Source organism: Pseudomonas sp. yb_5, assembly GCF_043103865.1.
GTDB classification, from domain to species: Bacteria; Pseudomonadota; Gammaproteobacteria; order Pseudomonadales; family Pseudomonadaceae; genus Aquipseudomonas; species Aquipseudomonas putida_Y.
Window position 1 is genome coordinate 57672 of record NZ_JBICKE010000108.1, and the last position, 55180, is coordinate 112851.

45 protein-coding genes (1 of these 45 running past the window's edge) are annotated in these 55180 nt (G+C 63.8%); 24 read left to right on the plus strand and 21 right to left on the minus strand.

Translation table 11 applies throughout. The features are described from left to right. Together ACF8GF_RS20165 and ACF8GF_RS20170 are read left to right on the plus strand one after the other, a co-directional pair. A protein-coding gene (locus ACF8GF_RS20165; RefSeq protein ID WP_176684446.1) for a DHA2 family efflux MFS transporter permease subunit crosses the window boundary here: on the plus strand, nt 1-40 show its 3' end. It extends 1475 nt beyond the left edge of the window; the window shows 40 of its 1515 coding nt (coding positions 1476-1515); its start codon lies beyond the left edge, outside the window; its stop codon occupies nt 38-40. Nucleotides 41-121: 81 nt separating this feature from the next. Next, nucleotides 122-859: a GntR family transcriptional regulator gene (locus tag ACF8GF_RS20170; RefSeq protein ID WP_176684447.1), complete on the plus strand. Its 738-nt coding sequence runs from the start codon at nt 122-124 to the stop codon at nt 857-859. A 53-nt stretch (nt 860-912) separates the two neighbouring features. Here the strand turns inward: ACF8GF_RS20170 and ACF8GF_RS20175 are convergent, their stop codons facing one another. Then, a complete protein-coding gene (locus tag ACF8GF_RS20175) occupies nt 913-3996 on the minus strand; it encodes a MexW/MexI family multidrug efflux RND transporter permease subunit (RefSeq protein ID WP_392488409.1) in 3084 nt (1027 codons plus the stop codon). Next, entirely contained in the window at nt 3993-5090 is a 1098-nt protein-coding gene (locus ACF8GF_RS20180) for an efflux RND transporter periplasmic adaptor subunit (protein WP_392488410.1), read from the minus strand. The genes ACF8GF_RS20175 and ACF8GF_RS20180 overlap by 4 nt, the downstream gene beginning before the upstream one ends. Nucleotides 5091-5343: 253 nt before the next feature. Here ACF8GF_RS20180 and ACF8GF_RS20185 point away from each other — a divergent pair, with 253 nt between their 5' ends. From ACF8GF_RS20185 to ACF8GF_RS20200, 4 genes are all read left to right on the plus strand, one after another. Next, nucleotides 5344-6165 carry an RHS repeat-associated core domain-containing protein gene (locus ACF8GF_RS20185; protein ID WP_392488411.1) on the plus strand — a complete coding sequence of 274 codons (822 nt, stop codon included), beginning with the start codon at nt 5344-5346 and terminating at the stop codon, nt 6163-6165. A 299-nt stretch (nt 6166-6464) separates the two neighbouring features. Further along, a complete protein-coding gene (locus ACF8GF_RS20190) occupies nt 6465-7343 on the plus strand; it encodes an RHS repeat-associated core domain-containing protein (RefSeq protein WP_392488412.1) in 879 nt (292 codons plus the stop codon). Between the two features lie 130 nt (nt 7344-7473). Beyond that, the gene (soxR, locus tag ACF8GF_RS20195) at nt 7474-7953 is read left to right on the plus strand and encodes a redox-sensitive transcriptional activator SoxR (RefSeq protein WP_176684452.1); all 480 of its coding nucleotides are present in this window, start codon (nt 7474-7476) and stop codon (nt 7951-7953) included. A gap of 129 nt (nt 7954-8082) precedes the next feature. Next, nucleotides 8083-8331: a CsbD family protein gene (locus ACF8GF_RS20200; protein ID WP_176684453.1), complete on the plus strand. Its 249-nt coding sequence runs from the start codon at nt 8083-8085 to the stop codon at nt 8329-8331. A 52-nt stretch (nt 8332-8383) separates the two neighbouring features. Here the strand turns inward: ACF8GF_RS20200 and ACF8GF_RS20205 are convergent, their stop codons facing one another. The 4 genes from ACF8GF_RS20205 to ACF8GF_RS20220 all read right to left on the minus strand — a co-directional run bounded on the left by ACF8GF_RS20205 (nt 8384) and on the right by ACF8GF_RS20220 (nt 13578). After that, entirely contained in the window at nt 8384-9637 is a 1254-nt protein-coding gene (locus ACF8GF_RS20205; protein ID WP_392488413.1) for an OprD family porin, read from the minus strand. Between the two features lie 67 nt (nt 9638-9704). Then, nucleotides 9705-11009: a CitMHS family transporter gene (locus tag ACF8GF_RS20210; protein WP_176684455.1), complete on the minus strand. Its 1305-nt coding sequence runs from the start codon at nt 11007-11009 to the stop codon at nt 9705-9707. Between the two features lie 108 nt (nt 11010-11117). Next, complete coding sequence (locus ACF8GF_RS20215; protein ID WP_392488414.1) at nt 11118-12425, minus strand: dicarboxylate/amino acid:cation symporter; 1308 nt, start codon at nt 12423-12425, stop codon at nt 11118-11120. A 73-nt stretch (nt 12426-12498) separates the two neighbouring features. Then, nucleotides 12499-13578: a 4-oxalomesaconate tautomerase gene (locus tag ACF8GF_RS20220; RefSeq protein ID WP_076403476.1), complete on the minus strand. Its 1080-nt coding sequence runs from the start codon at nt 13576-13578 to the stop codon at nt 12499-12501. 146 nt (nt 13579-13724) lie between these two features. Between ACF8GF_RS20220 and ACF8GF_RS20225 the strand changes: the two genes are divergently transcribed. Beyond that, nucleotides 13725-14618: a LysR family transcriptional regulator gene (locus tag ACF8GF_RS20225; protein WP_003247268.1), complete on the plus strand. Its 894-nt coding sequence runs from the start codon at nt 13725-13727 to the stop codon at nt 14616-14618. A gap of 18 nt (nt 14619-14636) precedes the next feature. Here ACF8GF_RS20225 and ACF8GF_RS20230 read toward each other — a convergent pair whose 3' ends face one another. Then, the gene (locus ACF8GF_RS20230; protein ID WP_176684457.1) at nt 14637-14933 is read right to left on the minus strand and encodes a DUF3144 domain-containing protein; all 297 of its coding nucleotides are present in this window, start codon (nt 14931-14933) and stop codon (nt 14637-14639) included. A gap of 397 nt (nt 14934-15330) precedes the next feature. Here ACF8GF_RS20230 and mtlD point away from each other — a divergent pair, with 397 nt between their 5' ends. Further along, complete coding sequence (mtlD, locus tag ACF8GF_RS20235; RefSeq protein ID WP_176684458.1) at nt 15331-17454, plus strand: bifunctional mannitol-1-phosphate dehydrogenase/phosphatase; 2124 nt, start codon at nt 15331-15333, stop codon at nt 17452-17454. Nucleotides 17455-17533: 79 nt separating this feature from the next. Here mtlD and ACF8GF_RS20240 read toward each other — a convergent pair whose 3' ends face one another. From ACF8GF_RS20240 to ACF8GF_RS20260, 5 genes are read right to left on the minus strand one after another with little or no spacing between them, the layout of a single operon-like run. Next, nucleotides 17534-18718, minus strand: a complete 1185-nt coding sequence (locus ACF8GF_RS20240) for an acetyl-CoA C-acyltransferase (protein WP_392488415.1) — start codon at nt 18716-18718, stop codon at nt 17534-17536. Then, on the minus strand, nt 18715-19167 hold the full coding sequence (locus ACF8GF_RS20245) for a thioesterase family protein (protein ID WP_176684460.1): 453 nt from the start codon (nt 19165-19167) through the stop codon (nt 18715-18717). Before ACF8GF_RS20245 ends, ACF8GF_RS20240 begins: the two co-directional genes overlap by 4 nt. Next, the gene (locus tag ACF8GF_RS20250) at nt 19167-20330 is read right to left on the minus strand and encodes an iron-containing alcohol dehydrogenase (protein ID WP_176684461.1); all 1164 of its coding nucleotides are present in this window, start codon (nt 20328-20330) and stop codon (nt 19167-19169) included. The genes ACF8GF_RS20245 and ACF8GF_RS20250 overlap by 1 nt, the downstream gene beginning before the upstream one ends. Nucleotides 20331-20363: 33 nt before the next feature. Next, nucleotides 20364-22139, minus strand: coding sequence for an acyl-CoA dehydrogenase C-terminal domain-containing protein (locus ACF8GF_RS20255; protein WP_392488416.1), 1776 nt, complete (start codon nt 22137-22139; stop codon nt 20364-20366). Beyond that, nucleotides 22136-23374: a 3-hydroxyacyl-CoA dehydrogenase NAD-binding domain-containing protein gene (locus ACF8GF_RS20260; RefSeq protein WP_392488417.1), complete on the minus strand. Its 1239-nt coding sequence runs from the start codon at nt 23372-23374 to the stop codon at nt 22136-22138. Before ACF8GF_RS20260 ends, ACF8GF_RS20255 begins: the two co-directional genes overlap by 4 nt. An 84-nt stretch (nt 23375-23458) precedes the next feature. On the opposite strand from ACF8GF_RS20260, the gene ACF8GF_RS20265 reads away from it, so the two are divergent. Both ACF8GF_RS20265 and ACF8GF_RS20270 read left to right on the plus strand, forming a co-directional pair. After that, nucleotides 23459-24382, plus strand: a complete 924-nt coding sequence (locus ACF8GF_RS20265; protein WP_176684464.1) for a LysR family transcriptional regulator — start codon at nt 23459-23461, stop codon at nt 24380-24382. 100 nt (nt 24383-24482) lie between these two features. Next, on the plus strand, nt 24483-26444 hold the full coding sequence (locus ACF8GF_RS20270) for an alkyl/aryl-sulfatase (protein ID WP_392488418.1): 1962 nt from the start codon (nt 24483-24485) through the stop codon (nt 26442-26444). A 28-nt stretch (nt 26445-26472) separates the two neighbouring features. Here ACF8GF_RS20270 and ACF8GF_RS20275 read toward each other — a convergent pair whose 3' ends face one another. From ACF8GF_RS20275 to ACF8GF_RS20290, 4 genes are read right to left on the minus strand one after another with little or no spacing between them, the layout of a single operon-like run. Continuing rightward, nucleotides 26473-26766 (minus strand): DUF202 domain-containing protein, encoded by a 294-nt coding sequence (locus ACF8GF_RS20275; RefSeq protein WP_176684466.1) that lies wholly within the window; start codon nt 26764-26766, stop codon nt 26473-26475. Continuing rightward, nucleotides 26759-27145: a YidH family protein gene (locus tag ACF8GF_RS20280; RefSeq protein WP_176684467.1), complete on the minus strand. Its 387-nt coding sequence runs from the start codon at nt 27143-27145 to the stop codon at nt 26759-26761. Before ACF8GF_RS20280 ends, ACF8GF_RS20275 begins: the two co-directional genes overlap by 8 nt. Continuing rightward, entirely contained in the window at nt 27145-28455 is a 1311-nt protein-coding gene (locus ACF8GF_RS20285) for a DUF1329 domain-containing protein (protein ID WP_392488422.1), read from the minus strand. Before ACF8GF_RS20285 ends, ACF8GF_RS20280 begins: the two co-directional genes overlap by 1 nt. 22 nt (nt 28456-28477) lie before the next feature. Next, a complete protein-coding gene (locus ACF8GF_RS20290; RefSeq protein WP_392460996.1) occupies nt 28478-30331 on the minus strand; it encodes a DUF1302 domain-containing protein in 1854 nt (617 codons plus the stop codon). Nucleotides 30332-30546: 215 nt separating this feature from the next. Here ACF8GF_RS20290 and ACF8GF_RS20295 point away from each other — a divergent pair, with 215 nt between their 5' ends. Beyond that, nucleotides 30547-31491, plus strand: coding sequence for a LysR family transcriptional regulator (locus tag ACF8GF_RS20295; protein ID WP_176684469.1), 945 nt, complete (start codon nt 30547-30549; stop codon nt 31489-31491). Between the two features lie 12 nt (nt 31492-31503). Here ACF8GF_RS20295 and ACF8GF_RS20300 read toward each other — a convergent pair whose 3' ends face one another. From ACF8GF_RS20300 to ACF8GF_RS20310, 3 genes are all read right to left on the minus strand, one after another. Further along, nucleotides 31504-32757, minus strand: a complete 1254-nt coding sequence (locus ACF8GF_RS20300) for an MFS transporter (RefSeq protein ID WP_176684521.1) — start codon at nt 32755-32757, stop codon at nt 31504-31506. A gap of 104 nt (nt 32758-32861) precedes the next feature. After that, nucleotides 32862-34028, minus strand: coding sequence for an acyl-CoA dehydrogenase family protein (locus ACF8GF_RS20305; RefSeq protein ID WP_020191767.1), 1167 nt, complete (start codon nt 34026-34028; stop codon nt 32862-32864). Nucleotides 34029-34042: 14 nt separating this feature from the next. Beyond that, nucleotides 34043-35590, minus strand: coding sequence for an AMP-binding protein (locus ACF8GF_RS20310; RefSeq protein ID WP_392488419.1), 1548 nt, complete (start codon nt 35588-35590; stop codon nt 34043-34045). A gap of 245 nt (nt 35591-35835) precedes the next feature. Here ACF8GF_RS20310 and ACF8GF_RS20315 point away from each other — a divergent pair, with 245 nt between their 5' ends. From ACF8GF_RS20315 to ACF8GF_RS20330, 4 genes are all read left to right on the plus strand, one after another. Then, nucleotides 35836-36618 (plus strand): aldolase, encoded by a 783-nt coding sequence (locus ACF8GF_RS20315; protein WP_021784050.1) that lies wholly within the window; start codon nt 35836-35838, stop codon nt 36616-36618. Nucleotides 36619-36662: 44 nt separating this feature from the next. After that, nucleotides 36663-37550 (plus strand): dihydrodipicolinate synthase family protein, encoded by an 888-nt coding sequence (locus ACF8GF_RS20320; protein ID WP_176684471.1) that lies wholly within the window; start codon nt 36663-36665, stop codon nt 37548-37550. A gap of 149 nt (nt 37551-37699) precedes the next feature. Next, a complete protein-coding gene (locus ACF8GF_RS20325) occupies nt 37700-38914 on the plus strand; it encodes a benzoate/H(+) symporter BenE family transporter (protein WP_392460999.1) in 1215 nt (404 codons plus the stop codon). Between the two features lie 59 nt (nt 38915-38973). Continuing rightward, a complete protein-coding gene (locus ACF8GF_RS20330) occupies nt 38974-40191 on the plus strand; it encodes an MFS transporter (protein ID WP_392461000.1) in 1218 nt (405 codons plus the stop codon). A gap of 36 nt (nt 40192-40227) precedes the next feature. On the opposite strand, the gene ACF8GF_RS20335 is transcribed toward ACF8GF_RS20330, so the two are convergent. Continuing rightward, complete coding sequence (locus tag ACF8GF_RS20335; RefSeq protein ID WP_392461001.1) at nt 40228-41538, minus strand: phospholipase effector Tle1 domain-containing protein; 1311 nt, start codon at nt 41536-41538, stop codon at nt 40228-40230. A gap of 228 nt (nt 41539-41766) precedes the next feature. On the opposite strand from ACF8GF_RS20335, the gene ACF8GF_RS20340 reads away from it, so the two are divergent. Genes ACF8GF_RS20340 through ACF8GF_RS20365 form a run of 6 tightly spaced genes read left to right on the plus strand, consistent with a single transcriptional unit; the run spans nt 41767 to nt 48578 of the window. After that, complete coding sequence (locus ACF8GF_RS20340; protein ID WP_176684475.1) at nt 41767-42726, plus strand: MoxR family ATPase; 960 nt, start codon at nt 41767-41769, stop codon at nt 42724-42726. A 4-nt stretch (nt 42727-42730) separates the two neighbouring features. Then, entirely contained in the window at nt 42731-43675 is a 945-nt protein-coding gene (locus ACF8GF_RS20345; RefSeq protein WP_176684476.1) for a DUF58 domain-containing protein, read from the plus strand. After that, entirely contained in the window at nt 43672-44166 is a 495-nt protein-coding gene (locus ACF8GF_RS20350) for a DUF4381 domain-containing protein (RefSeq protein ID WP_003247240.1), read from the plus strand. The genes ACF8GF_RS20345 and ACF8GF_RS20350 overlap by 4 nt, the downstream gene beginning before the upstream one ends. Further along, nucleotides 44159-45235 (plus strand): vWA domain-containing protein, encoded by a 1077-nt coding sequence (locus ACF8GF_RS20355; protein ID WP_392488420.1) that lies wholly within the window; start codon nt 44159-44161, stop codon nt 45233-45235. The genes ACF8GF_RS20350 and ACF8GF_RS20355 overlap by 8 nt, the downstream gene beginning before the upstream one ends. Next, entirely contained in the window at nt 45232-46950 is a 1719-nt protein-coding gene (locus ACF8GF_RS20360; protein WP_176684478.1) for a tetratricopeptide repeat protein, read from the plus strand. Before ACF8GF_RS20355 ends, ACF8GF_RS20360 begins: the two co-directional genes overlap by 4 nt. After that, a complete protein-coding gene (locus ACF8GF_RS20365; RefSeq protein WP_176684479.1) occupies nt 46947-48578 on the plus strand; it encodes a BatD family protein in 1632 nt (543 codons plus the stop codon). The genes ACF8GF_RS20360 and ACF8GF_RS20365 overlap by 4 nt, the downstream gene beginning before the upstream one ends. Nucleotides 48579-48650: 72 nt before the next feature. Here the strand turns inward: ACF8GF_RS20365 and ACF8GF_RS20370 are convergent, their stop codons facing one another. Then, entirely contained in the window at nt 48651-49082 is a 432-nt protein-coding gene (locus ACF8GF_RS20370) for a DUF2628 domain-containing protein (protein WP_003247236.1), read from the minus strand. A 477-nt stretch (nt 49083-49559) separates the two neighbouring features. Here ACF8GF_RS20370 and ACF8GF_RS20375 point away from each other — a divergent pair, with 477 nt between their 5' ends. Genes ACF8GF_RS20375 through ACF8GF_RS20385 form a run of 3 tightly spaced genes read left to right on the plus strand, consistent with a single transcriptional unit; the run spans nt 49560 to nt 55029 of the window. After that, entirely contained in the window at nt 49560-50798 is a 1239-nt protein-coding gene (locus ACF8GF_RS20375) for an exonuclease SbcCD subunit D C-terminal domain-containing protein (protein ID WP_176684480.1), read from the plus strand. Then, the gene (locus ACF8GF_RS20380) at nt 50795-54439 is read left to right on the plus strand and encodes an AAA family ATPase (RefSeq protein ID WP_176684481.1); all 3645 of its coding nucleotides are present in this window, start codon (nt 50795-50797) and stop codon (nt 54437-54439) included. Before ACF8GF_RS20375 ends, ACF8GF_RS20380 begins: the two co-directional genes overlap by 4 nt. Next, a complete protein-coding gene (locus ACF8GF_RS20385) occupies nt 54436-55029 on the plus strand; it encodes a glutathione S-transferase (RefSeq protein WP_392488421.1) in 594 nt (197 codons plus the stop codon). Before ACF8GF_RS20380 ends, ACF8GF_RS20385 begins: the two co-directional genes overlap by 4 nt. Nucleotides 55030-55180 lie beyond the last annotated feature (151 nt).

The window sequence follows — 55180 nt, forward strand, 5'->3', positions numbered from 1 at the left end:
CCTGGCAGCGCTGCTGCTCCGGGCCAGGCAGCAGCATTGACCTCTGTGGGCGGCCGGAGCGTTCGGCATTCGGCCGCTGTTACACTGTCAACCGATGAAATTGGCGAGCCCGAGCAAAGGTATGAACCCAACGCGCTACTCCACCGTGGCAAAGGACTTGATGCAAGCGATTGCCAGCGGCCGCTACCCGGTGGGCAGTCTGCTGCCGACCGAGTTCGAGCTGTGCGACCTTTACAATGTGAGCCGGCACACGGTGCGTGCCGCTATCGACCAGTTGCTCACCCAAGGGCTGGTGTCGCGGCGCAAGCGCGTGGGCACCCGGGTGGAGGCCAGCAGCCCACGCGGCGGCTATTCGCAATCGTTGGCCAGTGTGGCTGAGCTGGCGCACCTGGCGGACACCCAGCAGCGGGAAATCCAGGGCGTGCGCCACTTTGTCGCCGACCTGAGCGAGGCGGCGAGGCTGGGGCTGGTGCCGGGGGAGCATTACTTCTGCGTGTCGAGCATCCGCGTCGACCGGCAGCACGATTGCGCGCCGCTGTGCTGGACCGACGTGTATGCACAGCGCGACTACACCGCGGTCATCGAGCTGGCCCGCGAGCACCCTGACCAGCTGATTGCCGGCTTGATCGAACAGCACTATGGCCGGGCAATCGCAGTGGTCGACCAGCAGGTACGCGCGGTGTTGCTGACAGCGGAAATGGCCCGGGTGCTGAAGGCCGAGGCGGGCTCGCCGGGGCTGAAGATCATCCGCCACTACCGCGAGGAAAATGGTGATTTGATGGCGGTTTCCGAGACCGTGCACCCGGATGACCGCTTTACCTTGGTCACCCAGATGCGCCGCGACCGCTCCCCCGCCTGAACCCGCTCGTACAGGGATGGTGCAACTTTCAGCCAATGAACAGACCGTTGCCCCTAAAGCGCCCCCAGTTGCCTTTCAGCTTCGACCAACTGCCTCGCCCGCGCCGTGCTCACCCGGTGATCGCGTGCCAGCCAGGCGTAGATCGTCGGTAGCACGAACAAGGTAAACAAGGTCCCCACCAGCATCCCGCACACAATCACCACCCCCAACCCGAAACGGCTGTTGGCGCCGGCGCCGCTGGCGAACAGCAGTGGCAGCACGCCAAAAGTCATCGCCGCCGTGGTCATCAGCACTGGCCGCAAGCGTATTTGCGCCGCACGAACAATGGCGGCGGCACGATCGAGGTTGTCGCGCACCTGAATCTCGTTGGCGAACGCCACCATCAGGATGCCATGCTTGCTGATCAGGCCGATCAGCGTCACCAGGCCAATCTGCGTGTAGATGTTCAGCGTGGCCCAGCCCAGCGCCAGCGGCAGCAGCGCACCGCAGATCGACAGCGGCACGGTCACCAGAATGATCAGGGGGTCGACCAGGCTTTCGTACTGCGCCGCCAGCACCAGGTAGATCACCACCAGGGCGGCGAGAAATGCCCACATCAAGGCAAAGCCCTCCTGCACATACTGGCGCGATTCCGATTGCCAGTCGTGGCTGAAGCCCGGTGGCAGCTCGGCGGTGAGCTGTTCCAGAAATGCCACGGCGTTGCCCATCGATACACCCGGGGCCGGGATCGCCTGCAGGGTACTGGCGTTCTGCTGATCGAACTGCAACAGGCGGTTGGGTGCCACTTCGATATCCAGGCGCACCAACGTGGCCAGCGGCACCAGGCTGCCATCCTCGGCGCGCACATACTGGCGGCTCAGCGCCGCAGGCGTCAGGCGTTGGTCCTGGATACTCTGCGGGATCACGTCATAAGAACGCCCGAACAGGGCGAAGCGGTTGAGGTACTGCTCGCCCACCAGTACGCCCAGCGACTCACCAATGGCCTGCATGCTGATGCCCAGGCTCGCCGCCTTGGCCCGGTCCACGCGTACCTTGACCACCGGGTTGTTGTAGTCAAGGTCGCTGTCCACCACGGCGAACAGGCCGCTGTCGCGGGCGCGTTGCTTGAGCACTTCCATGGTCTGGAACAGCTCGGGGTAATCCTGGGCGCTGCGCAGCACCATCTGCACCGGCAGGCCACCGCTGGAGCCCGGCAGCGACGCGACCTGGAAGGCGAAGATGCTGCTGCCCTCGATATCCGCAACGGCCTGCTGCAACTGCGCCTGCACCTGTGCGGCGGAACGCTCGCGCGCCTGCCAGGCGCTGAGGTTGATGCCACCGAAACTGGTGGCCGGGCCGTCGGTGCCGTTGATGATCCAGGTGTCGGTGGTTTCGGCAATGGACTTCATTATCTGGTCGAGCTTCAGCGCGAAGCGTTCTGCGTATTCGAGGCTGGCATGCTGCGGCGACTTGATGGCGGTCAGCACCGCCGCCTGGTCCTCGGGTGGCGCCAGCTCGCGCTGCGGCAGCAGGTACAGCCAGGGCAGGCTCAGGCACACCAGCAACGCCACGCCGCCACCGATCCAACGGTGTGCCAGTGTGTAGGCCAGTACCCGTCCATAGGCCCCGCTCAGCGCACCAAACAACCGATCGGCGAGAGTGGCCATTGCGCCATGCTGCTGACCGGATTGCAGCAACAGCGAGCTCATCACCGGCGACAAGGTCAGCGCCACAATGCCGGACACGATTACCGCCCCCGCCAGGGTCAAGGCAAACTCACGGAACAGCGTGCCGGTCAGTCCGCCCATCAAGCCAATGGGCGCATACACCGCCGCCAGGGTCAGGGTCATGGCGATCACCGGCCCGGCAATTTCCCGCGCCCCGGCCAATGCTGCCGCGACCGGCGATTTGCCCTCCTCGATATGCCGGTGCACGTTTTCCACCACCACAATCGCATCGTCCACCACCAGGCCGATGGCCAGCACCATCGCCAGCAAGGTCAGCAGGTTGAGGCTGAAACCGAACATCAACATCAGGCCCGCGGCCCCCAGCATCGACAGCGGAATGGCCACCACCGCGATCAGCACGCTGCGCAGCGAACCCAGGCACAGCCAGATCACCAACACCACGATCAGCATCGCCTCCACCAAGGTGCGCAGCACTTCATGGATCGACGCATCGATGAAGCGTGCGGTTTCATAGGCCAGCGCCACTTTCACGCCAGGCGGCAAGGTCTGCTGGATCTGTGGCAGCAGTTGGCGAATTCCCTCGACGATCACCAGAGGGTTGCCGCTGGGCGTGGGGAACAGCCCCAGGTGCACGGCCGGTTCGCCGTCCATGGTGGCGCTGGTCTGCGTGGCCGCCGCACTCAGCTCGACAGTGCCAATATCGCGCAGGCGCACCAGGTCGGTGCCATCATTGCGGATGATCAGCTCGCGGAAGTCTTCGACCCGGGTCAGGTCGGTGTCCACCTGGATATCGGCCAGCACGTACTGCCCGCGCACCTGGCCCGGCGTTGCCTGGTAGTTGTTGGCACGTACCGCCTGCGCCACGTCCGCCGCCGTCACCCCGCGCCCGGCCATCTGCTCACTGTCCAGCCACAGGCGCATGGCCAGGCGCTGCCCGCCGAACGACTGCACCTTGGCCACGCCGTCGATACCAGAGAACTGCGGTTCCACCACCCGCGACAGGTAATCGCTCAGTTCCGGTATCGACAGGCTGTCGCTGGCAAACCCCACATAGGCCACGGCAGTGGAGTCGCCTGCCGACAGCTCCACCACCGGGTCGTAGGCTTTTTCCGGCAGGCGATAGCGCACCTGGTTGACCTTGGCCATGGTTTCGGCCAGCGCCTGGGTCGAGTCACGGTTGAGCACCATGCGCAAGGTGATCAGGCTGCGCCCCTGCTGCGACGACGAGGACAGGTAGTCGATGCCTTCGACCGACGACACCGCCTGGGTGATCGGCTGCGTCACGAAACCCTGCATCAACTCGGCGGAGGCACCGGGGTACTCGGTGCTGATGGTAATGGTCGAGCTTTCCAGCAACGGGTACTGGCGGATTGGCAACTTGCCCATGGCAAACAGCCCCATCAGGATGATCAGGCTGCTGACCACCAGCGCCAGCACCGGGCGGCGCACGAAGACATCGGTAAACCTCACGACTGCCGCCCTCCCTGGCTGACCTGCAGGCTGTCCTGCGCCACTGGCTCGACCGGCATGCCATCACTCAGTTTCAGTTGGCCGGAAACCACCACCCGGTCACCGGGTGTCAGGCCGGAGGTAATCTCCACCCGCCCCTGCCAACGCTCACCGGTGGTTACCTGCACCCGGTTAACCCGGGTGCCATGCTGCGGGTCCTGGGTCGCGACAAATACCGTCTGCCCGTAGGCGGTGTAGGTGATCGCGGTTTCCGGCACGGCCAGCACGGTCGACGGCTGCGCAGCTTCAAGCCGCACGCCGGCGTACATACCCGGTTGCAACTGCCCTTGCGGGTTCGCCAAGGCCGCCTGTACCTGCACAAGGCGCGCTTTGCTGACCACCGGGTCGACCGCCACCACCCGGGCCTGGAAGTCTTGCCCACGCACCGCGTCCACCGTCAGTGCCAGCACTTGCCCGGCGTGCACTTCGGGGGCGGCCTGCTCGCCCAAGGCGAAGTTCACATGCAACTGGCTGATGTCGGCCAGGCTGACGATGGTCTCGCCAGCGCCCAGGTACTGCCCCTGATGCACACGGCGGATGCCGAGCTTGCCGGCAAACGGTGCACGAATGGCCTTCTGCGCGATCAGCGCCTCGACATGCTGCAGCTCACCGCGGGCCACGTCCACGGCAGTGGCGGCGTTGTCCAGCAGCTCTTGCGACACGGCATTCATCGCGCGCAGTTTGCGGCTACGCTGCAGCACTACGTCAGCGTTACGCAACCTGGCCTGCAACTGCACGCGCAGGGCCTGCTCGGGTGCGTCGTTGAGCTGCACCAGCAACTGCCCGGCCGCTACTGTCTGCCCCGACTCGAAGGCGATGCGGGTAATACGCCCTGCCATCTCGGCCGCCACCTGCACCTGGTTGACCGCCTCCAACTCCCCCGAAGCAAAGCGCTGCCGCGCCAGTTGCACCTGCTCGGCCGTGGCCAGCGCCACCTTGGTCGCCGGCCACACCGCCGCGGCGGGTGGCGCCGAGCCGTTTCCCACCAGCGCATAGGCAGCGGCCAGCGCACCGGCAACAGCGCCAGCCCAGGCCAGTAACATCCGTTTGTTCATGCACAGCTCCGATCACAGGGAAAGCGGTTGCAGGAAAGATCGGGCAGGACTATAAGAGCTCAACTTAACTTGAGGTCAACAGGCATGGCAGCAGAATGTTGCTGGCACCCCCTGGCTGCTGATAGACGTTGAGGTGGTAGTGCGAGGCAATCACGACATCGTTAAACCGGAATCACCTGACAATTTTATCAGTGTCGAACTTGTGGTCTGTGAGGCACACTCATACCTCCTTCAGCTTGGGTTCCTCAAGACCATGTCTACAGACACTTACTCCAGGCATATATCAAAACGCGTGCCAAACAACTACTTGCCCTATGGCTATCGAAACGCCGAAAAGCAGCCGATCGGAATCTTAGGCTACAATGGCGAGCCTCTATCTATCCTAAGGGAATGCTACGCCCTCGGTAATGGACACCGAATCTATAGCCCCCGTTTGATGCGATTCATAAGCGCAGACACACTGAGCCCTTTTGATCGTGGCGGTCTAAATTGCTATGCCTACTGCCTGAACGACCCAATCAATGCAACAGACCCTAGCGGAAAATCCCGATTCAAGACGGCGGGCACTGTAGCCTTGGCAGCGGTCAAATTTAAGAAAAATCTTTCATCGAGGACAGAAAACACCAATCACTGGAAAGCACTTGGCAACTGGTATGTCGATGAGTTGAGTGAGGACGTAAAGCTCGCAATCCAATCAATAAAAAATCAAACAACCCACATCACCCTGGTCGAAAACCCCGCCAGCTTATCCAGACTTAATGATTCTCAATTCAAACATAAATTTATCTTTACACGCGCTAAAAATTTCTTCATAGGCAGTTACAGCGCAGATGAACCCAGCCATCCAAGTATCGCCCATCTTGGTCAATGGATAACCGGAACCAAGAGTGACGTTGTCAGTGCAGGAAGCATCATGAAAGACGGCAACGGTTATACTTTAGACAGCTCTTCCGGACACTATATGCCTTCGGTTGAGCAGTTGAAACCCGCGCAAGCCCATCTTGAGTCGCTCGGTATAGCAGTAACGAGCTTGAGGGAGAATAAGCCTTCTAAAGGCTATGCAGCACGTCTCTAACGTGTTCGTGCTCGGCAACAAAGCTAATATCGGAGGCAGCGTATCCCGCGAACGATTGAGTCTCACCAACCTGCTCTTGTGCGTAGGTTGCGCCCTCGCGCACTAAAAAATTTGCCGGCGCCTTGGGTACTTCATCGGAATGTCCGCCTTGATCCCTGGCAGTGAAAGATCGGGCAGGACTGTAGGAGCTCACCTTACTTTGAAGCCTGCAGGCCTGGCAGCGAAAAGACGTCGAAACAGCACGAATGGCTAATGGGTAATCACTGATGCCAAGTGCCAGATCTGACGGAGTCAGAGATATGTCAACGCATAAAATTTCGACACCCCGTAAAAAACAAGATCCGGCCATTGCACCCCGTTCGGAAAGTCAGGCCCGTGACCAACATGGCGCCGCACGAACACCCACGGACCCAACAACAGGCCAGCCAGTAAACTACACACCCTATGGGTTTCGAAACGCCAATGCGAAGCCGACCGGAGCAGCGGGGTTCAATGGTGAATTTTACATTTCTGCGCTGAACGGTTACGCACTCGGAAACGGGTACCGAATATTCATCCCACGCTTGATGCGATTCATCAGCCCAGACAACCAAAGCCCTTTCCTCAAAGGCGGCATCAACGCCTATGCCTACTGCCTGAACGACCCTGTCAACGCACAAGACCCTAGCGGAAAAAACGCAATCAATACATTAGTTCAGACCGCTATCAAGATAGGCAAGACTTATAGCAAACGATTCAAACCTTCCAATACGGGACACCTACTTTCTAACAACCAAGCCAAACACCTTCAAACCGAACTCAAGGATGCCAAAAGCTTTATAAGCAAGGGTATCGTAGACATCAATATTATCAACGACAACAATAGCGCCAAAAAAATCAGCCCATCACTCATTTACAAATACACACTCATAAATGAAGGAGACGAAACGACCCTGGTAGTCTTCGGTGCCTCTACTGACGCCCTCTTGAATACTCACGCCAGCGGCGCTGAAATGTGGAATTTCAACGCCAGCAATAACGTTAGCGCTGCGGGTTATATCGCCTATGAGAAGGGGGTGTTTATTGTCGACGACTGGTCCGGCCACTATCAGCCTGAGCCCTGGCGCATGGCGCTCGTAAAAGCCTACCTGGAAGGGTTGGGCTATGAGGTGAGAACCGTGCGTCGTGGCTTTGGGTAGCGTGCCCAACGGCTGGAAGGTAATGGGCAAAGGCGAATACCTTCGTGCAATACCCCAATGCCCCGAAAAAGGTTGCGGCGCCGACCGGGCAGGCTTATAAAAGCTCAATTTAACTTTAGGTCTAACACGTATGGCAGCAGATAACACGCGGATGCTCACAGTGGGTGAAGTGGCCAAGCGCAGCGGCGTGGCGGTGTCTGCCCTGCACTTCTACGAAACCAAGGGGCTGATCGCCAGCGTCCGCACGGCAGGCAACCAGCGCCGCTATCCCTCGCTGGTGCTGCGTACCCTGGCGATCATCAAGGTAGCCCAGCGCACGGGAATTCCGCTTGAGGAAATCAAACAGGCCTTCAGCCGTTATGCCCCCAACAGCAAGCTCACGGCAGCACAATGGAGCGAGATGTCCACGGCCTGGCGCGAAGACCTGAATGCCCGCATTCGCACACTGGAGGCACTGCGCGACAGCCTGGACAACTGCATTGGCTGCGGTTGCCTGTCGCTTGAAGACTGCCCGCTGCGCAACCCCGAGGATGTGCTGGCCAAGGAAGGGACCGGGGCGCGGATCCTCGAGAAGAAGGCCCGCCAGGCTGCAGGCTTACCCTGTTCGTAACGGTCACAATGCTCGTTAAGGCCGTCTGGTTGTCTTCGAGCTTGCTTGCGGTGGAACCATTGCGACGCGCCACCACCCTAACCCTGTGCTGTTAACACTCAGTCGCTCACAGGAAGGAACAAAACCATCATGAAACGTGAACAGATCGAAGGTGTTGCTGAAAACCTCACAGGCAAGGCGCAAAGCGCCGTAGGCCGTCTGGTCGAAGACCCGGCGCTGGAGGCCGAAGGCGATGCGCGCCAGGCCGCAGGCCAGTTGACCAAGACCTACGGTAACACCCTGGACACCGTGTCTTCGTTCGTCAAGGAAAAGCCCTTCGCCGCACTGGCCATCACAGCCGCCGCCACACTGGTGGTCTCTCGCCTCCTGCGCCGCTGAACAGGGCACCGCAAGCAGGGCCTGGGCCGGGTGTGCGATCCGGCCCGCGCCATCACCAGATGGCGATATCGTAGGTAAGGTACAGGCGGTTGCTGTCGCGGCCGCGAGCGAAATCCGAACGATAGACATAGTTGCGAAGTTTCACGCCCAGACCTTTCAGTGGCCCGCCCTGCACCACGTAGGCAATCTCGGCGTCACGCTCCCATTCTTTGATGCCCTCGCCACCTGAACGGCCATTGTCACCACTCAGGTAGCGCGTCATGAAGGTCAGCCCCGGCACGCCGGCGGCCGCGAAGTTGTAGGCGTAGCTGGCCATCCAGGTTTTCTCTTCCTCCTCGATGAACTTGCCGATGCCGACGTTGCTGAACGAATAAACGGTCGCACCACTGATGTATGGCAAACCGGCATCTCCATCGAGCACCTGATAACCGGCCCCCAGGGTATGGCCGGAATGCGCATACGCCACCTGGCCACTGAACATGTGGTTGTCGATACCGCCGCCGTAGGCCGCCCCGCTGTCGCGGCTTTTGAAGTAGCGCAGGTCCGTGGTCAGTACTCCGCCGGCCAACGGCAGGTCATGTACCAGCCCGGCAAAATCCTGGCGATAGAAGTGCTCTAGCTGGCCATGGTAGACACTCAGGCGCAGTTGTTTGCTGACGGCATAGTCGGCACCGGCAAAGGTGAAGTCACCCGACTTGCCGCCCCCATGGCCATCCAGATAAATGCCGGTGCTGTTGGACGAGTCACGCTGCTTGAAGCGGTCAAGGTGCCCGGCCATCAGGGTCAGCCCGTCGATATCCGTGCTGGTCAGCTGAGTGCCCTGATAGGTCTGTGGCAGCACCCGCGCATCGTTGTAGACCAGCACCGGTGTCTTTGGCAGCAAGGTGCCGTGCTTGACCACGGTGCTGCCCAGGCGGGCTTTGGCCGTGACCCCGGCACTGGCGAACTCATTCGCCGCACGGCCATCGTCGTGCACCGGCAACAACCCGGTACCGCTGCGCCCGCGGCCGGAATCAAGGCGTACGCCCAGCAGGCCCAGTGCATCGAGCCCCACACCTAACTTACCGTGGGTGAAACCTGACTGGTAGTCGAGCAGAAAGCCTTGAGCCCATTCCACCCGTTCGCTTTTGGCCGTGGCGGCAGCGCGGGCGCTCATACCCTGCTCGTCACGGAAATTCTCGTTGAAATACACGTTGCGCAACTGCAGCTTGAGCTTGCTGTCATCGATAAAACCGGAAGCGCCGGCAACAGGTAGCCAGCCGCAAAGCAGGCCTAAGGTGGCCCCACGGAACACAGCTCGGGACATGATCGGTACTCTATTGTTGTTTTCGGAGTGAGCGTGAGTCGGGGCGCCTGGCAGCGCCCGATAATGCTTAGACGAAGAAGGACAAGGCGCCCGTGAGCAACGCCAGCGCTGTGATCACCAGCGAGGTGAGCACGGCCCATTTCACCGTGGCCTTCTGGAAGTCACCGATATCCCGGTCGACCATGCCCACCAGCAACAAGGTGGAGGCCACCAGCGGGCTCATCAGGTGCACAGGCTGCCCCAGCACCGAGGCGCGGGCAATTTCCACCGGGTCGATGCCGTACGCGGCCGCGGCATTGGCCAGGATCGGCACAACGCCGAAGTAGTACGCGTCGTTGGACAGCACGAAGGTCAGCGGCATGCTGGTCAGCGCCACCACCAGCGGGAACCAGTGGCTCCACGCTTCCGGAATCCAGTCCACCAGCGTCTGGGCCAATGCATCGACCATCTTGGTACCCGAGAAAATACCGGCAAAGATGCCCGCGGCGAACACCAGCAGCACCACGGTCATGGCGTTGCCCGAATGGGCGAGGATGCGCTCTTTCTGCAAGTCCAGCTGCGGGTAGTTGATCATCAGCGCCGCGACGAAGCCGATCATGAACAGGATGGCTGCGTGCATCAGCCCCAGCACCAGCGCGGTCATCACGGCGATCACCAGCACCAGGTTCACATAGGCAAGGCGCGGGCGCTTGTGCGGGTTGTCGCCGAGGATTTCCTTGATGTAGCAGTTGCCGCCACCAGACTCCAGGGCAATGTTGCCGATGCGCCGGCGCTCGGCACGGCCCAGCAGGTAGGCGGTGAACACGACCCATGCCGCCCCACCGATGACGGTGGGCAACATCGGAATGAAGTACTCGGTCGCATCCAGGCCGAGCGCTGCAATGGCACGGGTGGCGGGACCACCCCACGGGCTCATGCCGCTCATGATGCTCAATGACAGCATCGATACGGTCGCCAGGATCATCGGGTTCATGCCGATGCGCTTGTACAGCGGCAGCATGGCGGCGCAGGTAATCATGTAGGTCGTGGTGCCGTCACCGTCCAGCGCCACCAGCAGCGATAGCAGGGCGGTGCCGATGGCGATCTTGATCGGGTCGCCATTCACCCGCTTGAGAATCTTGCGGATCAACGGGTCGAACAGGCCGGCGTCGATCATCAGGCCGAAGAACAGGATGGCGAACAGCAGCAGCGCGGCAGACGGTGCGACCATTTTCAGCCCTTCGAGCATCATCTTGCCCAGGTCTGGCGCGAAACCGCCAATAACGGCGAAAACAATCGGCACGATGGTAAGCGCGACGATAGGGGACAGGCGTTTACTCATGATCAGGTAGGTGAAGGTCACCACCATGATCAGGCCCAGAAGTGCGAGCATGGTTTGTTCTCTTGTTTTTATTGTCTGTGGCCACCTGCAGCGCAGACGGCCCCCTACCCCCCGGCAACGCATGGTGGGGGGCTGTGAAAAGCTTGAGGGTGTCGGGGCTCAGCCGTGGCGGCGCGGTTCGGCGACCCAGTCGGCTGTTTCAGCGACGGGGCTGACCACCGGCTCGCCATCCAGGCGGCTGTGCAGCGTCTGCCGGTCACAGGCGTTTTCCGACAGCGAAACCACCACCGTAGCCACTGCGTTGCTGACAAGACTCGTCAGCGCACGGGCTTCCGACATGAAGCGGTCGACCCCGATCAACAGGGCCAGGCCGGCCAGGGGAATGTCGTGGATCACGGTGAGGGTCGAGGCCAAGGCCACGAAACCGCTGCCGGTGACACCTGCCGCGCCCTTGGAGGACAGCAACATGATCGCCAGCATGGTGACCACCTGGCCCAGGCTCAGGTCGATGTTGCAGGCCTGTGCGATGAACACGGCTGCCAACGACAGATAGATGGCAGTACCGTCCAGGTTGAACGAGTAACCAGTGGGCAGCACCAGCCCAACCACGCCTTTCTTGCACCCAAGCTTCTCGAGTTTCTCGAGCATTCGCGGCAGTACCGGCTCGGTTGAAGAAGTCCCCAGCACCACAAGGAACTCTTCGCGGAAATAGCGCAGCAGCTTCCACAGGCTGAAGCCATGGGCACGGCAGATGCCACCGAGCACCACCAGCACGAAGAACGCGCAGGCGATGTACAACGTCCCCACCAGCTTGGCCAGCGCGCCAAGGGACGTAATGCCGTACTGACCCACGGTAAATGCCAGTGCGCCAAAAGCGCCGACCGGGGCAAAGCGCATCAGGTAGCCGAAGATGCGGAACACCATGGTCGAGGCCGACTCCAGCACGTCCAGGACCGGCTTGCCTTTCTCGCCCATCGACGAAAGGGCGAACCCGCTGAGTACGGCGATGAACAGTACAGGCAAGACCTCACCCTTGTTGAAGGCACCTACGAAGGTGTCCGGGATGATGTGCATGAAGAAGTCCACCACGCTCAACTTGGCGGCCGACGCGGTGTACTGGCTCAGGCCCGCCGTGCTCAGGGTGGCAGGATCGATGTTCATGCCGGCACCTGGCTTGAACAGATAGACCGCCGCCAGTCCGATTACCAGGCTGACCACCGTCAGGCCCAGGAACAGCAGCAGGGTCTTGCTCATCAAGCGGCCCAGGGAGCGCTTGTCGGTCATGCCGGCGATGCCGGTGACGATGGTGCAGAACACCACCGGCGCGATCATCATCTTGATCAGCTTGATGAACGCATCACCCAGCGGCTTGAGGGCCACGGCCTGTTGCGCCCAGAAGTGGCCGACCACCACGCCCAGCAGGACGGCGCAGAGAATCTGGAAATACAGCGATTTGGCGAGTCTCATGAGGCATCACCCATTGTTGAAATTGTGCGGATGCGCTTGTTACGAATGTGCAGGTCTGGATCGGTGCCTGGAACTACCCGGCCAACCTGCGGAATGTAGGGGCGTAGACGAAACCTGAGAAGAGCCGCCGGGCGGTTCGCACCACCGAAGCCTGGATCGTCTGGCCATCGGCTCCGCTGCGCGTCAGCGCAACATCGATGCCGCCACTGGGGTGCTCCAGGCGGACCTCGGCCAGTTGCTGTGCACCTTCGCCCAACAGGTCGGCAATCACGGTACCAGGGCTGACGCAGGCAGTCGCCAGCCCCACGGCGCCAGTGATCGCCAAGGCACGATGGCAGTTGTGCGGCATGAAATAGCGAACCTGCAGCGTGCCATCATAGCGAGGCTTGGACACCAGCACTGGCTTGGGGATGACCATGCCACTGACATCGCCCAGGCCCATGGCCTTTCCGGCCTTCAGCCGCAACGCTTCCAGGCGTTCGAGCAGCGCGCTGTCGGCGTCCAGCTGAGCCGGGGTTTCCGAGCCGCTTACCCCCAGCTGGCTGGCCTCCACCACCATCATCGGCATGGCCATGTCGATGCAGGTCACCGGCACGCCATCAATCACGTCCTGGGCCTTGCCCGTGGGAAACAGCTTGCCGGTCTTGCTGCCGACCGCGTCGAGGAAGGTCAGGTGCACCGGGGCGGCGGTGCCCGGTACCCCATCGATCGCCGTGCGGCCTTCGTAGCGCACGATCCCGCCGGGCGTTTCGACCAGCGAATTGACGAAGGTGCCAGTGTTCAGGTTGCGAATGCGCACCAAGGTCTTGCCTTCCTGGCCTTTTACCAACCCCTGTTCGATGGCGAATGGCCCAACAGCACAGAGCATGTTGCCGCAGTTGGGGGCGGTATCGACGCGGCGCTGTGCGACCATGACCTGCACGAACAGGTAGTCGACGTCGGCGTCGGCGTGCAGTGACGGGCTGATGATCGCCACCTTGCTGGTCTGCGGGCTGCCGCCACCGATGCCGTCGATTTCCAGCTCATGGCCAGAGCCCATGAGGTTGATCAGCAACTCGTCGCGCTCGACCACATTGGCAGGCAGGTCCCAGGCGTGGAAGAACGGCCCTTTGGAGGTACCGCCGCGCATGAGTACGCAAGGAATTCGTTGCATGATTTCGCACTCTTGTTGATCAATGGACATCATTGATGCTGTGGGCAAAAGAGTGACAGGGATGGATAAATCAATCCAATGCAAATATCGTAGCTATTATTGCGATTTAAACATCAATAAAGCACCAGGCCAGTCGAAGGTTTTTTATGGAATATGAGCTGCAAGACATCAGATCTTTCGTGAAAATCGCCGAACTTGGCAGCTTTCATGAGGCCGCCGAAGCGCTTCACCTGTCCCAGCCGGCCCTGAGCCGGCGGATCAAGAAACTGGAGGAAGGCCTGGGCACCTCGCTACTGGAACGCACCACTCGCCGGGTCAGCCTGACCAGCGTGGGCCGCGACTTTCTGCCCAAGGCCAGGCGCCTGCTGGATGACTTTGAAGACTCGATCCTCAGCATCCGCGAACTGGCCGAGCGCCAGACCGGTCAGGTTACCCTCGCCTGCATTCCTACCGCGGCGTTCTACTTCCTGCCGTCGGTGATCCGCGATTACAACGAGCAATACCCGAAAATCCGCATTCGCCTGCTGGACCTTAGCGCCAACGACGGGCTCGAAGCCGTACTGCGCGGCGAGGCCGACTTCGGCATCAACATGATGAGTGGCCAGCACCCGGACATCGAGTTTGTCTCGCTGGTGCAGGAGCACTTTGTACTGGCCTGCCGGCGTGACCACCCACTGGCGAATCGTGCCTCCGTTACCTGGACAGAGCTGGCTGATTACCGCCTGATCGGCGTCGGCCGCCTGAGTGGCAACCGCATGCTGCTGGACCATGCATTGTCCGGGCTCAACCTGCGGCCCAAGTGGTTCTACGAAGTGCAACACCTGTCCACGTCGCTGGGCATGGTCGAGGCCGGGCTGGGCGTGTCCGCCATGCCCAGCCTGGCCATGCCCAATGCCGACCACCCCACGCTGGTGAGCGTGCCGTTGATCGAGCCGCAAGTCACCCGCACGCTAGGGCTGGTGTACCGGCGCGGCGCATCGTTGTCGCCGGCTGCGGAAAAATTCGTTTCGATCCTGCTGCAGAAATGGCCAAATCGCTGAGGGAGCGGCGCGCCTGGCTTAGTCGTCCTTGCCCAGCATGTACCGGTCAAAATGCTCGATATGCTCATCGAGGTTGTCCTCGAGCATCATCCGGTACTGGTCGCAGAAGTACTTCAGAATCTCTTCCCGTGCCGCACCCAGTTCCGCGCCGCTCTTGAAGCTGCGGGCGCTCATCCAGGCACTGAAGCGCGCTGCACCGAAGGTCAGCGAGGCGCTTACCTTGCCCAGGTCTTCGAACTTTTCGATCTGCTGGTTCGCCAGTTCGATGTGCGCATCGGCACGATCGTAAAAGGCCTGGTCGGTAGCTTGGGTCATTGGGGTTCACCTTGTTGCGCAATTCGCGCGGGAGGCCAAGCCTTGCATGTCACGGCGCATACGTGCAAGGCTGAAAAAGGGATCACCCATGACGAAAAGGAAGCAAAGCACCTCATGCTTGGAATCACACGTATCCATCGCTATTTGCGCCCACTGCCTGCGAAACCGACCGCAGCCAGTGGGCGTGAACTCAAGGCCAAACGCGCCACCCGCCTCGCCTCGAAGGTTGCCAACCTTCTCTGCACCCCCCGCTCCGCTCCGCCTTACCTCTGTGTCACCCCTGAGCGTCCCGCTGTCGAACGTGTGCCTCCGACCTGACTGCCTCCTCGGCAGCTCACACACCGTACTCGCCTGTTGCAGGCGGAGTGCCTGACGCAACGACAAGGGGCAACAGCCAATGCTTTTCTTTCACGGTAAACACATTTTCAGCGCCATCTTCGATATGGATGGCACCCTCTTCGACACCGAGCGCCTGCGCTTCAAGACACTCAAGCAAGCTTCTCTGGAAATCTTCGGCAAAGCGCTGAGCGAGCAGACCCTGATTGGCTCGCTGGGCCTGAGCGCAAAGAAGGCCGAGGCCCTTGCCAAGGCGCATAACGGCGACGACTTCCCGTACGCCGAAATCCGCCAACGCGCGGATGAACTTGAACTGGAGTACGTGCGCAATCACGGCGTACCAATCAAGGCCGGCCTGCTGGAGGTGCTGGAGCGCTTGCGCAAATCAGGCCTGACCATGGCGGTGGCCACTTCCAGCCGCCGTGCCATTGCCGAGGAATACCTGATCAACGCCAACGTGCTGAAGTACTTCGACATCACCGTTTGTGGCGATGAAGTCAGCCAAGGCAAACCCCACCCCGAGATTTTCCTGAAAGCCGCCCGCGCGCTCAATTGCGAGCCAGGCCAGTGCTTCATGGTCGAGGACTCGGAAAACGGCATGCTGTCGGCGATGCGTGCTGAAGGGCAGGCGATCCTGATCGAGGACATCAAGCCGCCTGCGCCGGAAATCAAGGCGGGCGCGCTAAAAGCCTACCGCAGCATGCATGAATTTCTCGCCGACCTGAGCGAGTGCGTACCCGACCTGGGCATGCCTGCATTGAGCGAGCCGTTTCCGGCCTCGATGAACCAGTTCAGCGTGGGCATTCATGGTTTCGGCGCCATCGGCGGCGGTTACCTGACACAGGTATTTTCCCATTGGGACGGCTACACCCGACCGCGTGAAATCATTGCCGCAACCCGCTCACGCATGCTGCGCGAAAGCGTCAGCGCCTTCGGCCGCTACAGCGTGCGCTACGGTGCCACGTCATTCGACCAGACCATCGACAACGTGCGCATGATCGACATGGACGATGACGACGCCGTCATCGGCATGTACACCACTGCCGAAATCATTGGCCTGAGCCTGCCCGAGCAGGCCATCAGAAGCCAGGCCAGGGTGATCGCCCAAGGCCTGCTGCAACGCTTCGAGCGCCGAGGCCGCGAGCTGACCCTGTTGATCGTGCTGAACAAGGTTGGCGGTGCGGCGTTCGTGCGGCGTCATGTGCAAGCCGAGTTGGCATTGCTGTGCCCGCCTGCGATCAGCGAGCAGGTTTTGCAGAAGACCCATTTCGCCGAAACGGTGGTCAGCCGTATCGTGTCCAAACTGGGCAACGACGCGCTGGTACGGCAACTGCGCATCAAGTCGCAGATGTTCCAGAACAGCCTGGAAGACGAGCCTGCAAGCACCCGCAAGCCCTCGGCGCCGCTACCAGAGTACGAAAGGCTGATCGGCCACTTCAGGCCCTTTGCACAGCCCAGCAGCGCCATGAGCCAGCTGCATCTGGTGCTGTTCAACAGCGAAGCCGACATGCCGCTTTACGCCGAGCGCGGCAGCGATCTTCTCGAACGCCTGCGCCAGGTGAAGACAGTCCCAGACATTGCCCAGATCCAGATCATCAAGAACCGCCTGTGGAACGGCCCGCACGCCATCGTGGCCTGGTACGCCAGCCTGCTGGGCCATGCCTGGGTCGGCCAGGGCATGGGCGATACGCGAGTGAGTGAACTGGCCGAGCGCCTGATTCGCCAGGAGGTCGCGCCTGCACTGGTGGCCGAATACCCACAGATGGCCGAGGTGGTCAGCCGCTTTGCCGAGGCATTCCTCGAGCGCTGCAAAACCTCGTTCAAAGACCCGTGTGCCCGGGTAGGCCGCGACCCCTTGCGCAAGCTGCAACGCAACGAACGCATCCTCAGCAGCATCGACCTTGCCCGCAAGCACGGTATTGCAACCCCAGCCCTGGCGTTTGGCGCCGGGCTCGCCATTCACCACGCCCTGAACTGCAGCGACAGCAAAGACCTGGAAAGCCAGGCAATCAGGCAGGTTTACCTGGATAACCAGGAAAGCGTCGAAGCCGTGCTCACCCATGCCAACAAACCGTTCCCCGGGTTGTGCCCCGTCAAGGACGCGGAACTGATCGCTGCCATCAGTGAAGGTTTCCGCCAATTGCCACAGCCGGCTTTGCGCCACGCGGTTGCTGTAGGCTCATAACCAGCCCTGGCCGGGACACTGTGGGCGCGGGTTGCGCCTGCGTCCCGGTCACCGCCATGGGCTGGCCCTGGGTACCGGCCTAAAGCACCTCGAACAAGCCCGCTGCGCCCATGCCGCCGCCCACGCACATCGTCACGACCACGTACTTCACCTTACGTCGCTTGCCCTCCAGCAAGGCATGGCCGACCATCCGCGCGCCGCTCATGCCGTAGGGGTGGCCGATAGCAATGGCGCCGCCATTGACGTTCAGTTTCGCCGGGTCGATCTGCAACCGCTGGGCGCAATACAGCACCTGGCAGGCGAACGCCTCGTTCAGCTCCCATAGCCCGATATCGTCTACCGTCAGGCCCTGCTGGCGCAGTAGCTTGGGCACTGCCAATACCGGGCCGATGCCCATTTCCTCGGGGGCAAGGCCAGCCACGGCGATACCGCGGTAAAGCCCCAGGGCTGCAGTGCCCGAGTGCGCCGCCAGCGCGCCCTCCATCAGCACGCAGGCACTGGCGCCATCGGACAACTGACTGGCATTGCCGGCCGTGACACAACCGCCTTCGACCACGGGCTTGAGCCCCTGCAGATCGGCCAGGGTCGTCGCCGGCCGGTTCCCTTCGTCCTGGGTCAGGCGCACCTCTTCATGGCTGACAACACCTGTCAGCTTGTCCACCACCTTCTTGCGTGCGATGACCGGCACGATTTCAGCGGCAAACAGCCCTGCCGCCTGCGCCGCCGCCGTGCGCTGCTGAGACTGCAGGGCGTAGACATCCTGCGCTTCGCGGCTTATGCCATAACGCCGGGCCACCCGTTCGGCCGTTTGCAACATCGGCATGTAGGCGTGCTCGCTCATGCGCAGCACCGCGGGGTCGTAAGCCTCACTGGCCAGCTGGTTGTGCACCTGCTGCACCAGGCTGATCTGCTCCTGGCCTGCGCCAATGGTCACCTGCATGCCATCAACCATGATCTGCTTCGCCGCCGTGGCAATGGCCATCAGGCCTGAAGCGCACTGGCGGTCGACGGTCTGACCGCTGACCGATTGGGGCAGGCCGGCGGCCAGCGCCGACAGCCGCCCCGGGTTGATCGCGGCAGTGCCGCTCTGCATGGCAGTCCCCAGCACTAGGTCATCGACCTGTGCCGGTTCGATGCCGGCACGTTCTACTGCGGCGCGGATAGCGACAGCCGTCATGCTGGGGGTTTTCAGGTCGTTGAAGGCGCCACGCATGGCTTTGCCGATAGGGGTGCGAGCAGTGGCGACGATCACGGCGTCTTTCATGATGGCTGTTCCTCAGGGGATAGGGGCTGCAGTTCGCTCAACACGTGCCGCAGGCAGTCCGGCACCGGCACCGGACGCCGCCCTTCGCGGTCGACGAATACATGGACGAAGCGGCCGGTGGCGCAGGCCAATGGCTGACCGGCAAGGAACACGGCCAACTGATAGTGCACCGAGGTGTTGCCCAACCGGCTCACCGCAAGGCCCACTTCGACGTCATGCGGGAAGGCCACCGGCGCCTGGTAGTCGCAGGCGGAGCTGACCACCAGCGCGATCACCCTCCCCTGGTCGATATCCAACCCGCCCTGCCGCACCAGCAGGCGGTTCACGGCGCTGTCGAAAAAGCTGTAATAAACCACATTGTTCACGTGGCCATAGACATCGTTGTCGTGCCACCGGGTGGTGATGGGCGTGAAGTGCCGATAGTGTTCACGTTGCCGGAGGTGGCTCATCAGTAGGCTGCCTCATAGATGGCCAGCGCATCGGTCTGGGTGACTTCACGCGGGTTATTGACCAAAAGGCGTTGCTGTTGCATCGCGTCTTCGGCCAGCTGGCCAAGCCGATGACGTGGTATATCGGCGTCGCGCAGGCGGTCCGGTAACCCGCAGCGGCTGCTCAGCGCGGCCAGCTCGGCCACGAATTGTTCTGCCTGCTGGCGTTGATCGCCGGGCTGCAAACGGGCCCCCAGCAGCGGCACGGCCAGTTCGGCGTAGTCCACTGCCGCCACCGGCAGGTTGAAGCGCAGCACATGCGGCAACACCAGCGCGTTGGCCAGGCCATGGGGAACATGAAAGTGCCCACCCAGCGGATAGGCCAGGGCATGCACCGCCGCCACCGGTGCATTGGCAAAGGCCTGGCCGGCCAGGCAAGCCCCCAGCAGCATGGCCTGGCGGGCCTGCAGGTTGCCGCCGTTGTGCACAGCCTGGTCAAGGTTATCCGCCAGCAGTCGCAGCGCCTCACGGGCCAGCAGGCTGGACAGCGGGTTACGCTTGAGGCGGCTGGTATAGGCTTCGATGGCATGCACCATGGCGTCGATACCGGTAGCAGCAGTCACCGCCGCTGGCAGGCCGAGGGTGCAGACGGCGTCGAGCACTGCCAGGTCTGGCAACAGCAGCGGCGAAACAATGCCCATCTTGGTGGTGGCACCGGTGGTGACGATGGCGATCGGCGTCACCTCCGAACCGGTACCTGCCGTGGTGGGCACCTGGATCAACGGCAGCCGGCGGCCCTTGGCCTTGTCGATGCCGTACAGCTCGGCGATGGGCTGCGAACAGTCGCGGTGGGCCAGCAGCGCAACCAGCTTGGCCACATCCATCGAGCTGCCGCCGCCGAACCCCACCACCAGGTCGGCACCGATATGCCGGGCGCGCTGGACGGCCGCCAGCACGCATGCCTCGCTGGGGTCGGCCGTAACCTCACTGAAGATCGCCACGCCGACCTTGGTTGCCGTGAACCCCGGCAGCAGGTCATCGAGCATGCCTAGGCGGGCGATACCCGGGTCACTGACGATCAATACACGCTTGGCACCGCGCTCACGGCACAGGCCTGCAAGGCGCTGCACCGCGCCGGGTTCGCAGAGGATCTGCGCAGTGGTGGCAAAGCTGAAAGGCTGCATCGCACTCTCCTTGTTCGTGTGGTTTGCCGTGCGCTAGAACGCGAAATCGCTCTCTGGTAGCGCCATCAGGCAATCTGCGCCACCCAGCAGGGCCTCGCGATGAGCGGTGGCGCGGGGCAGGAGCCGCCGCCAGTAGAACGTCGCGGCATGAAGCTTGGCCCTGTAGAAGGCCGTTTCCGCGCTGCCGGCGGCAAGCGTTGCTTGCGCATGCACAGCCGCTTGCAACCACATCGCCGCCAACAGCACGTAGGCCGAGTAGGCAAGAAAATCAACCGACACTGCCCCTGACTCCTGAGGGTCGCGTTGACAGGCCTCGACCACATGGCCGGACAAGGCGCGCCACTCCTCCAAACGTTGCCCCACGGCGGTCGCCATGGCCTGCAGGCCGCCGAGCGCATTGGCAGCCCTGACGTGCAGCGCCATTTCGTCGATCAGCAGATTGAGCTCGGCCCCGCCGTCCCCCAGGACCTTGCGGCGTATCAGGTCGAGGGCCTGTATGCCGTTGGTGCCTTCATAAAGCTGGGTGATGCGGCTATCGCGCATCAACTGCTCCATGCCCCACTCGCGGATGTAGCCGTGGCCGCCATACACCTGCACCCCAAGGCTGGCGACCTCCTGACCGACGTCGGTGAAGAACGCCTTGACGATAGGGATCAGCAACGCCGCCCGCCGGGCTGCCGCCTGGCGCGCCGGTGCACTTTTCGCAGCGTGCTCCAGGTCCAGTTGCCGAGCGGTGTAGATGCCCAGCATGCGACAACCCTCGGTAAGGGTCTTCTGGGTCAGCAGCATGCGCCGCACGTCTGGATGGACGATAATCGGATCGGCAGGCTTTTCCGCAGCCACCGGCCCGGCAAGCGAGCGCGACTGCAGACGCTCCCGGGCATAGGCCAGCCCCCCCTGAAAAGCGGCCTCGGCAATACCAAGCCCCTGCAGGCCGACCTGGAAGCGGGCATCGTTCATCATGGTGAACATGCAGGCCAGGCCCTGGTTGGCCTCCCCCACCAGCCAGCCTTGGGCACCGTCGAAATTCATCACGCAGGTCGAGGCACCCTTGATGCCCATCTTGTGTTCCAGCGCCCCGCAGCCCAGCGCGTTGCGCTCGCCACCGGGCAGCAGCTTGGGCACCAGGAACAGGCTGATGCCCCTGACACCGGCCGGCGCATCAGGCAGGCGCGCGAGTACCAGATGAACGATGTTGTCGGTCAGGTCGTGCTCGCCACCACTGATGAATATCTTGCTGCCGGTAATGCGGTAGCTGCCGTCCGCTTCCGGCTGGGCGCGGGTACGCAGCAACGCCAGGTCGGTGCCGGCCTGCGGCTCGGTCAGGCACATGGTGCCGGCCCACTCGCCACTGACCATCCGGCTCAGGTAGGCCTGCTTGAGTGCTTCGCTGCCATGGCGATGCAACGCCAGGACCGCGCCCTCGGTCAGGCCGGAGTAGATGCGGAACGACAACGACGCCGCCATCAGCATTTCATGGAAGCTGGCCGATGCCATCTGCGGCAATCCCTGGCCACCATAGGCCTGCGGCCCGGTCATACTGGCCCAGCCATGCTCGACGTATTGCCGATAGGCGTCCCGCATGCCGTCCGGGGTGGTGACCTCGCCGCCCACCCACTGGCAGCCCTGTTCGTCACTGTTGCGATTGAGCGGGGCGATGATTTGGCCAGTGAAACGTGCGGCCTCCTCAAGGATGCCGTCGAGGGTGTCGCGGTCCAGTTCGATACCTAGTTGCTGGCAATGTCCGCTCAGGTCGAACAGTTCATGCAGCACGAAACGCATGTCGCGAAGGGGCGCCTGGTAGTTCATGCCTGAACCTCCCCACGCGGTTCGAAACGCTTGCCACCGGCCACAAGTGAGTAGAGCAGCCCTGCCGGGCGCCAATGCTCGCCAAGCACGCCCTGCAGGTATTCCAGCCGGGCCAGGATGAACGGCGCCCCCTGCTCGTCGGCCCAGCGCATGGGCCCGCCAGTGGCAGCCGGGAAGCCATAGCCGTGGAGCCAGACCTGGTCGATGTCGCCGCTGCTGGCGGCGATACCTTCCTGGAGAACCTTCGCCCCTTCGTTGACCAGTGCCAGCAGGCAGCGCTCGAGGATTTCCTCGGCACTGATGCCCCGGCGTCGGTAGCCAAGTTTCTGGGATACCTGCAGCACCAGGGCGTCGACCTGCGGGTCATGCTCGGCCTGTCGGCTGCCGGGCGCATAGCGGTAATAGCCTTGCCCGGTCTTCTGCCCGAGACGACCGAGCTCGCACAGCGCGTTATCGACCTGCACCAGCGGGTCGTGCATGCCTTGCCCGGCCAACTGCCGGGCGCGCCACTCCAGGTCGATGCCCACCACGTCGTACATGCGGAACGGCCCCATGGCGAAGCCGAACTGCTGCAGCACCGCATCCACCTGATGTGGCAACGCCCCTTCAAGCAGCAACTTGCGCGCTTCGCCCACATAGCTGCGCAACATGCGATTGCCAATGAACCCAGGGCAGTTGCCTGCCACTATCGCCACCTTGCCCATGCGCTCGCCCAGCGCGCGTGCAGCGTCGAGCACTTTCTGATCGGTGTGTGTCCCACGCACGATTTCGAGCAGCTTCATGACATGCGCAGGGCTGAAGAAATGCAGCCCCAGGACCTGGGACGGCCGCTGGGTGACGGCGGCAATCGCGTCGATGTCCAGTGCCGAGGTGTTGCTGGCCAGGATTGCACGTGGCTTGAGGTGTGCATCCAGTGCACGGAAGATTTCCTGCTTGAGCGCCAGGTTTTCATACACCGCTTCAATCACCAGGTCGGCCTCCGCCAATGCCGGATAGCCGTCCACGACCTGCACACGCGCCAGGCAGGCGTCGGCCTGGGCCTGGGTGATGCGCTGCTTGTCCACCTGCTGGGCCCAGGCTTGGCTGACCATGCCCAGCCCGGCTTCGAGCGCTGCCGCGTTGCAGTCCAGCCACAGCACCGACAGCCCGGCGTTGGCCAGGCTGATGACGATGCCGCGGCCCATGGTGCCTGCACCTATCACAGCCACCTGATTGATCGGGAAGGGAGTATTCACGCGCAACGCTCCTGCTTTCTTGTAGGTATGAGGACTGTGATCACCCTAAGCAGGCCGAAGGTATTTTTGAAATTTCCATTTCGTATGCCATATATTTTCGGCATGAATATTTCGAACTTCGACCTGAACCTGCTGCGCGTCTTCGACATGTTGCTGCGTGAACAGAACGTATCCCGCGCAGCCGAGCGTCTGGCCCTGACACAGCCGACCGTGAGCAATGCCCTGGCGCGCCTGCGTGACCAGCTGGGCGACCCGCTGCTGGTCCGCGTGGGCCGGCGCATGCGCCCGACGCCACGGGCCTTGGCACTGGAGGGGCCGATACGTGCGGCGTTACAGCAGATCGAGCAGACGCTGGGCACCGGCGATGGCTTCGAGCCACAGCGCAGCCATCGCCAGTTGCGCATCGCCCTCACCGATTTCGTCGAACAGCTGTGCATGCCGCCACTCCTGGCGCGGCTGGAACTACTGGCCCCCAACGTGCGCATCGACGTGGTGCACCTGGCCCCCAACCTGCCGGCCGAGGCGCTGGACCGGGGCGACCTCGACCTGGTACTGGGCCGTTTCGACGAGGTGCCGGCGCGCTTCACCCGCCACCCCTGGCGCCGTGAAACCCTGCAGATCGCGCTGCGCCAGCAGCACCCGCACCTGGCGCCGGGCCAGGCACTGGACCTCGACGCATTCCTGGGCTTGCGGCACATCTGGGTGCACGGCGGCCAGACCCGGGGCATGGTCGACCAGTGGCTGGCCGAGCAAGGCCTGACCCGGCAAATCGCCTATACCACGCCCAACTACCTGCAGGCCGCACATCTGGCCGCAGCCACCGACATGTGTGTGGTGCTGCCGCGGCAACTGGCCCAGCAGTTTGCGCACCTGCTGCCCTTGGCGGTGCACGAACTGCCTTTTGCCCTGGAGCCTTTCGAACTGGAACTGGTACACCTGAGCCACCGTCAGCACGACCCCGCCCTGGCCTGGCTGGTCGAACAGATCCTCACGCTGCCCCCCGCCTGAGCCATCAGGAAACGCGATAGCCGCCATGCCGCTCTGGTATTGGCTGGTGTGCAAGCCCCTCCCCTAGAGTGTTCTGCCCCAAGAACAACAAGGACATCCCATGCGTTTTTCACTGTCGATGCTGGCGCTTGCCCTGCTGGCCCCCCTTCCGAGCCTGGCCGCAACAGCGGCCAAGGATGCCACGCCGGCCACCCTGGCCAGCAACCAGCAGTGGCTGCAACGGTTACCCTTCGAGGATCGCGTCGACTACGAAACAGCCCGGCGTGGGCTGGTCGAGCGGTACGACGGGCCAGTCGCGACGGCCGATGGCAAGACCGTGTGGAACCTGGCCCAGTATGCTTTTCTGGAACCGGCGCAGTCCCCTGCCACGGTAAACCCGAGCTTGTGGCGCCTCGCTCAGTTGAACAACATCGCCGGGCTGTTCAAGGTCACCGAGGGCATCTACCAGCTTCGCGGCCTGGACCTGGCCAACATGACCATCGTCGAGGGGCAGGACGGGCTGATTGTGATCGACCCGCTGCTTGCCGTGGAGACCGCCAAGGCGGGCCTCGAACTGTACTTCAAGCACCGGCCGCGCAAGCCGGTGACCACGGTGATCTACACCCACCCGCACGTCGACCATTTCGGCGGGGTGCGCGGGGTGATCAACGAGGCGGACGTCAAGGCTGGCAACGTCCAGGTCATCGCGCCCGAAGGCTTCTTCGAACATGCCATCGGTGAAAACGTACTGGCCGGTCCGGCCATGAAGCGCCGCGCCCAGTACATGTACGGCGCCCCTCTGCCTCGCGGGCCGCGAGGCCAGGTGGATGCCGGGCTGGGCAAGGGCGTGCCGGCCAATGCCACCGTCAGCCTCATCGCGCCGACGCTTGAAATCAGCCAACCGCTGCAACGCATGACCCTGAGCGGCGTGGAGGTGGAGTTCCAGCTGACCCCGGGCACCGAGGCGCCGGCGGAAATGAACATCTATTTCCCGGCGTTCAAGGCACTGTGCATGGCCGAGAACGCCACCCACGTGCAGCACAACGTACTGACGCTGCGCGGGGCCCTGGTGCGCGATCCGAAAGTGTGGGCCCATTACCTGGACCAGTCGCTGGTGCGCTACGGCGACCAGGCCGAGGTGGCGTTCGCCCAGCATCACTGGCCCACTTGGGGCAAAGTGGCCATCCGCGACTACCTGGCTGACCAGCGCGATATGTACGCCTTCCTCGACAGCCAGACCTTGCGCCTGATCAATCAGGGCCAGACACCCATGGAAATTGCCCAGACCCTGGCCAGCCTGCCACCGCGCCTGGCAAGCAAATGGTACAGCCGCGACTACTACGGTTCGCTCAGCCATAACGTCAGGGCCGTCTATCAACGCTACATGGGGTTCTACGACGGCAACCCGGCCAACCTCGACCCATTGCCACCGCAAGCGGCCGGCAAGCGTTACGTGGCGGCCATGGGGGGTGCCGATCAGGTGCTGACCCAGGCCCGCCAGGCCTTCGCCGAGGGCGACTATCGCTGGGTGGCGCAATTGGTCAACCATCTGGTATTCGCCGAGCCGGACAACACCGAGGCCCGCGAACTGCAGGCCGACGCGCTGGAGCAACTGGGTTACCAGAGTGAGAACGCCACCTGGCGCAATGCCTACCTCAGTGGCGCGCAGGAATTGCGCTCAGGCGTTGCCGCCGGTGCGGGTAGCGGCGGCAACGCCGATGACATGGTGCGGGCCCTGACACCCAGCCTGTTTTTCGACTACCTGGGCGTGCGGGTAAATGCCTACCAGGCTGCCGATAGCGACCTGACCATCAACTGGCGGTTTTCCGACCTGGACGAAGACTACGCCCTGACCCTGCGCAACGGCGTCCTCACCCACCGCGACCTGGCGCGCCACGCCAAGGCCGATGTAGAGGTCACCATGCGCAAACAGACGCTGGACCGCATTGCCCTCAAACAGACAGGCTTTCTCAAGGAAGCCACAGCAGGGGCTATCGACATCAAAGGCGAACGGGTGAAATTCCTGCAATTCATGGGGGGGCTGGAAGAGGCTGATTCGCGCTTCAATATCGTCACGCCCTGAACGGCAGCGGGCGGCGCCGGCACTGTGCTCAGCCGCCCTTCGCCAACCGGCACAAGCCTGCCAGTGCCATCAGCCACACCACGCTGCCCAATGCCAGCACTACCCACGGCGCAGGCTGACCGCGTTCGGCCTGCAACATCGCCAGGCCCCGCTCGTAACGCCGCCGCTGGCGGGTCAGCAGCGCCAGCGCGGCCACGCCCGCCAATGCCAGCACGTACACATCGCCTTGACGACAGGCCAATGCCGCCACTGCCACCAGCGCCAGCACAGTGCGCCGCCAGGCCAGCTCGGTGCGTTCTGCCTGCAGGCCCGGATCACCCATGCCAGCGTGGCCACAGGACGAGACCTGCCAGCAGTACGGCGACCAGACAACCCAGCGCCAACAACGGCACCAGTGCCGGCAATGGCAACGGGCGTCGTTGATGCAATGCCCGCTCTACCCGCAGCCAGCGCAGGCAGGCGCCAGCGCTCAGCGATGCGCTAAGCAGCATCAGGCCAGCGACCAACCACAGCCGCAGGTGTGCCTCGAGGACGTGACCGGCGAAGGTTTCAATGGCGATCGCGCCACCCAGCAGCGCCAGCGCGGTGCGGATCCAGGCCAGGAAGGTACGCTCGTTGGCCAGGGTGAAGCGCGGATCAGGCGCTTCACCCTGGCCCAACAGCCGCTGCGACCAGACAGGCCGTGGTTCAGGTACGCCCATCAGCGCACACCAAAGCTGCGCAGGGCGCCGGGCGAGAAGTACGAAAGGCTGGTGCGCACATTGAAGGCAAACGGCCGACGCTGTTCGTTGATCAACCCCGATGCATGGTAGCGGCCGCTCTTGAGGTCGTAGGTGATCTCCATGGCGTTGACCGCCACCTGGCCGCCGGGGTGAAAGAAACCATGGGCCTGGGAGGTTCGCCACAACTCGCCCCGTGCGTCGTAGCTATCTGTTTCGAGAATGGCCCAGGTGTCTTCATCCAGGTAGAACCGGCGCTTGGCATAGATATGCTGCGCCCCGGGCTTCAACGTCGCCTCCACGACCCATACCCGGTGCAGCTCGTAGCGGGTCGGTGTCGGGTCGATGTGGCCTGGCTTGATCAGGTCCGCATAGCGCAGCTCGGGCGATGCCAGGCGGTAACTGTTGTAGGGCACGTGCAGCGTCTGCTTGCCCAGCAGCTTCCAGTCATACCGGTCGGGTGCGCCATTGAACATGTCGCGACTGTCGGCGGTACGCAGGCCGGCGGTGCCCGGCCCGGTGGTGTCATAGGCGATGTTCGGCGCACGCCGTACCCGCCGCTGGCTGGCACTGTACACCCAGGACAAGCGCGGTTCGGCGACCTGGTCCAGTGTCTCATGCACCACCATCGCATCACCGGCAAGCCGCGAGGGCGCCGTCATGCGGTAGGTGAAATAATAAAGTACATTGCCCGCCCCCAGGTTGGCCAAACCTTCGGGCCGGGCCACTTCCTGACGCGCACTCATCAGTACGAAGCGGCCATTCTTCAGCGGTGTGACGCTGTCGGAGCTCAGGCTGTAGCTGATGTTGCGATGCCGGGTCAGGTGGTTCCAGATCACCTCCAGGCCGTTGGTTGGCTGTGGAAAGGCGATGACACCCGTGAAACCGCGCACACCGTTGCCCTGGTCATCCAGCTGCGCCTGCTCGGCGTTGCGGGCGGCCGATGCCGCGACCGCGTCGGGTACCGCAACACTGCGGTGGGTGGGATACACCGGCAAGCTCAGGCTGGCCGGGAAGCGCTTGAGCAAGGCCACCTGGCCGTCGGTAAGCTGACCTCGGTACTGCCGGTAGTTGGCGGCCGTGATCCGGTACAGGGGCTGCTCATCGGCAAACGGGTCCAGCGGCGTGCCGTTGTCGCCCAGGCGTTGCTGGGCCGTACTCAACCCACCTTGCCAGGCCGGGATGCGCCCGTCGGGGCTGGCAGCACGCTCGGCCCCCACCGGGGTCAGGTTGTCGGGCAGGCCGGCTGCCGCCAGCGCGCCGCTCGCCCAGAACAGGCCGATCATCACCATGCGCATTTTCATTGTCATGCCCTCAGAAAGTGACGCCCACGCTCAGCGAGATGAAGTCCCGGTCGCCGCGGGTGCCATAGTCGCCGTCGATGAAGTCGGTGTACGACACGCTCAGGCTGTAGGTGCTGGCAAGCGTCGCATCCAACCCGACGCTGATGGCCCTGGAGCCTTCGCTGAAGGCCGACCCCTCCACCGGGCCGGTGCCGTGCACGTCATGTGCCCAGGACAGGTTCGGCCGCAGGTCGAAACCGGCAATCACATTGGGGTAGGCCCAGGTGGCGCGTAGCCGGTAGCCCCAGGAAAACGGGGTCATGAAGCCTTCGTCATTGCAATGCTCAGGGGTTTTGGAAATGGCCACGCACACACTGTTGTCCGCCAGTTCGCCGCTGTTGAACGTGCCCGAACGCCCATAACGAGGGCCATAGGCGCCCTCCAGACCGCCGACGTAGGTGGCGCCCGCCTCGCCTATCAGCAGCACCTGGTTGGCACCCATCACCTGGCTGAAAGCGTGAACAGCGGTTACCTGCAACTGGGTCATCTCTTTACGGCGGTAGCCGTCGAACAACGTACTGGCGCTGTCTGGCCGCAGACCATCGCCCAGCAAGGGCGAGCGGCCATCGACGTTCAACAGCGACTGGATGATGTCGGTGCCGTTGAGCTGCATGGGCATGTTCGGCCGGTAGCTCAGCTCCCCCTGCAGCGCCGTGCCGGTGCGCAGGGTGGTGGAGAACGAAAGGCCGTAGAGGCGAATGTCCTCGGGGTATTGCACCCGGTACTGCGAGGTGCCCAGGCGTAGCGCGCCGACCAGCGACTGGCCTGCGCTGGAGCCCAGGAAAGCGGCACAGTCTGCAAGCCCGATAGCGAGGTTGGCGCACAGCTGCGGGGCGAAACGGCGGTTGTCGAAATACGGGCTGCTGACCGTACCCAGGTAAGGCGTACGGCTGTGGTAGTTCGCCGCGTAGGCGCCAAACTCGGTGTCCAGCGCCGCCACGTACCAGCGCAGCGAAACGCCCCACTGCCCGCTGTTGCGGGCATCCTGGTCGCTGCCGCGGGGTATGCGCACCCCTTCGCTGGTGAGGTTTACACCAAACGGCGCAAGCCCGGCCACGGCTGTGGGGTTGCCGAGCAATTTGGCGCCCACGTCCAGGCCATCACACCCATCGGGCAAAAAGTCGTTGTTCGAAAAGAACGTGCCGCAGTTGTCGAGCTGGGTCTGTTCCCAATCCAGCTGATAGAAACCGTCGACCGACAGCGCTTCGGTGAGGTTCTGGGTGAAGTAGAACAGGTTCACCGGCACCAGCGCGTCCTTCACTTCCGAACCGGGGCGGCGCAAGGCCGCCAGGTTAAAGGGGTTGATGACGTTCAGACCGCCCTGAATGAAGGTGCTTTCACCCCAGTTGACCACTTGCTTGCCCAGCCTGAGCGAGCCCGGCTGGCCGTCGATGTCGTACAGGTAGTAACCGAAGGCATCGAGCAGCTGGCTACCTGCAGTCTTGGCTGAGCGCTTGCGGTTGTTGTCCTCGACCTGCTTGAAGCGCTGATCGTGATCACGCAGGGCCGTGTCGTACCAGTAGGTACCGCGAAGGAACACCCCCAGGTTGTCGTGCTTGAGCTCCAGGTCATGGGTGCCTTTGAACACCGCTGAAAACACATCGCCGGAGGCAAAGTTCAGGCGGCCGTCATCGCTGTTGGCGCTGAGGTGCAGGGCCGGGTCAGGGTTGGCAGTCGCAATGCTGGTACCAAAGGAAAGCGCCGAGTCGAATTGCCCCTCAAGTTCACCCCAGTGAAACTGAGCGGCACCGGCAGATGCAGAAAAAAGTACTGATGAGGCAAGTACCGACAACGGTCCCGAGCGACCGTAAATACGAGATGCCATCACTCTTAACCTCTTATTGTGTTTATTAGAGAGTGAATTGCGAGTTAATGCTTAAGTACGGCGCAAAGGCCTGCAGGCAAGGCCTTGGGCAATTATTCGAACGTTTCTGTTATCCTCGTTTTGCTGCTTACCGATACTAAGTAGGCCACCGGGGCTGAAACAAATAGCGTCTCCCGATGGTTGCCATATCACTTCGGCATAGCCTGAGAATCACGATGACTTTGAAACAACTGCGTTATTTGATCGCCATTGTCGAAGCCGGCAGTTTCTCCAATGCCGCACGCCAGGCGTTCATCGCCCAACCCGCCTTGAGCCGACAGATAGGCCTGCTGGAGAGCGAACTGGAAATGCAACTGCTGGCGCGCCAGCATGACGGTATCGAACTGACCGATGCCGGGCGGCAGTTGTACGAAGTGGCACGATCGGTCGTGCAGCAGCTCGATTCGGTGAAGGACGAGCTGAAGTCCAGCCGCGGCAACCCCAAGGGGCACGTGGCCATCTCGATTCCCGCCACTGCCTCGGCACTGTTGTTGCCGGCCATCATCACCCAGGCCCAGGTACGCTTCCCGGGTATCAAGCTCACCGTATGGGATGGCCTGAGCCGCGAAGGTGGCCAGGCGATCGAGCTGGGCAAGGTGGATTTCGGCGTGGTGCCCAACGCCGAAGAGCTTGTCCATGTGGTCGCCGAGCCCGTGTTTTCCGAAGACCTGTACTGGGTCGGCTTGCCTGGGCACGGTCCTGACGAGTCGCCCATCACCTTGGCTGAGGCCGCAGCGAGCCGCCTGGTAATGCCACCCCGTAGCCTGCACTTGCGCAGGCGCATCGAGCAGGCTGCCATGGAGACCGGTGTGACACTGGACTCCAGCTACGAACAGCAGTCGGCCCCCGGTATCACCAGCCTGGTCCGTGCCGGCCTGGCGGCCACCATCAGCAACTGGCCGCCGCTGCTGGATCTGGCCGCGCCTGCCAGCGCGCGGCTGATAGTGGAACCGCGCATCACCCGCACCATCGCCTTGGCCCACTCGCAGCACAAGCCGCTGTCGTTTGCCGCCGCCTGCATGCGCGACCTGGTGCGCGCACTGCTGGTGGATGCGGTGCGCAGCGAGCGCTGGAAAGGCACCCTGATCGAGCGCGAGGCCCTGGCGGAGCAGAGCCTCTGAGCGCAGTGAACATCACGCTTGGGCAGGCGCAGCCGTGCCCACCTGCATCAGACGTTGCCGGGTTTTCTGTGGGTCCATCCAGGCCAGCCCGATCAGCCCGGCAATCACCAGCACCGCGCCGCACACCAGAAAACCCTGGCCAAACCCTGCCGTGTGCCCGGCCCCGGCGCCCTGCACCAGCAAACCGGTGACCACCGGTGCCGACAGCCCGGCCAACGAGGCGATACCGTTGCCGATCGCCAGAATGCCGCCGCGCTGCCCGCTGGGCGTGAACTCCGCCAGCATGGCAGGCCCTACCGAGTACATCACCAGCGCCAGCCCGCCGCTGAACGTGAGGCTGACGATCCGCTCGACGTTGCTCAGACCAGGCAGGAACAACGCCGCTGACAGCAGCCCGCTGGCGATCAGGCACACGGAAACGAACGCACCGCGCGACCAGCGTGTGGCAACCCCGGCACGCATCATTCGCTGTGACAGCCAGGCCATGAACAGGCTCAACGGCGTGGTAACCACCACGAACAGAACGAACACCTGGCCGGTCATGATCGGGTCGATACCCAGCCCGGTTTCCAGATAGCTCGGTACCCAGGTCAGGGTCAACGCCAAGGACCAGTTGGCGGCGAAGTGGCACAGGTAGTTGCCCAGTACCGTGCGGTCACCGAGCAGACGACGATAGGGAACAGAGGCCTGCCCTTCTTCAAGCTGGCCCGGGCGAATGCGGTCGAGGTTGCCCTCGCTGCCCAGCAGCCACCACAGCACACACCACACCGCGCCGATCACCGCCAGCACGATGAAGTTCATGCGCCAGCCGTAGTGCACACTGATCCATGGGATCATGGCACCCGCGACCAGCAGCCCCAGCGCACTGCCGGTATGCAACAGCGCCACGGGAAGGTTGCGACGGTCGTTGGGGAACCACTTGTACAAGGCATGTGTAGCCACCGGTGAGGCCGGCCCCTCGCCAATACCCAGCAGCACCCGGCAGGCGACGATCGCCCACAGCGAGCTGACGAACAACATGGGCAACTGGATAAGCGCCCAGAATGCGCCCATGCCCAGCAGCAGGGTGCGGGTTGGCCGCCGGTTGGCCATGAAGCCGCCTATCACCGCCGAGATGGCGAAGAACCAGTGCAGTGCGCCCCCTACCAAGCCGAACTCGGCAGGGGACAAGCCCAGTTCCTTGGACATCGGCACCGCCACCAGGCCGATGACCACCTTGTCCAGGAAATTCACCAGCATCAACAGCGCCAGCAGTACCGCAATCATCCAGGCCGTGCCTGCACGCGCGGGGGTGTCAGTATGAGTCATGATGATCTCTCGTTCTTGTTCTTGTCTGGAGAACCCGGCCACCACGGGCCGGGCATACCGCGTCATTGCTCAGGCATGAGCACGCCCTTGGCGATGGTGTTGCGCTGGATCTCGCTGGTTCCGGTGAGAATGCGCATCATACGTGTCGCGCGGAATATCCACTCCACCGGGTTGCCACGCAGCAGCCCGGCACCGCCGTGTATCTGCACCGCACGATCGGCGATGCGGAAGGCCGTCTCCGAAACGAACAGCTTGCACATCGGGGCCTGGGTGCGGATATTGCCGCCGGCATCATTCACCGCTGCCGTGGCGTAGACCATGCTGCGTGCAGCATGCAGCTCGGTGGCCATGTCAGCGATCATGTGGTTGATCGACTGGAACATGGCGATAGGCTGGCCGAACTGCTTGCGCGTGCGGGCATAGTCGATCGAGAGGTTCAGGGCCAGGCCGGCCAGCCCCAGCAAGGTGGGGCAATGCAGCAGGCGATTGAGGGTGATGCGCCCCATCGCCAGCTTGAAACCCTGCCCTTGCTCACCGATGCGGTTGGCCGCCGGCACCCGTACGTCCTCAAGGATGATGTCGCCATGCGCACCACCGCCGGACATGACCGAATAATCGCTTTCAACCCTTACCCCCGGGGCACTCAGGTCAACGAAGAATGCAGAAATTCCTTGGGCACCGCGCCCGGGATCCGTCACTGCAAGCAGCACGGCGATGTCGGCATAGGGCGCACCTGAAATGTAGCGCTTGGCGCCGTTCAGCACATAGTGTTCACCTTCCCGCCGTGCGGAGGTCTTGATCGCCGTTGCATCAGAGCCGGCTTCGCTTTCAGTCAGGGCGAAGCACACGGCCTTTTCGGCACGGCACACCGGCTGCAGGAACGCCTCGATCTGGGTCGGGCTCGCCACCTTGAACAGATGGCCGATGCGGGGCGGCCCGGAAAGCTCACCGAGAATATGCGGCGCCAGCATCGAGCCGGTGAGCACCGTGGCTTCCTTGACCGCACACAGGTCTGACACGCTCAAACCGGCGCCACCTATCGCCTCGGGCAGCATGATGTTGTAGAAGCCCTGCTCGCACGAGCGCTGCCATACCTGCTGCAGCACCGCCCGCGGGTGCGGCTCCGCCCAACTGAGACCGGCTTGCTGTTCCAGGGGCAGGATTTCGTTTCGAACGAAGCCACTGATGGCCTCGATGATCTGTTGGGCCTTTTCGCTTGGCTGATACATGGTCGTTCCTCGTGTCAGATACGGCGTTCGCTGTTTTGCCAGTAGGCGTCACGGATCAGCCGGCGTACCACCTTGCCGTTGGGGTTTTTCGGCAGCTCGCTGACGAAGTCCACCGCACGTGGTTTCTTGAAGCCGGCCAGGGCCTGGGCGCAATGTTCGATGACGTCCTGCTCCTGCAGCACCATGCCCGGCTTGAGCACGATCACCGCCCGCACCGCTTCGCCCCACTGCTCGTCAGGCACCCCCACCACCGCCGCCTCGAACACCTGCGGCATGCTGTAGAGCACCTGCTCGACCTCGCTGGGGTAAATGTTGAAACCACCGGAAATGATCATTTCTTTCTTGCGGTCGACGATGAACACATACCCCTGCTCATCCACCGTGGCCAGGTCGCCAGTCAGGTAGTAGCCGTCGCGCATCACCTCGGCGGTGAGGTGGGGTGCGCGCCAGTAGCCCTGCATGATGTCCGGGCCCTTGACTACGATTTCGCCCACCTCTCCCGGCTGGACGTCCTGGAAGTGGTCGTTCACCACGCGCAGGTCGGTCTCGAAGTAGCAACGCCCGCACGAGGCCAGGCGCCGGTAGTCGCCGCCCTCGCACAGATGGTCCTGTTCGGTCAGGACGGTTACCAGCGAGCAGGTCTCGCCAGCACCGTAACCCTGGGCCAGGATCGGCCCGAACACCTCGATGGCCCGCTTCACCAGTGCTGGCGCCATCGGCGCGGCACCGTACATCACCAGGCGCAAGCTGCTCAGGTCGTAGCGCTCGACATCGGGGAAGTTGACCAGGCGATTGATCATGGCAGGTACCAGGAACAACCGGGTCACGCCTTCGCGCTGGATGGTCTCGAGCAACAGTTGGTCGTCGTAGCGCTCCAGCAGCAGGTTGCAGGCACCGACCGCCAGCAGTGGCATCAGCTGCATGCCGCTGGCATGGGTGATAGGGCCAACGTGGGCCATGACGTCGCCAGGGGCGGCGCGACGGGTGGGGCTGGCGAGGCTTTTGCGGATAAGCGCCTTGCGGTTGCCTACGCTGAGCATCGCAGCCTTGAGCACACCGGAGCTGCCAGAGGTGTAATGCAAAACGGCGAGGGCATCGTCAGGCAGGTCGCAGCTGATTGGCTGACTACTGCCTTGGGCCAACAGTGCTGCGTAGGTGATGTCACCGCCCCGCTCACCCAAGGTCACGATCAAGCGTAACGAAGGTACCTCCTGCCTGCGAGCCAGCAACGCCTGGGCGAGTTGCGCATCGGCGATCAGCGCGACACTGCAGGCGTCGTTGAGCACCTGAATCACTTCATCCGGTGCCAAACGCGCATTGACCGGTACCTTGACCAGGCCGGCCTTGTAGAAAGCCACCTCTGCTTCCACCAGTTCGGCGCGGTTGGGCGCCAGGATGGCGACATGCTCGCCCATGGCGATGCCCTGTGCCAGCAAGGCCGAGGCCAGCTGGTTGGCCCGCTGTTCGAGCTGAGCGAAGGTCAGCCGGGTATGGCGGTCGATCACCGCCAAACGTTCAGGCCAGTATCTTGCACTTCGACTGGATAGGGTTCCTAGGTTCACGTTGTTGTTCTCGTCGACGGTTAAGACCAGGTCGATGCTAAACAGCGGGAAGCCGGGGCAAGTAATACCAGTTACGTATGCACGCCATAACAGATTGCGCTGGCACGGGCGCTTTGACGACCTGAGCCAAGGATGACACATCGCTTGCATATGACACACTGTGTCATTATGATCAACGCCGTGTCCTGGCGTCGCCTCCGCGCCGATCAGTCATCCATACACTCCTCCCCTTGCAGGTACCGCCCATGACGACCACCATGCACACCCCCAAGGACCAGCTTGTCAAACTCGCCCAGCAACAGATGCTGACGGCGCTGGCCGACAACACCTACACCGCGCGACAAAAGCTCGCCCTCACCTGCCGTATCCTGTTCGACGGCGGCCACGACTCTGGCCTGGCCGGGCAGATCACTGCGCGCGCGCAGGAACCTGGCACCTACTACACCCAACAACTGGGGCTTGGCTTCGACGAAATTGCCGCCTCCAACCTGCTGGTAGTGGACGAAGACCTGACGGTGCTGCAAGGCCGTGGCATGGCCAACCCGGCCAACCGCTTCCACAGCTGGCTGTACCGCGCCCGCCCCGACGTCAACTGCATCATCCACACCCACCCGCTGCACAGCGCCGCCTTGTCGATGCTGGAAGTTCCGCTGGCCATCTCGCACATGGACCTGTGCCCACTGTTCGACGACTGTGCATTCCTCAAGGAATGGCCCGGTGTGCCGGTGGGCAACGAAGAAGGCGAAATCATCGCGAAGGCGATTGGCGACAAGCGCGCAATCCTGCTTTCCCATCATGGCCTGCTGATCGCTGGCCGTTCGATCGAGGAAGCCTGCGTGCTCGCCCTGCTGTTCGAGCGCGCAGCAAAGATGCAACTGCTGGCCATGGGCGCCGGTGACATCCGCCCCATCCCCGAAGCACTGGGCAAAGAAGCCCACGACTGGATTTCCACCCCCAAACGTCACGGCGCCGCCTTCAGCTACTACGCGCGCCGTGCCTTGCGTGCCCATGGCGACTGCCTGGGCTGATCGAAGCTGTACTCTTTCCTCAACAACGGCAAAGGTGCCTGGTCATGTCTACATCTGTAATTCGCGGCGTTATCGGCTACACCATCACCCCCTTCACGGCAGACGGCACACTCGACCTGGATGCCCTGGGCACGTCCATCGATAGCCTGATCGCAGACGGCGTGCACGCCATCGCGCCGCTGGGCAGCACCGGCGAAGGGGCCTACCTGTCCGATAACGAATGGGAAACCGTGGTGCGCTTCAGCCAGGCACGCATTGCCGGGCGCGTACCCAGCGTGGTCAGCGTCTCCGACCTGACCACCGCCCGCACCGTGCAGCGTGCCCGCCTGGCACAGGCCTGCGGTGCTACGGCAGTGATGGTGCTGCCCATCTCTTACTGGAAGCTCACCGAAGCCGAAGTGGTCGCCCACTACAAGGCGGTCGGCGCCGCCATCGACATTCCGATCATGCTCTACAACAACCCGGGCACCAGCGGCACCGACCTGTCGGTGGAGCTGATCCTGCGTATCCTCGGCGAGGTGCCCAACGTGACCATGGTCAAGGAAAGCACCGGTGACATCCAGCGCATGCACCGCCTGTTCAAGGCTACGGATGGGCAGGTGGCGTTCTACAACGGTTGCAACCCGCTGACCCTGGAAGCCTTGGTGGCCGGTGCCACGGGCTGGTGTACCGCCGCGCCCAACCTGATCCCGGCACTCAACCTGGCGCTGTGGGACGCCGTACAACAAGGCGATCTGGCCGAAGCCCGTGCGTTGTTCTATCGCCAGTACGAACTGCTGGAATACATCACCCGCCGTGGCCTGCCGACCACCATCAAGGCCGGCCTGAAAATGCTCGGCCAGGATGTCGGCGCCCCACGCCTGCCCCTGCAGCCACTGGATGCGCAAGGCAGCAACCACCTGAAAAGCCTGCTGGTGGCGCTGACCAACTGACGCACAAAACTGCCCGGCAGCCTGTCGCTGTCGGGCAGCCTTTTTCTTCAGAAACAGCCTTTTGCAGCGAAGGGGCCAATGACGCTGCAGTCGCATTACCCCTTCGCCACACAAAACTGCTCCTCATCTGACCATTCCCAGAGGCAACCATGGACGCGCCTGCACAAAGCTCTGCTATCCCACTGAGGCTGACAGACATCCTTCACCCGGTGATTGCCGGACTCGTTTCGGTGATCGTCAACTACGGCGGCACGTTCATCCTGGTGTTCCAGGCAGCCAAAGTGGCCGGGCTGAGCCCGGAACTGACGTCATCGTGGGTCTGGGCGGTGTCGATCGGCGTCGGCCTCAGCGGCCTGGCACTGTCCTGGTACACCCGCGAGCCGGTCATCACAGCCTGGTCCACGCCAGCCGCCGCGTTCCTGGTCACCGCGCTTGCCAGCGTGCCCTACAGCGAGGCCATAGGTGCCTACCTGCTGTCGGCCGCCGGCTTCGTGGTGCTGGGGCTTAGCGGGTGCTTCGAGCGCCTGGTGCGCGTCGTGCCCGGCGGCATTGCCGCCGGCCTGCTGGCCGGCATCCTGCTGCAGTTCGGCATCGGTGCCTTTGCCAGCCTGTCGGTCGACCCCGCCCTCGCCGGGCTGCTGATTGCAGCCTATGTGGCCTTCAAACGCTTCACCGCCCGTTACGCCGTGGTCGCCATACTGCTGCTGGGCCTGGGCTACCTGTTGCTGCAGGGGCAAGTGGGCCTGACGACGTTGCGGCTGGAATTCGCCTCACCGGTTTTCACCGCGCCCACCTTCTCCCTCAACGCGGCCCTCAGCGTGGCCCTACCCTTGTTCCTGATCACCCTCACCGGCCAGTACATGCCCGGCATGCTGGTGCTGCGCAACGATGGTTTCAAGACCAGCGCCAACCCGATTGTCGCCGTCACCGGCATCGGCTCGTTGCTGATGGCGCCCTTCGGTTCACACGCGTTCAACATCGCCGCCATCACCGCAGCCATCTGCACCGGCAAGGAAGCCCATGAAAACCCGGACAAGCGCTGGGTAGCGGGCATCGCTGCCGGTGTCTGCTACATCCTGGTCGGGGTGTTCGGCGTCACGCTCGCGAGTGTCTTCATGGCCCTGCCGGGCACCTTTATCACCACCCTGGCGGGCCTTGCCCTGCTGGGTACCATCGGCGCCAGCCTGGCCAGCGCCATGGCCGATGCCCGCTCACGCGAGTCAGCACTGATCACCTTCCTGGCGGCGGCGGCCAACATCAGCCTGTTGGGCATTGGCGGGGCTTTCTGGGGCCTGGTCATTGGTCTGCTGGCCCATGTTGTACTCAACGGCCGCCTCCCCGGTTTGAGGGGCGCCTCCCGCTAAGCGGGATTTCCACCATCCTGCCGTGCGCCAGGGGCGCACGCTGTTCAACAGGTATCGACATGCCCCACCCTGGCCCCAAGCTGCTGACCCAAATTGCTGCCGTGCATTTCGTCAGCCATGTGCACATCATGCTGATCCCGGCGCTACTGCCGGTGCTGCCCGGCCTGCTGGGCGTGGGCTTCGTAGAGCTCGGCGTAGCCCTGGCAGTGTTCAACATCGTCTCCGCGCTGGTGCAGGCCCCGCTGGGTTACGCCGTCGACCACTACGGTGCACGTAAAATGCTCAAGGCCGGGCTGCTGTTGGGCAGCCTCAGCTTTGTGCTGCTGGCGGCCAGCCCCGGTTACGCGGTATTGCTGGTGGCGATGGCCATGGCTGGCCTGGCCAATGGTGTGTATCACCCGGCCGACTATGCGCTGCTGGCCAACGGCATCGAGCCAGCACGCCTGGGGCGGTCGTTCTCTATTCATACCTTTGCCGGCTTCCTCGGTTCGGCCGTTACACCTGCAGTATTCCTCGGCATCGCCGCAGCGTTCGGCACGCGGGCAGCCCTGGCGGCGGGCGCGGTATTCGGGGTAGCCGCGCTGCTGCTGATATCGATACCCGGCAGCGGCGTGTACCGGGTCGCCAGGCCAGCCAACCCACAAGGCGCAGGCCCGGCCGCAGCAACAGTCCGCGTACGCTTGTTCACCCCCATGATCGGCGTGCTGACGGTGCTGTTCATCCTGCTCAACCTGAGCACCAGTGCCATCGAGAAATTCTCCGTGGCCGCCCTGGTCCAGGGCCAAGGCCTGACGCTGGCCTGGGCCAACGCCGCGCTCACCGCTTTCCTGCTGAGCAGCGCAGCCGGCGTGCTGTGCGGGGGCGCTTTGGCCGACCGTACCCGCCGCCATGGCCTGGTGGCGGCACTGGCCTTCGCGCTGGCGGCTGCGCTGACCGCACTGGTGGCGCTGGGGCTGCTGCAGGGCTGGGCGTTGGTGGTCGTACTGGGTGCCATCGGCTTGCTCACCGGGGTCATCGCCCCATCACGGGACATGCTGGTCAAGGCGGCGGCGCCACCCGGGGCCGAGGGCAAAACCTTCGGCCTGGTGTCGACCGGGTTCAACGTCGGCGGGGCCATCGGGCCGGTGGCATTCGGCTGGATGCTCGATCAGCGCCTGCCCAACGGGATTTTCATCGCATCGGTGGTATTCATGCTGCTGACAGTGCTGCTGACCCTGGCACAGGAGACGTATTCAGCCAGGAGACGCGCGACAGAACAGTTGGCGCGCGCCCAGTAGGACCCGGTGCAGCATTGCCAGGCCACGATCAATCATTCATTGCGCCGGGTTGGCATGCATCACTCGCCCGCCTGCCCCCGGCCGATTGACGAACAACACATCCAGCACACTGTTGCGCAAGCCCTTCAGTGCATTCCAGTTCGCTGACGCATGCACGTATCTGTCGCGCAACAGCCGCTGTTCTTCCTCGCTCAACCCCACCTGGCCAGTTTCCCCCAAGGCAAAGGCATGCAATTTGCGGCTGATACCCGACAACTCATCCGGCAGCCAATGCTCAGCCTGCGCCCCCAACGGCGCAAATGGCACGCCAGCGCGCACCGCCAACGCCCGCATCACGCTCAAGTACACCCGGGACAGGTGCCCCGCCACTTGCCGCTCCCGGTACACCGCCGCATAGACCTGCTTTTGCGCCTCGTCCCGCCGCCCACCGGCAATCGGCTCCTCCCAGGTCATCACGCGCGGCCTGGGTTCGCCCATGTCGGCAAACGCCGAAGCCAGCAAGGCACTCACCTTGGCATGTACGCGGCACTGCTCGACGCACATGCCTGCGGGCACCCGCTGGGACTGCGGCTTGCACAGCAGCACCTGCTCCAGGAGGGTCTCCGGGTAACCACCACCAATGTTCGAGTGCACGCCCGGCAGCACGATGTCGTGGCCACTGCGCACCAGCGGGAAGTTATGCCGCCGCTCGTCCTCGGCCACCAACTGCACCACGTGCCGGGCAATATCCGCACCCAGGCCCAGGCGCAGGCCGCCGTGGCGGTCGTCTGCAGGGTCGAAGTCACCCTGTAGGGGCGCGACGATTGCCGCCACGGTGTCGAACAGGCCAATAAAGTTGATCGAGGTTTCGCACGCCACCGACAACAGCCAGCCCGCGCCATCGTGCAGCAGGTTGGCCAGATGCCGCACCGCTGCCGCGCCGCGGCTGAAACCGAAAAGGTCGAACTCGACCCCTTCCAGCGTTGCCTGCGGATGCGCCCGGCGCCACGCCTGCAGTTGCTCGGCCATCCCCTGCAACGCCTCGGCCACCCGCGCCTCGGCACCCGTGCGCCCGTGCCCGGTGGCCGAGGCGTAGACATGGTCGGCTTCACCCGCCAACGTGCCCACGCCTTCCACATAGCGCTTCAAGAACGCCTGGGCCCCGTCGGCACTGACCGCATCAGCCGGATACAGCGCATGCAACAGGGCCACATTGCTCAAGGCGTTGCCATAGCTGCCGCCTTTGTCCTCCTGCTCACCCACCGTCGTGGCATTGTGCAGGTTGTTACCGGTGCCATCGAAGAACACGCCAAAACGCAGGGTGACCGGCGTAAGGTTTGGCGTGCTGCCGCTGCTCATTTTCATCATCGTGCCTTCTGCTTGCCCAAAAAGCACAAGCAGGCGCCAGCACGCCGTCACGGAACATCAGGCAATGGCCAGCCATACGTGGGACATTTCTTTACCCGCATGCCCGACTGCAACGATAAATTTACCCGCCGCCATTGGTCGCCGCCCCCCCGGATAGATTAAAGTATCACCCCTTGCCAAGGCTGCTGCCTCACGCCGCCTCAGGCCCCCTACCAGGAACCGTCGCCGATGGAACACCGTGAAGCGCTGATCGCGCTGCGCACTTTTCTTTCTACCCAGATCCTAGGCCAGGAAAAACTGGTCGAACGGCTGTTGATCGTGCTGCTGGCCGACGGCCACATGCTGGTCGAAGGGGCACCTGGCCTGGCCAAGACCAAAGCCATCAAAGAACTCGCAGAAGGCATCGAAGCGCAGTTCCATCGCATCCAGTTCACCCCCGACCTGCTCCCGGCCGACATCACCGGCACGGAGATTTACCGCCCGGAAACCGGCAGCTTCGTGTTCCAGCAGGGGCCTATCTTCCATAACCTGGTGCTGGCCGACGAAATCAACCGCGCGCCGGCCAAGGTGCAGTCGGCGCTGCTCGAAGCCATGGCCGAGCGCCAGGTCAGCGTGGGCCGCAGCACCTACGACCTGTCGCCGCTGTTTCTGGTCATGGCCACGCAGAACCCGATCGAGCAGGAAGGCACCTACCCGCTGCCCGAAGCCCAGCTCGACCGCTTCCTGATGCATGTAAAAATCGGTTTCCCCGATGCCGCCGTAGAGCGGCGTATCCTGGCGCAGGCCCGGGGTGAAGCTCTGGGCGGCGAGACCAAGCCTGAGCGCCGGGTCAGCCAGCAGGCCATCTTCGCCGCGCGCAAGGAAATCCTTGGCCTGTACATGGCCGACGCAGTGGAGGAATACCTGGTGCAACTGGTCATGGCCACCCGCACTCCGGCCAAGTTCGACACCGAGCTGGCCGACTGGATCGCCTACGGCGCCAGCCCGCGCGGCTCCATCTCGCTGGACCGCTGCGCGCGCGCCCACGCCTGGCTGGCCGGGCGCGACTTCGTCAGCCCCGAAGACATCCAGGCCGTGCTGTTCGACGTACTGCGCCACCGTATCATCCTCTCGTTCGAGGCCGAGGCGGCAGGGATCGACCAGGACCGCGTGATCCAGCGCATCCTCGACGTCGTCGCCGTTGCCTGAGCCCATGCCCACTGCGCAGCTGGCCGAACATGGCATCCGCATTGGCCTTGCCGATCTGATCGACATGCGCCACCGCGTGCGCGAAATCCAGCTGTTTTCCAAGCCCGGCCAACGCAGCCCGCTGGTTGGCCTGCACCATTCGAGGCTGCGCGGGCGCGGCGTCGACTTCGACCAGGTGCGCGTTTACCAGGCCGGCGATGATGTGCGCAACATCGACTGGCGTGTCACTGCGCGGACCCAGGAGCCGCACACCAAGCTGTTCCACGAAGAACGCGAGCGGCCGATCTTCATCCTCGTCGAACAAAGCCAAAGGCTTTTCTTCGGCTCGGGGCTGATGTTCAAGTCCGTTTTGGCGGCCCAGGCGGCGGCGCTGTTCGGCTGGGCAGCGCTGGGCCACAACGACCGCATCGGTGGCCTGGTGTTCGGCGACAACGAACACCACGAAGTCAAACCCCGGCGCAGCAAACAGAGCCTGCTGCAACTGCTCAACCGCTTGGCAAAGGTCAACCAGTCACTGCACACCGAAGCCGTACCGGGGGCCGATAGCCTCGGCCTGGCCCTGCGCCGCGCCCGCGAAGTGCTGCGTCCCGGCAGCCTGGCCATCGTGATCTGCGATGAACGCTCGCTCAGCGCCCAGGTGGAACAGCACCTGGCCATGCTCTCACGGCATTGCGACCTGCTGTTGCTGCCGGTATCCGACCCGCTCGACCACGCGTTGCCCGCCGCCGGCCTGCTGCGCTTCGCTCAGCGCAGCGCCCAGCTGGAGCTAGACACCCTCGACGCCAACCTGCGCCAGGCGTACCGCCAGCAGGCTGAAGCCCGTATCGAGCGCTGGGAGCTGATGGCGCAAAAGCTGAGGGTGGTACTGATGCCACTGAGCACGCAAAGCGAAATGGTCGAACAACTGCGCGAGTACCTGAGCGCCCAACGGCCACGGAGCGCGTCATGAACCCGCTCGACCAGTTGCACCCACTGATCGCCCCGGCACCGGTCAGCCTGTGGCCACCCGCACCGGGCTGGTGGCTGCTGCTGGCCGTCCTGCCGCTACTGGGCTGGGGCCTGTGGCGGCTGCGCCGCTGGCGCCCGGGCAAACGCCGCATCGTGCGCGCCGAACAACCCCTGGACCCGGTGCGCCTGGAGGCCTTGGCCGAGCTGGCCCGCCTGCCACGCCCGTATGACGGTGCCCCGGCTGGCGCCTGGCTGCAACAGATCAACGCCCTGCTCAAACGCCTGTGCCGCAACCACTACCCAGGCGCCAACAGCCACACCCTCAACGGCCGCCAGTGGCTGGCCTTTCTCGACAACCGCTGCCCGGCCGCCGGCCTGACCCGCTGGATGGTACTGGTCGAAGGCGCCTATAAACCCGAGTGCAAGCTCGATGACAAGGCCATCGCCGGGCTCAGCCAAGCCGTCGAAACCTGGATCCGCAAGCATGTTTGAACTGGCCTGGCCGTGGGTCTTCGCCCTGTTGCCGCTGCCATGGCTGGCGCGCCTGCTGCTGCCCGCAGCCGACAGCGGTGAACCGGTGCTCAAGGTGGGTTTCCTCAACGAGCTGGAAGGCCTGGCCGGGCGCCGCGCACGGCTCAACCTGCCCACCTTGCGCCAGCAGGCACCGTTCGTCGTCATCTGGCTGTTGCTGCTGTGCGCCGCCGCTCGCCCGCAATGGCTGGGCGAACCGGTGCCGATCGCCGCCAGCGGCCGCGACCTGCTGGTGGCGGTGGACGTGTCCGGGTCGATGGACTTCCCCGACATGCAGTGGAAGAACGAGGACATCAGCCGCCTCGATCTGGTCAAGGCGCTGATGGGCGACTTCCTGCAAGACCGTGAAGGCGACCGCGTGGGCCTGATCCTGTTCGGCAGCCAGGCCTACCTGCAGGCGCCGCTCACCTTTGACCGGCGCACCGTGCGCACCTTCCTCATCGAGGCGCAGATCGGCATCGCCGGCAAGAACACCGCCATCGGCGACGCCATTGGCCTGGCGGTCAAACGCCTGCGCGAGCGCCCGGCACAAAGCCGGGTGCTGGTGCTGATCACCGACGGCGCCAACAACGGCGGGCAGATTCACCCGCTGACAGCCGCCCGCCTGGCGGCCCAGGAAGGCGTACGCATCTACACCATCGGTATCGGCGCCAACCCCGAAGCCAGTGGCACCCCAGGCCTGCTCGGCCTTAACCCGAGCCTGGACCTGGACGAAGCCGCGCTCAAGGAAATTGCCGACATCACCCACGGCGCCTACTTCCGCGCCCATGACGGCGCCGAACTGGACGCTATCGGCGATACCCTCGACCAACTGGAGCCCGTGGCCCAGCAACCGACCCAGGCACGCACAGCCCAGGCTCTTTACGCCTGGCCCCTGGCGCTGGCGCTGCTGCTCAGCGTGCTGCTGGTGGTGGCCGTGCAGTGGCCCGACAACCGGTTGCAACGCCTGCTGCGCAAGCCGCGCTTCCTGCAGCCGCACCCGGAATGGCGCCAACGCTTGAAGCGTTTGCGTTTAAGGAGGCGGCGATGATCGACTTGTGGCCCCAATGGCTGCGCCCACTCTGGCTGCTGGCAGTTCCCGTGCTCGGCTGGCTGCTGTACAAGCTGTGGCACCGGCGCAAACGTGCCGGGCGCTGGCAGATGATTCTGCCGCCAGCCTTCCATGGCGTACTGCTGGGTGGCGGCAGCGGCAGCACCAGCAAACTGCCGTGGGTGGCATTGGGCCTTGCCTGGTTGCTGGTGGTCCTGGCGCTGCTCGGGCCCAGCTGGCAGCGCCTGGAAGAAAGCCGTCAGCGCCCGGCCGACCCCCTGGTGATCCTGCTCGAACTGACCCCGCAAATGCTCGCCGAGGACAGCCCGCCCAACCGCCTGGAACAGGCGCGGCGCAAGATCCTCGACCTGCTTGAACACCGCCGCGACAGCCAGACGGCGCTGGTGGTGTATGCCGGCTCCGCGCACACCCTGGTGCCGCTGTCTGACGACCTGGCCACCACCCGCAATTTGCTCGAGGCCATCGACCCGTCGATCATGCCAAAACCCGGCCAGCGTGCCGACCTGGCTGTGCAAAAAGGCCTGGCGCTGCTGGCCCAGAGCGGCCTCGGCCAAGGCCGCCTGCTGCTGGTAGGCTCGGCGCTCAGCGACGCCGAGCGCCAAGGCATCACCCAGGCCCTCGGCCGCCAGGGCCCCAGCCTGCTGATGCTGGGCATCGGCAGCCGCGAAGGCGCCCCTGTGCGCCAGGCCAATGGCGAATACCTTAAAGACGACCAGGGCGGCATCCTCTTGCCTCGCCTGGACAGTGCCAGCCTGAAAGGTTTTATCAGCGGCACGGGTGGTCGCTACCGGCACGCCCGCATCGACGACCTCGACCTGCGTGGCCTGGGCCTGTTCGACAACCCGCGGAGCGGGCGCAATGACGGCCAGACCCTGCAACTGGACAGCTGGGCCGACCAAGGTTACTGGCTGCTGATTCCGTTGTTGCTGCTGGCCGCCTGCGCAGGCCGGCGCGGCTGGCTGTTCTGCCTGCCACTGCTGCTGGCATTGCCGCAGCCCGGCCACGCTTTCGAGTTCAACGACCTGTGGCTGCGCCCCGACCAGCAAGGCCAGAAGCTGCTGGAGCAAAACCGCCCGGCCAGCGCTGCGCGTCACTTCCAGAACCCGCAATGGCGCGGCATGGCCCTGTACCAGGCCGGCGACTACGCCGGTGCTGCCGAGGCATTTTCCCAAGGCGACACAGCAGCAGCCCACTACAATCGGGGCAATGCCCTGGCCCATGGTGGCGAGCTGGAAGCCGCCCTGGATGCGTACGAACAAGCCCTGGAGCGCCAGCCCGACCTGCAAGCCGCGCTGGACAACCAGGCGCTGGTGCAGCAACTGCTGCAGCAACGTGAAGCCAAGGCCGAGGAACAGCCACCCGGCAACGATGCCCAAGACACGCCCGGCAGCGAAACCGAAGGCAACAGCAGCTCGGCCAGCAGCCCGGCCCAAGGCACACCCGGCAACGACCAACAGGCCAGCCCCGAACAACCCGGCGAAAGCAGCAGCAACAGCCAGGCCGCCCCCGGCAACCAGGCCGGGGGCGACGACAGCGTCATCCAGCCGCCCCAGCGCCCAGTGTCGACCAGCCTCGACGGCGAACAGCGCCAAGCCCTGGAACAATGGCTGCGGGAAATCCCCGACAACCCGGCAGAGCTGCTGCGACGCAAATTCTGGTATGAACAGCAATTGCATCAGGAAAAATCACGATGAGTCGCTTCGGCGTCTTTCTCCTCACCCTGCTGTGGGCCGTGCTGGCCCAGGCCGAGCCGCTGCTGCAGGCCAGTGTCGACCGCACCCGCCTGGAAGCTGGCGAAAGCCTGGAACTGACCCTGGAAAGCCAGGACGTCACCCAGTTCGGCAAGCCCGACCTGCGCGCCCTGGAAGGTGACTTCGAAGTGCGGGGCACGCGCCAGCTGAACAGCCTGCACACCCTCGACGGCGAAACCCGCGCCAGCACCCGCTGGATCATTACCCTGCTGCCACGGCGCAGCGGTAGCCTGCGCATCCCCGAGCTGCAACTGGGCCAGTCGCACAGCCAGGCCATCGAACTGCAAGTGCTGCAGGCCGATGCCAGCCGCCAGGAAAACGCTCAGGTATTCATCGAAGCGACCCTCGACAACCACGACGTCTATGTCCAGGCCCAAGCCGTGCTGACCCTGCGCATCTATCACTCGGTCGCGCTGTACGACGACAGCAGCCTCAGCCCCCTGCAACTGGAGAACGCCAAGGTCGAGCCGCTGGGCGAGTCGCGCACGTATGAAAAGGAAATCAACGGCGTGCGTCATGGCGTGATCGAAACCCGCTATGCGGTGTATGCCCAGCAAAGCGGTACCCTCGACATCCCGCCGCTGACATTCACCGCCACGGCAGCCGCCAGCAACGACGCAGCAGCGCAGGCCAATGGCGCGGCCCGCGCCGGCCATCAGGTCCAGGTCAGCTCGCTGCCCTTGCGCCTTAACGTACGGCCGATTCCGGCAGCCTGGCCGGCTGGCTTGCCGTGGTTGCCAACCAGCAGCCTGACCCTGGAAGAGCACTGGAGCCCCGACCCCGGCAGCCAGCAGGTACAGATTGGCGACTCGCTGACACGCAGCATCACCTTGCGTGCCGAAGGCTTGTCCAGCACCCAACTGCCACCGCTGCCGGCCACAGAAATCATCGGCCTGCGTCGCTACCCTGACCAGCCACTGCTGCGCAACGAAATCAGCGAACGGGGCATGACCGCCAACCGCGAAGAGCGCGAGGCCCTGGTGCCGACCCACAGCGGCACGCTGGCCTTGCCGGCGCTGGAAGTGGCCTGGTGGAACACCCGCGAAGACCACCTGGAACACAGCAGCCTGCCGGCACGCACGCTGAACGTGCAGGACAACCCGGCACTGAGCGCCGACACCCCGGTGGGCGACAACAGCAGCGCCAGCACCCTGCTGTGGCCCTGGCAGCTGTCCACACTGGTGTTCGCCCTGACCACCGTGCTGGGCTTTGCCCTGTGGTGGCGCGCCCGGTCGCGGCCAGCGGTGCTGCGCACGGCGCAGAACGGGCCAAGCCCACGCACCTTGCTGGACGACCTCAAGCGCGCGTGCCAGGCCAACGACCCTCAGGCTACGCGCCAGGCGCTGGATGCCTGGGCCCGGCAACAACCGGAAACCCTGGCCGAGATGGCGGCGCGCTTCGTACCGTTGTCGGATGCGCTGGATGGTTTGAACGGGGCGTTGTACAGCGAGAGCGGGCAGTATTGGCAGGGGGAGGATTTGTGGCGGGCGATTGGTACCATTCCGCCAGCTGAGCAGGTATTGCTGCCGGCGGGTGAGAACGGCAGTTTGCCGCCGCTCTACCCCAAGTGATGCGCAGTGGCTGGTTGCGAATTTTCAGCTCATGGCCGCCCCTGACAACACTTGCCGAATGTACCAGCCGAGTCAGATGAACCGCTGCCCCTCGAACGGGTTCCAGCTCTGCTGCCCTTTGGCCTGCTTCAGGTAATAGGCCCGGTTGGTCAGGAAGCTGTACAAAAACGCAAACCCCATGCTGATACCGTTATCCAGAGGACGCGGGATTTCGCTGCCCGTCGCGACCTCATAGACGCTCAGCAGCAGCCCGATGCCGATGATGATGGCCAGCATGACCAGGTTCTTCTTCCACAGCCCCAGCACGAACCAATAGATCGGGCCGAAGAAAAAGGCTATGAAATTGTTGTTGATCAGCAACTTCTTCCCGAACGGCAAGGCGCGGAATGCGGCTTTGTATGACTCGGAGGTGGGGGCGCCGTACTGATCGAAGAAGGCGAAACGCTCCCGCCATTTTGGCTTGAGGTTATCCGGGGAAGATTGGGTCTGAGGGATGCCTTCCATTGGTGACTCCTGTGATTGTCGTCCGTGGGTTTCGAATAGCCGTGATCATGGCCGTTTCGGAGGGTAAATCAGCATACTTTTGAGGGCAAGCTTGATCCCTGGTGCAAAGCGAGAGCCAGCTCACAGAACGTTCAAGGCGGAAGTGGCCGAGCGTGTGCTCGATGCTTTGCCGCGACATGTCCGTGGGGCAAACCGAGATGCGCGACACCCTGCTATCAATATGGAACCAACGTGGCAACCCGCGTCAACGCCTGGAGTCGCAGGACGCTACTGCGATAAGCCAATGCCATCCATGAACAAGGGGTTCAATGCGCGGGCTTGCCTGCAGGACAACCAGCACCGTGCGCCCATGAGATCAAGCGCTGAACTTTCGGGCCGCACAGCGGCCCCGTGCATGGGTTACCATACCGCCCTTGCGCAACACCCATCACCCAAGCCAAGCCCTCGCTTGCTCGACTCGACACCAACAGGTCATCCATGCGTCTGTTTCATACCTCCGACTGGCACCTGGGCCAAAGCCTGCACGGCCAGGAACGCGATTTCGAACACGCCTGCTTCCTCGACTGGCTGCTCGGCCAGCTACACCTGCGCCAGCCGGATGCGCTGCTGATTGCGGGCGACATCTTCGACACCGTCAACCCGCCCGTCAAAGCCCAGGAACGCCTCTACGACTTCATCGTCCAGGCCCACGAGCAGCAGCCCAAGCTGGACATCGTGATGATCGCCGGCAACCACGACTCCGGTTCGCGCATCGAGCTGCCCGCCGCGCTCATGCGCCGCCTGCGCACCCATGCCCTGGGCCGTGTGCACTGGCTGGACGAGGGCCAGCTGGATGCCGAGCGCCTGCTGATTCCGCTGACCAACGGCCGTGGCAAGGTGGCCGCCTGGTGCCTGGCCCTGCCGTTCCTGCGCCCGGCCGAAGTGACCGGCCCGCAGTTGGGTGACGACTACCTGCAAGGCATCACCCAGGTGCACCAGCAACTGATCGCCGCCGCGCAGAAGAAGCGCAAGAAAGACCAGGCGCTGATTGCCATCAGCCATGCTCACATGGCAGGTGGCGCGGTGTCGGAAGACTCCGAACGCAGCCTGATCATCGGCAACGCCGAGGCGCTGCCGGCCAAGCTGTTCGACAAGGCTATCAGCTACGTCGCCCTGGGCCACCTGCACAAGCCGCAGAAGGTCAACCGCGAAGAACGCATCCGCTACAGCGGCTCGCCAATCCCGCTGTCGTTCGCCGAAATCAACTACCCGCACCAGGTCCTGGAAGTGGAGTTGGACGGCAACGGCCTGGTCAGCGTCGAGCCACGCCCCGTACCACGCGCCGTGGCCCTGCAACGGGTGGGCCCGGCACCGCTGGGCGAGCTGTTGCAGCAACTGGCCGACCTGCCAGTGATCGACCTGCTTGAAGACCCCAACCGCCAGCCCTGGCTGGAGGTGCGGGTGATGCTCGACGAGCCGCAACCCGACCTGCGCCAGCAGATCGAAACCGCGCTTGAAGGCAAGGCGGTACGGTTGATCCGCATCAGCGCCGAATACGCTGGCCGCAACAACGCCGAAGACGATGGCCTGGCCTTTGTCGAGCTGGCCCAGATGACCCCGCAAGACCTGTTCAGTCGCGCCTGGGAGCAAGCCTACGGCAACCCCGCCGACGAGCAGACCCTGGCCGACTTCGCCCTGCTGTTGCAGGACGTGCTGCAGGAGGAGGAACAGCCATGAAAATTCTCGCCATCCGCCTGAAGAACCTGGCATCGCTGGCCGGTCCGATCGACATCGATTTCACCGCAGAACCGTTGGCCAGCGCTGGCCTGTTCGCCATCACCGGGCCTACCGGCGCCGGCAAGAGCACCCTGCTCGACGCCCTGTGCCTGGCGCTGTTTGGCACCGTGCCGCGCCTCAATGACATTGGCCGTGAGGCCAAGGTGCCAGACGCCGACGGCGAAATCCCCACTTCCGACCCGCGCAACCTGCTGCGCCGTGGCACCGGCAGCGGTTTTGCCGAGGTCGATTTCGTCGGCATCGACGGCCGCCGCTACCGCGCCCGCTGGGAAGCCAACCGTGCCCGCGACAAGGCCAACGGCAAACTGCAGCACAGCCGCCAGAGCTTCTACGACCTCGACAGCGAGCAGGTGCTCGGCAGTGGCAAGAACGAATACAAGCAACTGGTCGAAGCCCGCCTGGGCCTGAACTTCGAACAGTTCACCCGTGCGGTGATGCTGGCCCAGAGCGAGTTCGGCGCGTTCCTCAAGGCCGATGACAAAGACCGCAGCGAGCTGCTGGAAAAGCTCACCAACACTGCCATCTACACCCGCCTGGGCCAGCGTGCCTTCAGCAAGGCACGCGAAGCCAGCGAGGCACACAACGCCCTGAAAGAACGCGCCAGCCACCTGCTGCCGATGGCTGCCGAGGCCCGTGCCGAGCTCGACCAGCGCCTGGAGCAGGCGCAGCAGCAGTTCAAGACCGACCAGGCCGGCGAGCGTCAGCTGGAGAAGCAACGCAGTTGGCTGAATGAGCAACGCCAGCTACAGGCCCAACACACCGAAGCCAGCACCACGCTGCAGGCCGCCGAACTGGACTGGCAACAGCTGGCCGAACCACGCCTGGACCTGGTACGCCTGGAGCGCCTGGCCCCACAGCGTCACCAGTTCCACCGCCGACAGGCACTGAGCGCACAGCTGGCGCCAGTGGCGGCAAAAATTGCCGAGCAGCAACAGCAACAAGCCGAACTGCAGGTGCGTACCCGCGAGCTCGAACAGGCGCTGGACCATGCGCGCCAAGCGCTTGCCGACCGCCAGGCCCAGCACGTCGAGAACGCGCCGCGCCTGCGCCAGGCTTTTGCCGCGCAGGACAGTCTGGCACGCCTGGACCAGGAACTGGCCGCCGAGCGCAACATCAGCCAGCAGGCGCAACAGCAGCTCGCTGACGGCCAGCAGCAACTGCAGCAGCTGGAAGACAACCAGCAGCGCAGCGTGCAGCAACTGGCGCAGATCGAAACCGCGCTTGCCGACAGCCAGCACCTGGCGGGCCTGGCCAATGCCTGGCACGCCTACCTGCCGCAACTGAAGCAGGTAATGCTGATCGGTGGCCGCCTGACCAAGGGCCGAGAAGAGTTACCCGGCCTGCAGGCCCAGGCCAGCCAGGCCAATGCGCACCTGCAGGCCGAGCGCGACGCCTACGACCTGTTGTTCCGTGAAGCCAAGGCCGAACCCCAGGCCCTTGCCGAGCAGATCGACCTGCTCGGCGGCATGCTGCAGGACAACCGCAAACAGCAGCGCGCCGTAGAGGAAATGTCACGCCTGCACGGCCGTGAACAGGAGCTGCGCCAGCAGCTGGACGCCCTGCGTGAACGGCAGCAGCAGGCCATGCTGCAACGCCAGCAACTGATTACCGAAGGCACTGCCGCCAAGGCCGAGCTGGAGGCCGCCGAACAGGCGTTGGTCCTCACCCGTCAACTGCTGGAACGGCAACGCCTGGCACGCAACACCAGCGTCGAAGAACTGCGTGGACAATTGCGTGACGGCGAACCCTGCCCGGTCTGTGGCAGCGCCGAACACCCGTTCCATCAGCCAGAAGCGCTGCTGCAGAGCCTGGGTCGCCATGACCAGGCCGAAGAGCACGCCGCGCAGAAACAGGTCGAAACCCTCAACAGCAAGCTGGTGGAACTGCGTACCCAACTGGGGGTGGTCAACGCCCAGCTCAAGGACTCCCAGCAGCAACAGCAGCAACTGGGTGAACAGTTGCAACCGCTGGTGGCTCAGGTGCAGGCACACAGCCTGTGGCCAGCCCTCGCCCCGCAGGACGACAAGGCCCGTAGCACCTGGCTCGACGGCCAGCTACGTCGCCTGGATGAAGAAATCAGCCAGGACGAGAAACGCCAGAGCGCCCTGCTGGCTCTGCAAAAAGACGCCGCCCGCCTGAACCAGCAATTGCAGGCGGCCTACGACGCCCAGCAACAGGCCCAGCGCCATCTGGAGCAACAGCACCAGGCCCTGGCCAACGATGAGCAGCAGTTGCAGCAAGGCCTTGACGACCTGGCCGGCGTCTTGCCCAAGGAAGCCCTCAAGGCCCTGAACGAAGACCCGGCCAATGCCTTCCTCGCCCTCGACCAGCAGATTGCCCAGCGCCTGCAGCAACTGGACCAGCGCAAGGACGAACTGGAAGAACAGCAAGCCCGCCAAACCCAGCTGGACAAGCTGCGTGATCAACAACAGACGCGCCTGCAAGGCCAGCAGCAGTTGCAGCAGAAACTGGCCGCCCTCGACGAGCAACGCCAGCAAGCCCTGGCCTCACTCGGCGAACTGCTCGGCGAACATGCCAGCGCCGAAGCCTGGCAACAGCACATGGACACCGCGCTGGAACACGCCCGCGCCCTTGACGCCGACACCGCCCAGCGCCTGCAGGAGCTGCGCACCCAGGGTGTACAACTGGCCAGCGAACTCAAGGCCAATGCCCAGCAGCAACAGGCGCTGGAAAGCGAGTGCCAGCAATTGCAGGGCCAGATCGCGCAATGGCGCAGCGAGCATCCGGAGCTGGACGACGCCGGGCTGGATCGCCTGCTGGCCATGGATGACGCCCAGGTGAATGAGCTGCGTCAGCGTGTTCAAGGTGCCGAGAAGGCCATCGAACAAGGCCGCGTGCTGCTGCAGGAACGTGAGCAGCGCCTGCAACAACACGCCGCACAAATGACCGTGGACACCTCGGCCGAAGCCCTGGAGCAGGCCCTGGCCGAACTGCGCGGGCGCCTGGCCAACCATGAGCAGCAGTGCGCCGAACTGCGCGCGCAACAGGCCGACGACCAGCGCCGGCAGCAGGCCCACCAGGCGCTGACGGCAGAAATCGAACAGGCCCACCAGCAGTGGCAACGCTGGGCCCGCCTCAATGCCCTGATCGGTTCGGCCTCGGGCGATGTGTTCCGCAAGATCGCCCAGGGCTACAACCTCGACCTGCTGCTGCACCACGCCAACGCCCAACTGCGTCAGCTGGCCCGCCGCTACCGCCTGAAGCGCGGCGGCAGTGCCCTTGGCCTGCTGGTGCTGGACACCGAGATGGGCGACGAACTGCGTTCGGTGCACTCGTTGTCGGGCGGGGAAACCTTCCTGGTGTCGCTGGCCCTGGCCCTGGGCCTGGCGTCGATGGCTTCCAGCACCCTGCGTATCGAATCGTTGTTCATCGACGAAGGCTTCGGCAGCCTCGACCCCGAGTCACTGCAGTTGGCAATGGACGCCCTCGACGGCTTGCAAGCCCAGGGCCGCAAAGTGGCGGTGATTTCCCACGTACAGGAAATGCACGAGCGCATCCCGGTACAGATCCAGGTGCGGCGTCAGGGTAATGGCCTGAGTGACGTGGAGGTGTGCGGGTGATCCTCTACTCGTTCCGCCGCTGCCCGTGGGCCATGCGTGCGCGCCTGGCCCTGCGCTATGCCGGCTGCGAGGTGGAGATCTGCGAAGTGGCGATGAAGAAAAAGCCGGCAGAGCTGCTGGCCTTGTCGCCCAAGGGCACGGTACCGGTGCTGGACACCGGTGCCGGGGTACTTGAAGAGAGCCTGGACATCATGCGCTGGGCGCTGACGCAAAACGACCCGCAGGACTGGCGGCTACAGGCCAACCCTGTGGCTGCACAGCAGGCTGAAACGCTGATTGCGCGCAATGACACCACGTTCAAGGCGCATGTGAACCTGTACAAGTATGCCGAACGTTACCCGGAGCATTCCCGCGAACATTACCGCCAGCAGGCCGAGGCCTGGCTGGCGGAGCTAGAAGGCCTGCTGGCGGGCCAGCCCTACCTGCTGGCCGACCACCCGAGCATGGCCGATGCCGCGTTGCTGCCTCTGATGCGCCAGTTTGCCGGGGTCGAACCGCAGTGGTTCGCCGAGGCGGCTTATCCGCGGGTACGGAGCTGGCTGGAGGGGTGGCTGGCTTCGGAGCTGTTCAAAGCGATCATGGTTCGCTGAACAGGGTGGAAATTTGGCCAGCAGGGCCGGCCCTTTCGCGGGTGAACCCGCTCCTACGACGGCCTGTGTCCACCACCGATCTGCGTGTAGGCGCGGGTTTACCCGCGAATACGGTGTCGGCGGCAACAGTGAACGGCGCGTGAAAATTGGC

Coding starts and splice junctions, on each gene's coding strand:
- mtlD (WP_176684458.1), top strand. CDS start 15,331: ATGCTTTTCTTTCACGGTAAACACATTTTCAGCGCCATCTTCGATATG.
- ACF8GF_RS20270 (WP_392488418.1), top strand. CDS start 24,483: ATGCGTTTTTCACTGTCGATGCTGGCGCTTGCCCTGCTGGCCCCCCTT.
- ACF8GF_RS20170 (WP_176684447.1), top strand. CDS start 122: ATGAACCCAACGCGCTACTCCACCGTGGCAAAGGACTTGATGCAAGCG.
- ACF8GF_RS20295 (WP_176684469.1), top strand. CDS start 30,547: ATGACTTTGAAACAACTGCGTTATTTGATCGCCATTGTCGAAGCCGGC.
- ACF8GF_RS20350 (WP_003247240.1), top strand. CDS start 43,672: ATGAACCCGCTCGACCAGTTGCACCCACTGATCGCCCCGGCACCGGTC.
- ACF8GF_RS20240 (WP_392488415.1), bottom strand. CDS start 18,718: ATGAAAGACGCCGTGATCGTCGCCACTGCTCGCACCCCTATCGGCAAA.
- ACF8GF_RS20275 (WP_176684466.1), bottom strand. CDS start 26,766: ATGGGTGATCCGGGCCTGCAGGCAGAACGCACCGAGCTGGCCTGGCGG.
- ACF8GF_RS20190 (WP_392488412.1), top strand. CDS start 6,465: ATGTCAACGCATAAAATTTCGACACCCCGTAAAAAACAAGATCCGGCC.
- ACF8GF_RS20180 (WP_392488410.1), bottom strand. CDS start 5,090: ATGAACAAACGGATGTTACTGGCCTGGGCTGGCGCTGTTGCCGGTGCG.
- ACF8GF_RS20285 (WP_392488422.1), bottom strand. CDS start 28,455: ATGGTGATGATCGGCCTGTTCTGGGCGAGCGGCGCGCTGGCGGCAGCC.
- ACF8GF_RS20355 (WP_392488420.1), top strand. CDS start 44,159: ATGTTTGAACTGGCCTGGCCGTGGGTCTTCGCCCTGTTGCCGCTGCCA.
- ACF8GF_RS20340 (WP_176684475.1), top strand. CDS start 41,767: ATGGAACACCGTGAAGCGCTGATCGCGCTGCGCACTTTTCTTTCTACC.
- ACF8GF_RS20280 (WP_176684467.1), bottom strand. CDS start 27,145: ATGGGCGTACCTGAACCACGGCCTGTCTGGTCGCAGCGGCTGTTGGGC.
- ACF8GF_RS20220 (WP_076403476.1), bottom strand. CDS start 13,578: ATGCAACGAATTCCTTGCGTACTCATGCGCGGCGGTACCTCCAAAGGG.
- ACF8GF_RS20335 (WP_392461001.1), bottom strand. CDS start 41,538: ATGATGAAAATGAGCAGCGGCAGCACGCCAAACCTTACGCCGGTCACC.
- ACF8GF_RS20185 (WP_392488411.1), top strand. CDS start 5,344: ATGTCTACAGACACTTACTCCAGGCATATATCAAAACGCGTGCCAAAC.
- ACF8GF_RS20300 (WP_176684521.1), bottom strand. CDS start 32,757: ATGATTGCGGTACTGCTGGCGCTGTTGATGCTGGTGAATTTCCTGGAC.
- ACF8GF_RS20250 (WP_176684461.1), bottom strand. CDS start 20,330: ATGCAGCCTTTCAGCTTTGCCACCACTGCGCAGATCCTCTGCGAACCC.
- ACF8GF_RS20290 (WP_392460996.1), bottom strand. CDS start 30,331: ATGGCATCTCGTATTTACGGTCGCTCGGGACCGTTGTCGGTACTTGCC.
- ACF8GF_RS20230 (WP_176684457.1), bottom strand. CDS start 14,933: ATGACCCAAGCTACCGACCAGGCCTTTTACGATCGTGCCGATGCGCAC.
- soxR (WP_176684452.1), top strand. CDS start 7,474: ATGGCAGCAGATAACACGCGGATGCTCACAGTGGGTGAAGTGGCCAAG.
- ACF8GF_RS20330 (WP_392461000.1), top strand. CDS start 38,974: ATGCCCCACCCTGGCCCCAAGCTGCTGACCCAAATTGCTGCCGTGCAT.
- ACF8GF_RS20370 (WP_003247236.1), bottom strand. CDS start 49,082: ATGGAAGGCATCCCTCAGACCCAATCTTCCCCGGATAACCTCAAGCCA.
- ACF8GF_RS20210 (WP_176684455.1), bottom strand. CDS start 11,009: ATGCTCGCACTTCTGGGCCTGATCATGGTGGTGACCTTCACCTACCTG.
- ACF8GF_RS20255 (WP_392488416.1), bottom strand. CDS start 22,139: ATGAACTACCAGGCGCCCCTTCGCGACATGCGTTTCGTGCTGCATGAA.
- ACF8GF_RS20365 (WP_176684479.1), top strand. CDS start 46,947: ATGAGTCGCTTCGGCGTCTTTCTCCTCACCCTGCTGTGGGCCGTGCTG.
- ACF8GF_RS20205 (WP_392488413.1), bottom strand. CDS start 9,637: ATGTCCCGAGCTGTGTTCCGTGGGGCCACCTTAGGCCTGCTTTGCGGC.
- ACF8GF_RS20315 (WP_021784050.1), top strand. CDS start 35,836: ATGACGACCACCATGCACACCCCCAAGGACCAGCTTGTCAAACTCGCC.
- ACF8GF_RS20375 (WP_176684480.1), top strand. CDS start 49,560: ATGCGTCTGTTTCATACCTCCGACTGGCACCTGGGCCAAAGCCTGCAC.
- ACF8GF_RS20200 (WP_176684453.1), top strand. CDS start 8,083: ATGAAACGTGAACAGATCGAAGGTGTTGCTGAAAACCTCACAGGCAAG.
- ACF8GF_RS20305 (WP_020191767.1), bottom strand. CDS start 34,028: ATGTATCAGCCAAGCGAAAAGGCCCAACAGATCATCGAGGCCATCAGT.
- ACF8GF_RS20345 (WP_176684476.1), top strand. CDS start 42,731: ATGCCCACTGCGCAGCTGGCCGAACATGGCATCCGCATTGGCCTTGCC.
- ACF8GF_RS20325 (WP_392460999.1), top strand. CDS start 37,700: ATGGACGCGCCTGCACAAAGCTCTGCTATCCCACTGAGGCTGACAGAC.
- ACF8GF_RS20265 (WP_176684464.1), top strand. CDS start 23,459: ATGCCATATATTTTCGGCATGAATATTTCGAACTTCGACCTGAACCTG.
- ACF8GF_RS20245 (WP_176684460.1), bottom strand. CDS start 19,167: ATGAGCCACCTCCGGCAACGTGAACACTATCGGCACTTCACGCCCATC.
- ACF8GF_RS20380 (WP_176684481.1), top strand. CDS start 50,795: ATGAAAATTCTCGCCATCCGCCTGAAGAACCTGGCATCGCTGGCCGGT.
- ACF8GF_RS20360 (WP_176684478.1), top strand. CDS start 45,232: ATGATCGACTTGTGGCCCCAATGGCTGCGCCCACTCTGGCTGCTGGCA.
- ACF8GF_RS20215 (WP_392488414.1), bottom strand. CDS start 12,425: ATGAGACTCGCCAAATCGCTGTATTTCCAGATTCTCTGCGCCGTCCTG.
- ACF8GF_RS20225 (WP_003247268.1), top strand. CDS start 13,725: ATGGAATATGAGCTGCAAGACATCAGATCTTTCGTGAAAATCGCCGAA.
- ACF8GF_RS20320 (WP_176684471.1), top strand. CDS start 36,663: ATGTCTACATCTGTAATTCGCGGCGTTATCGGCTACACCATCACCCCC.